Origin of the sequence: Pseudomonas sp. NPDC087342, assembly GCF_044744265.1 — a bacterium.
Taxonomy (GTDB): Bacteria; Pseudomonadota; Gammaproteobacteria; order Pseudomonadales; family Pseudomonadaceae; genus Aquipseudomonas; species Aquipseudomonas nunensis.
Genome location: NZ_JBIUXZ010000003.1, coordinates 169,333 through 227,003, shown reverse-complemented (window position 1 = coordinate 227,003; position 57,671 = coordinate 169,333). Strand labels below are relative to the sequence as shown.

49 protein-coding genes and 1 pseudogene (2 of these 50 only partly in view) are annotated in these 57,671 nt (G+C 53.3%); 22 read left to right on the top strand and 28 right to left on the bottom strand.

Annotated elements, in window-relative coordinates:
• From ACIOYV_RS11440 to ACIOYV_RS11425, 4 genes are all read left to right on the top strand, one after another.
• Positions 1-560, top strand: the 3' portion of a protein-coding gene (locus ACIOYV_RS11440) for a hydroxymethylglutaryl-CoA lyase (RefSeq protein ID WP_401324022.1). The gene continues 382 nt to the left of window position 1, outside the view; only the last 560 of its 942 coding nucleotides appear in the window; its start codon lies beyond the left edge, outside the window; its stop codon occupies positions 558-560.
• Positions 557-1,756 carry a CaiB/BaiF CoA transferase family protein gene (locus tag ACIOYV_RS11435; RefSeq protein ID WP_401323746.1) on the top strand — a complete coding sequence of 400 codons (1,200 nt, stop codon included), beginning with the start codon at positions 557-559 and terminating at the stop codon, positions 1,754-1,756. The genes ACIOYV_RS11440 and ACIOYV_RS11435 overlap by 4 nt, the downstream gene beginning before the upstream one ends.
• Before the next feature lie 83 nt (positions 1,757-1,839).
• Positions 1,840-3,156 (top strand): MFS transporter, encoded by a 1,317-nt coding sequence (locus ACIOYV_RS11430; RefSeq protein WP_401323744.1) that lies wholly within the window; start codon positions 1,840-1,842, stop codon positions 3,154-3,156.
• A 123-nt stretch (positions 3,157-3,279) separates the two neighbouring features.
• A complete protein-coding gene (locus tag ACIOYV_RS11425) occupies positions 3,280-4,047 on the top strand; it encodes an IclR family transcriptional regulator (protein WP_401323742.1) in 768 nt (255 codons plus the stop codon).
• Positions 4,048-4,066: 19 nt separating this feature from the next.
• On the opposite strand, the gene ACIOYV_RS11420 is transcribed toward ACIOYV_RS11425, so the two are convergent.
• The gene (locus ACIOYV_RS11420; protein WP_401323740.1) at positions 4,067-4,981 is read right to left on the bottom strand and encodes a LysR family transcriptional regulator; all 915 of its coding nucleotides are present in this window, start codon (positions 4,979-4,981) and stop codon (positions 4,067-4,069) included.
• A 137-nt stretch (positions 4,982-5,118) separates the two neighbouring features.
• On the opposite strand from ACIOYV_RS11420, the gene ACIOYV_RS11415 reads away from it, so the two are divergent.
• Positions 5,119-5,733 (top strand): NAD(P)-dependent oxidoreductase, encoded by a 615-nt coding sequence (locus ACIOYV_RS11415; protein ID WP_401323738.1) that lies wholly within the window; start codon positions 5,119-5,121, stop codon positions 5,731-5,733.
• 171 nt (positions 5,734-5,904) lie between these two features.
• On the opposite strand, the gene ACIOYV_RS11410 is transcribed toward ACIOYV_RS11415, so the two are convergent.
• The 3 genes from ACIOYV_RS11410 to ACIOYV_RS11400 form a co-directional block, all read right to left on the bottom strand.
• Positions 5,905-6,639, bottom strand: a complete 735-nt coding sequence (locus ACIOYV_RS11410) for an SDR family NAD(P)-dependent oxidoreductase (protein WP_401323737.1) — start codon at positions 6,637-6,639, stop codon at positions 5,905-5,907.
• A gap of 134 nt (positions 6,640-6,773) precedes the next feature.
• Entirely contained in the window at positions 6,774-7,211 is a 438-nt protein-coding gene (locus ACIOYV_RS11405) for a CopD family protein (protein ID WP_401323735.1), read from the bottom strand.
• Positions 7,208-7,561 (bottom strand): DUF3817 domain-containing protein, encoded by a 354-nt coding sequence (locus tag ACIOYV_RS11400; RefSeq protein WP_401323733.1) that lies wholly within the window; start codon positions 7,559-7,561, stop codon positions 7,208-7,210. Before ACIOYV_RS11400 ends, ACIOYV_RS11405 begins: the two co-directional genes overlap by 4 nt.
• Positions 7,562-7,728: 167 nt before the next feature.
• Here ACIOYV_RS11400 and ACIOYV_RS11395 point away from each other — a divergent pair, with 167 nt between their 5' ends.
• On the top strand, positions 7,729-8,673 hold the full coding sequence (locus tag ACIOYV_RS11395) for a GlxA family transcriptional regulator (RefSeq protein ID WP_401323731.1): 945 nt from the start codon (positions 7,729-7,731) through the stop codon (positions 8,671-8,673).
• Positions 8,674-8,813: 140 nt separating this feature from the next.
• Here the strand turns inward: ACIOYV_RS11395 and ACIOYV_RS11390 are convergent, their stop codons facing one another.
• The 5 genes from ACIOYV_RS11390 to ACIOYV_RS11370 all read right to left on the bottom strand — a co-directional run bounded on the left by ACIOYV_RS11390 (position 8,814) and on the right by ACIOYV_RS11370 (position 14,950).
• Entirely contained in the window at positions 8,814-10,865 is a 2,052-nt protein-coding gene (locus ACIOYV_RS11390) for a dipeptide ABC transporter ATP-binding protein (protein ID WP_401323729.1), read from the bottom strand.
• Positions 10,866-10,888: 23 nt separating this feature from the next.
• Positions 10,889-11,785: an ABC transporter permease gene (locus ACIOYV_RS11385; protein WP_401323727.1), complete on the bottom strand. Its 897-nt coding sequence runs from the start codon at positions 11,783-11,785 to the stop codon at positions 10,889-10,891.
• Positions 11,782-12,735, bottom strand: a complete 954-nt coding sequence (locus tag ACIOYV_RS11380; protein ID WP_401323725.1) for an ABC transporter permease — start codon at positions 12,733-12,735, stop codon at positions 11,782-11,784. The genes ACIOYV_RS11385 and ACIOYV_RS11380 overlap by 4 nt, the downstream gene beginning before the upstream one ends.
• Before the next feature lie 6 nt (positions 12,736-12,741).
• The gene (locus ACIOYV_RS11375; RefSeq protein ID WP_401323723.1) at positions 12,742-13,404 is read right to left on the bottom strand and encodes a dimethylsulfonioproprionate lyase family protein; all 663 of its coding nucleotides are present in this window, start codon (positions 13,402-13,404) and stop codon (positions 12,742-12,744) included.
• 76 nt (positions 13,405-13,480) lie between these two features.
• Positions 13,481-14,950 carry an ABC transporter substrate-binding protein gene (locus ACIOYV_RS11370; RefSeq protein ID WP_401323721.1) on the bottom strand — a complete coding sequence of 490 codons (1,470 nt, stop codon included), beginning with the start codon at positions 14,948-14,950 and terminating at the stop codon, positions 13,481-13,483.
• Positions 14,951-15,116: 166 nt separating this feature from the next.
• Here ACIOYV_RS11370 and ACIOYV_RS11365 point away from each other — a divergent pair, with 166 nt between their 5' ends.
• The 3 genes from ACIOYV_RS11365 to ACIOYV_RS11355 all read left to right on the top strand — a co-directional run bounded on the left by ACIOYV_RS11365 (position 15,117) and on the right by ACIOYV_RS11355 (position 18,773).
• A complete protein-coding gene (locus ACIOYV_RS11365) occupies positions 15,117-15,992 on the top strand; it encodes a LysR substrate-binding domain-containing protein (protein ID WP_401323720.1) in 876 nt (291 codons plus the stop codon).
• Between the two features lie 653 nt (positions 15,993-16,645).
• Positions 16,646-16,798 (top strand): methyl-accepting chemotaxis protein, encoded by a 153-nt coding sequence (locus ACIOYV_RS11360; protein WP_401323718.1) that lies wholly within the window; start codon positions 16,646-16,648, stop codon positions 16,796-16,798.
• Between the two features lie 391 nt (positions 16,799-17,189).
• A complete protein-coding gene (locus ACIOYV_RS11355) occupies positions 17,190-18,773 on the top strand; it encodes a methyl-accepting chemotaxis protein (protein WP_401323716.1) in 1,584 nt (527 codons plus the stop codon).
• Between the two features lie 152 nt (positions 18,774-18,925).
• On the opposite strand, the gene ACIOYV_RS11350 is transcribed toward ACIOYV_RS11355, so the two are convergent.
• From ACIOYV_RS11350 to ACIOYV_RS11330, 5 genes are all read right to left on the bottom strand, one after another.
• Positions 18,926-19,255 (bottom strand): antibiotic biosynthesis monooxygenase family protein, encoded by a 330-nt coding sequence (locus ACIOYV_RS11350; protein ID WP_401323714.1) that lies wholly within the window; start codon positions 19,253-19,255, stop codon positions 18,926-18,928.
• 88 nt (positions 19,256-19,343) lie between these two features.
• Entirely contained in the window at positions 19,344-20,309 is a 966-nt protein-coding gene (locus ACIOYV_RS11345) for a fumarylacetoacetate hydrolase family protein (protein ID WP_401323713.1), read from the bottom strand.
• 24 nt (positions 20,310-20,333) lie between these two features.
• Complete coding sequence (locus tag ACIOYV_RS11340) at positions 20,334-21,326, bottom strand: transporter (protein WP_401323711.1); 993 nt, start codon at positions 21,324-21,326, stop codon at positions 20,334-20,336.
• Positions 21,327-21,438: 112 nt separating this feature from the next.
• Positions 21,439-21,921, bottom strand: a complete 483-nt coding sequence (locus ACIOYV_RS11335; RefSeq protein WP_401323710.1) for a VOC family protein — start codon at positions 21,919-21,921, stop codon at positions 21,439-21,441.
• A 7-nt stretch (positions 21,922-21,928) separates the two neighbouring features.
• Positions 21,929-22,975, bottom strand: a complete 1,047-nt coding sequence (locus tag ACIOYV_RS11330; RefSeq protein WP_401323708.1) for a CDP-6-deoxy-delta-3,4-glucoseen reductase — start codon at positions 22,973-22,975, stop codon at positions 21,929-21,931.
• Between the two features lie 199 nt (positions 22,976-23,174).
• Between ACIOYV_RS11330 and ACIOYV_RS11325 the strand changes: the two genes are divergently transcribed.
• The gene (locus ACIOYV_RS11325; RefSeq protein WP_401323706.1) at positions 23,175-24,062 is read left to right on the top strand and encodes a LysR family transcriptional regulator; all 888 of its coding nucleotides are present in this window, start codon (positions 23,175-23,177) and stop codon (positions 24,060-24,062) included.
• 8 nt (positions 24,063-24,070) lie between these two features.
• On the opposite strand, the gene ACIOYV_RS11320 is transcribed toward ACIOYV_RS11325, so the two are convergent.
• From ACIOYV_RS11320 to ACIOYV_RS11305, 4 genes are read right to left on the bottom strand one after another with little or no spacing between them, the layout of a single operon-like run.
• Positions 24,071-25,261 carry an acetyl-CoA C-acyltransferase gene (locus ACIOYV_RS11320; RefSeq protein ID WP_401323704.1) on the bottom strand — a complete coding sequence of 397 codons (1,191 nt, stop codon included), beginning with the start codon at positions 25,259-25,261 and terminating at the stop codon, positions 24,071-24,073.
• 55 nt (positions 25,262-25,316) lie between these two features.
• Positions 25,317-26,087, bottom strand: coding sequence for a crotonase/enoyl-CoA hydratase family protein (locus tag ACIOYV_RS11315; RefSeq protein ID WP_149086585.1), 771 nt, complete (start codon positions 26,085-26,087; stop codon positions 25,317-25,319).
• A complete protein-coding gene (locus ACIOYV_RS11310; protein WP_401323702.1) occupies positions 26,080-27,738 on the bottom strand; it encodes a (2,3-dihydroxybenzoyl)adenylate synthase in 1,659 nt (552 codons plus the stop codon). Before ACIOYV_RS11310 ends, ACIOYV_RS11315 begins: the two co-directional genes overlap by 8 nt.
• Positions 27,739-27,790: 52 nt before the next feature.
• Positions 27,791-28,567: an SDR family NAD(P)-dependent oxidoreductase gene (locus ACIOYV_RS11305; protein ID WP_401323700.1), complete on the bottom strand. Its 777-nt coding sequence runs from the start codon at positions 28,565-28,567 to the stop codon at positions 27,791-27,793.
• A 132-nt stretch (positions 28,568-28,699) separates the two neighbouring features.
• On the opposite strand from ACIOYV_RS11305, the gene ACIOYV_RS11300 reads away from it, so the two are divergent.
• Positions 28,700-29,344, top strand: a complete 645-nt coding sequence (locus ACIOYV_RS11300; RefSeq protein WP_401323698.1) for a TetR/AcrR family transcriptional regulator — start codon at positions 28,700-28,702, stop codon at positions 29,342-29,344.
• A gap of 2 nt (positions 29,345-29,346) precedes the next feature.
• Here the strand turns inward: ACIOYV_RS11300 and ACIOYV_RS11295 are convergent, their stop codons facing one another.
• Entirely contained in the window at positions 29,347-30,138 is a 792-nt protein-coding gene (locus tag ACIOYV_RS11295; protein ID WP_401323697.1) for an enoyl-CoA hydratase-related protein, read from the bottom strand.
• Positions 30,135-30,974: an amidohydrolase family protein gene (locus ACIOYV_RS11290; protein ID WP_401323695.1), complete on the bottom strand. Its 840-nt coding sequence runs from the start codon at positions 30,972-30,974 to the stop codon at positions 30,135-30,137. Before ACIOYV_RS11290 ends, ACIOYV_RS11295 begins: the two co-directional genes overlap by 4 nt.
• Positions 30,975-31,256: 282 nt before the next feature.
• Here ACIOYV_RS11290 and ACIOYV_RS11285 point away from each other — a divergent pair, with 282 nt between their 5' ends.
• Together ACIOYV_RS11285 and ACIOYV_RS11280 are read left to right on the top strand one after the other, a co-directional pair.
• On the top strand, positions 31,257-32,573 hold the full coding sequence (locus ACIOYV_RS11285; protein WP_401323694.1) for an MFS transporter: 1,317 nt from the start codon (positions 31,257-31,259) through the stop codon (positions 32,571-32,573).
• Positions 32,573-34,192, top strand: coding sequence for a CocE/NonD family hydrolase (locus tag ACIOYV_RS11280; RefSeq protein ID WP_401323692.1), 1,620 nt, complete (start codon positions 32,573-32,575; stop codon positions 34,190-34,192). The genes ACIOYV_RS11285 and ACIOYV_RS11280 overlap by 1 nt, the downstream gene beginning before the upstream one ends.
• A gap of 150 nt (positions 34,193-34,342) precedes the next feature.
• On the opposite strand, the gene tauC is transcribed toward ACIOYV_RS11280, so the two are convergent.
• From tauC to ACIOYV_RS11260, 4 genes are all read right to left on the bottom strand, one after another.
• A complete protein-coding gene (gene tauC, locus ACIOYV_RS11275) occupies positions 34,343-35,176 on the bottom strand; it encodes a taurine ABC transporter permease TauC (protein WP_401323690.1) in 834 nt (277 codons plus the stop codon).
• Entirely contained in the window at positions 35,173-35,967 is a 795-nt protein-coding gene (tauB, locus tag ACIOYV_RS11270) for a taurine ABC transporter ATP-binding subunit (protein ID WP_401323689.1), read from the bottom strand. Before tauB ends, tauC begins: the two co-directional genes overlap by 4 nt.
• A 16-nt stretch (positions 35,968-35,983) precedes the next feature.
• On the bottom strand, positions 35,984-36,961 hold the full coding sequence (tauA, locus tag ACIOYV_RS11265) for a taurine ABC transporter substrate-binding protein (RefSeq protein WP_401323688.1): 978 nt from the start codon (positions 36,959-36,961) through the stop codon (positions 35,984-35,986).
• 1,319 nt (positions 36,962-38,280) lie between these two features.
• The gene (locus tag ACIOYV_RS11260; protein WP_401323686.1) at positions 38,281-39,855 is read right to left on the bottom strand and encodes a diguanylate cyclase; all 1,575 of its coding nucleotides are present in this window, start codon (positions 39,853-39,855) and stop codon (positions 38,281-38,283) included.
• A gap of 993 nt (positions 39,856-40,848) precedes the next feature.
• Here ACIOYV_RS11260 and ACIOYV_RS11255 point away from each other — a divergent pair.
• The 7 genes and pseudogenes from ACIOYV_RS11255 to ACIOYV_RS11225 all read left to right on the top strand — a co-directional run bounded on the left by ACIOYV_RS11255 (position 40,849) and on the right by ACIOYV_RS11225 (position 51,133).
• A complete protein-coding gene (locus ACIOYV_RS11255; protein WP_401323684.1) occupies positions 40,849-42,828 on the top strand; it encodes a putative bifunctional diguanylate cyclase/phosphodiesterase in 1,980 nt (659 codons plus the stop codon).
• A 452-nt stretch (positions 42,829-43,280) separates the two neighbouring features.
• Complete coding sequence (locus ACIOYV_RS11250; protein WP_401323683.1) at positions 43,281-44,690, top strand: NAD(P)/FAD-dependent oxidoreductase; 1,410 nt, start codon at positions 43,281-43,283, stop codon at positions 44,688-44,690.
• On the top strand, positions 44,677-45,915 hold the full coding sequence (locus ACIOYV_RS11245; protein ID WP_401323682.1) for an NAD(P)/FAD-dependent oxidoreductase: 1,239 nt from the start codon (positions 44,677-44,679) through the stop codon (positions 45,913-45,915). The genes ACIOYV_RS11250 and ACIOYV_RS11245 overlap by 14 nt, the downstream gene beginning before the upstream one ends.
• A 28-nt stretch (positions 45,916-45,943) precedes the next feature.
• On the top strand, positions 45,944-47,359 hold the full coding sequence (locus ACIOYV_RS11240) for a glycerol kinase (RefSeq protein WP_401323680.1): 1,416 nt from the start codon (positions 45,944-45,946) through the stop codon (positions 47,357-47,359).
• A gap of 230 nt (positions 47,360-47,589) precedes the next feature.
• Positions 47,590-49,062 carry an amino acid permease gene (locus ACIOYV_RS11235; protein WP_401323678.1) on the top strand — a complete coding sequence of 491 codons (1,473 nt, stop codon included), beginning with the start codon at positions 47,590-47,592 and terminating at the stop codon, positions 49,060-49,062.
• 220 nt (positions 49,063-49,282) lie between these two features.
• Positions 49,283-50,014, top strand: a pseudogene (locus tag ACIOYV_RS11230) (cache domain-containing protein); the annotation flags it as partial.
• A gap of 30 nt (positions 50,015-50,044) precedes the next feature.
• Entirely contained in the window at positions 50,045-51,133 is a 1,089-nt protein-coding gene (locus ACIOYV_RS11225; protein WP_401324020.1) for a methyl-accepting chemotaxis protein, read from the top strand.
• A gap of 40 nt (positions 51,134-51,173) precedes the next feature.
• Here the strand turns inward: ACIOYV_RS11225 and ACIOYV_RS11220 are convergent, their stop codons facing one another.
• The gene (locus tag ACIOYV_RS11220) at positions 51,174-51,956 is read right to left on the bottom strand and encodes a DeoR/GlpR family DNA-binding transcription regulator (protein WP_401323676.1); all 783 of its coding nucleotides are present in this window, start codon (positions 51,954-51,956) and stop codon (positions 51,174-51,176) included.
• Positions 51,957-52,444: 488 nt separating this feature from the next.
• Here ACIOYV_RS11220 and eutH point away from each other — a divergent pair, with 488 nt between their 5' ends.
• Positions 52,445-53,692 carry an ethanolamine utilization protein EutH gene (gene eutH / locus ACIOYV_RS11215; protein ID WP_401323675.1) on the top strand — a complete coding sequence of 416 codons (1,248 nt, stop codon included), beginning with the start codon at positions 52,445-52,447 and terminating at the stop codon, positions 53,690-53,692.
• A gap of 56 nt (positions 53,693-53,748) precedes the next feature.
• Positions 53,749-54,114 (top strand): DUF1937 family protein, encoded by a 366-nt coding sequence (locus ACIOYV_RS11210; RefSeq protein ID WP_401323673.1) that lies wholly within the window; start codon positions 53,749-53,751, stop codon positions 54,112-54,114.
• 76 nt (positions 54,115-54,190) lie between these two features.
• Here the strand turns inward: ACIOYV_RS11210 and ACIOYV_RS11205 are convergent, their stop codons facing one another.
• The 3 genes in view from ACIOYV_RS11205 to kdpC are tightly spaced (at most 26 nt apart) and all read right to left on the bottom strand, a layout consistent with a single transcriptional unit that may run on beyond the window.
• Entirely contained in the window at positions 54,191-54,880 is a 690-nt protein-coding gene (locus ACIOYV_RS11205; protein ID WP_401323671.1) for a response regulator, read from the bottom strand.
• A complete protein-coding gene (kdpD, locus tag ACIOYV_RS11200; RefSeq protein ID WP_401323669.1) occupies positions 54,877-57,573 on the bottom strand; it encodes a two-component system sensor histidine kinase KdpD in 2,697 nt (898 codons plus the stop codon). The genes ACIOYV_RS11205 and kdpD overlap by 4 nt, the downstream gene beginning before the upstream one ends.
• Before the next feature lie 26 nt (positions 57,574-57,599).
• On the bottom strand, positions 57,600-57,671 hold the final stretch of the coding sequence (gene kdpC, locus ACIOYV_RS11195; RefSeq protein ID WP_401323667.1) for a potassium-transporting ATPase subunit KdpC. It continues 501 nt past the right edge of the window; only the last 72 of its 573 coding nucleotides appear in the window; its start codon lies off the right edge, out of view — the gene reads right to left on this strand; it ends in the stop codon at positions 57,600-57,602.

Sequence of the window (57,671 nt, the reverse complement as noted above, 5' to 3'; positions counted from 1 at the left end):
CTATCGTGCTGCTTCGGAACGAACAATTTCCTCATGTGGAAATTGAGTCCGGCTTGTCGACAGTCTTCGGGTGCACCATTCAAGGCGAAGTCCCTGAAGATGATGTACTTCGTATGGCTTTTCGCATGGTCGAATTGGGCGTTGAGGAGGTCGGGTTAGCCGATACCGTTGGTTACGCAAATCCAACTCAAGTTCGTCGTCTATTCACAAGGTTGCGCGGTGAGATAGGTGCCAAAGCAGGCAGCGCGCATTTCCACAACACTCGAGGTCAAGGGCTTGCCAACGTCGTTGCCGCACTGGACGTAGGTGTCACGACTATCGACGCGTCCCAAGGCGGGCTCGGGGGTTGTCCTTATGCACCCGGCGCCTCGGGCAATATCGTCACCGAGGACCTCGTCTATCTGCTTGAGTCCATGGGGCTAAACACTGGCGTCGACATCGACAAACTAGTCGCCGCTCGTGAATGGCTGAAACAAGGGTTACCTGGCGAACCGCTTTACGGGTTCATCCCTGACGCCGGCGTGGGTAAAAACTTTCACTACGCTGGAGGCGCGCGATGAGCCCGCAAAATCAGAACATTCAAACGTTGCCTTTGGCAGGCATCCGGGTTGTCGAGTTCGTGCACATGGTGATGGGTCCAACTTGCGGTTTGGTGCTTGCCGACTTGGGTGCCGAGGTAATCAAAGTCGAGCCGACGCCGGAAGGCGACAATACTCGGCGTTTGACGGGATCCGGTGCCGGCTACTGGATGACCTATAACCGGAACAAAAAAAGCTTTGCTGTCGATATCAAAACGAAGGAAGGCATGGCCGCGGTCCGCAAGTTGATTGAAAGCGCGGACGTAGTCACTGAGAACTTCCGACCCGGCGCGATGGAAAAGCTTGGCCTGGGTTATGAAGACTTAAAGGCGATCAAGCCCGACATCATCTACAGCTCGATGAAAGGTTTTTTGCCGGGTCCATACGAACACCGCACGGCGCTGGATGAAGTGGTGCAGATGATGACCGGACTGGCTTATATGACGGGGCCGGAGGGTAGGCCGTTGCGAGCTGGTGCATCCGTTAACGACGTAATGGGTGGCATGTTCAGTGCGATCTCGATCCTTGCGGCGCTTTTGCAGCGCAACGCGACCGGCGAGGGGCAGTTTGTTCAGACGGGCCTCTTTGAAAACTCAGCATTCCTCGTCGGCCAGCACATGATGCAAATGGCGACGACAGGCAAGCCTGCTGCGCCTATGCCAAGCCGTCTTTCAGCGTGGGCTATCTATGACGTCTTCACCACCATTGATGATGAGCAGGTCTTCATGGGCGTAGTGAGCGACAGTCAATGGGCCAGCTTTTGCCAAGCCTTTGGGTTTGAGGAGCTTGGGCGTGATCCTGATCTAGCCAAAAACACCCAGCGAGTTCAGGCTCGCGCGACAATTTTGCCATTGGTGAAAGAGCGGCTTGCGAACCTATGCAAACAGGAAGTCATGGATCTTTGTGAGAGGGCAGGTCTACCGTTTTCTCCCATCCAGCGTCCTCAGGATCTATTTGAGGATATTCATCTGAACGAGTCCGGAGGCTTGGCACATTTAATCCTGGAAAGTGGAGAAGAGGTGAAAGTCCCGATGCTGCCATTCGAGATGAATGGTCGGCGTATGGACGCTCGCTTGAATGTGCCTCAGTTGGGAAGCCATTCAGAAGAGTTGCTCCAGGAGATGGGCTACGCAACGACTGACATTGAAGTCTTGCTCGGGCGAGGGATAGTCCGCTAGTCGCTCTCAAAAATCCCTGCAACACATCCGCTGGCGGTAATTCCCCCCGTCAGCCATATAAAAATAAAGTCGAGGATCCCGTCATGACTATTGTCACGACATCTCCACGTTCTCCGGAAAGCTCCGCGTTAAATGTCCTAAGTGCGGAACAGACCCGCGTTCTTCATAAGGCCGCATGGCGCCTGATCCCATTGCTCGCACTAGCCTACTTTTTCAATTATCTGGATCGCACTAGCGTTGGCTACGCTGCACTCCAGATGACTGATGAGTTGGGCCTTACAGCCACGCAGTTCGGCCTCGGTGCGGGAATCATGTTTTTTGGATACTGCTTGTGCGAGGTGCCGAGCAACCTGGCAATGTTTCGATTTGGCGCCAGGTTGTGGATGGCCAGGATCATGATCACTTGGGGCTTAGCGGCTGCCGCAACTGCGCTGGTCATTGGTCCATACAGCTTTTATGTAGTGCGCTTGATTCTCGGTATAGCTGAGGCAGGTTTCTTTCCTGGCGTCATATTTTTCCTGACACTCTGGTTTCCAGCGCAATACCGAACTAGGGTACTCGCATGGTTTACGGTGGCGACTCCAATTTCTTTTCTGGTAGGCGGGCCACTTTCAATTTGGCTTTTGCAGATGCATGGATTTCTAGGCCTGGCAGGTTGGCAATGGATGTTCATCATTGAAGGTATCCCGGCCTGTATTTTAGGAATGATCACTTTGAAAGTGCTGACGAACCATCCAGCGCAAGCAAAATGGTTGTCACACAACGAGCGTGAATTGCTCGCCGGCATGCTGGCTGATGAGCAGAGCAAGGGCCAACACAGTCATGGCTTCAAGGCCGCGCTAAAGGATCCGAGGGTTTGGATTCTCAGCACCATTACCTTCAGTTTCACGCTCGGATCCTACGGTATTGGTATTTGGCTGCCTCAGATGCTTAAGGCCCACGGTGTTGAAGTCAGCATGATTGGTTGGGTTGCGGCGATTCCTTATTTCTTCGCCACCATTGGCCTTCTAATCTGGGCGAAACACGTTGACCGAACAGGCAAGGGCATTTTCAACCTAACTCTGGCGATGCTGCTTGCAGGATTCGCGTTGTTGTTCGCGCTTAAGATGGATTCATTGGTGCCCGCATTGGCCGGTATCACGCTAGCCTTGGTAGGCACGATCGCTGGCAAGACGATTTTTTACACACTGCCAGGGAAGTTTCTCCGCGGCCAAGCGGCTGCAGGAGGGATTGCCTTGATAAACTCAATTGGAGCCTTTGGCGGTTTTGTGGGTCCCTATCTGATGGGCTTTCTCAAGGACTATACCGGCTCATTTACGGCAGGTTTGACGGTCATGGGGTGCATCATGTTCGTGGCCGCAGGGATGGTTCTGTCTTTGCGCCTTTTCCTACGCGAGTAGTGACGTACTGGCCCCAGCGAAGCCGAAAAGGTATCTTAGTCGTATAATTGTGTACCTTGGACTACCCCGATAAGGCTGCTTTCTGCGGGTAGTCGAGGGGTTATTACCTGACGCTGAGTTGATATGAATACCGAAACTGACGCTAACTTTTCTAATCAGTCCATCGGCGGGGAAGGGGGCGGAGTAGCCGCTGTCGATCGTGCTTTTTCCATTCTTGCGGCCTTCCAGGTCGAACAGGAAAGCCTGACTCTTGCGGAACTCGCGCGACGGACCGGGCTTTATAAAAGCACGATCCTGAGGTTGATTGCATCGTTAGAAAAGGCCGGATTTGTGCGGCGCCTAAGTGATGGCAATTATTCGGTTGGTCCAGAGCCTCTTCGTCTGTCGCAGCTCTATCAAGCGTCTTTTCGCCTACGCGATGTCATCCATCCATTGTTGGAGTCCATCACAGAAGAGAGTGGCGAAACGTCTTCTTTCTATGTGCTCGAAAATGGAAGTCGTGTCGTATTATTTCGAGTTGAACCCAAACGCGCAGTGCGTGTTTCTGTACTAGAGGGCGCGCGTTTTCCATTACATGCCGGTGCGTCAGGAAAGATTCTCCGGGCTTTTTCTCGACAGGGCGACCCAATGCTAACTGACGTGCGAGAGCGGTTTTGGGCTAGCTCTTTTGGTGAGCGGGATCCCGAAACTACCGCGGTGTCCGTGCCGGTGTTCGCTATGAATTATGAGTTGAAGGGGGCGCTCACTCTATCGGGGCCGTCTGACCGGCTGCTACAGGATCATATTGCTAATGCAGCGTCGATCCTGTTACGTAATGCCGCCATTGCGACAAGCTCTCTGGGGGGGAACAATATGGAGCTGCGAGAGGCTCTGAAAAAACTGAACCCATAACTCAAAAAACGCATCGTTTTTACGAGGCAGAGGGCGCGGATTCCCAGTCTGGATTTCTCTGAAATCTCTCTGCGAGAAAGTCCAGCAGTGTCCTTAGGCTGGTCGGCATATTTTTACGAGAGGCATAGACTGCGTAAAGTCGTGCGCTCGGAGCAAGGTACTCGTTCAACACCTCCACCAGCTTGCCTGACTGTATTGCCGGCGCGGCAAGATAGCGCGGCAACATCGCGATACCCCCGCCCGCCAGTGTTGCTTGCATCAATGTCGATGTTTCATTGCCTCGAATGTTGCCACTTACAGGTACCGAAACTGTTTCGCCATGATGTTCAAAGTGCCAGATGTTTTTGCCAAAATAAAAATGACTCAAGCAGTTGTGTTCGCGTAGATCCTGAATATCTTGTGGCGTGCCGTGTTCTGCAAGATAGGCGGGAGATGCACATATGACAGATCTGCAGCGTGCCAATTCCCTGGCAATAAGATTGGGATCTAGTTCATTGGATATGCGCAGAGCAAGGTCAATCCGCTCATCGATCAGGTTAACTGTACGGTCTGCTGAAACGATATCGATTTCCACCTGCGGATAAAGTCGTAAATATTCGACGATGGCTGGTGCCAAGTGCACCTGACCAAACGATGTACTGACAGTTACTCGTAGCAATCCTGACGGCGTAGCGGGGCGTGCGGCAAGCGAAGATTGGATGTCGCCTGTTAGGTCAAGGATTTGGTGGCACCTTGGAAGCAGATCCATTCCGGCGGGTGTAACGCTGAGTTTGCGAGTCGTACGATGCATTAGCCTCACACCAGCCCACGCTTCCAACTCTGCCAAATAACGCGATACGACTTGCCTCGAGAGGCCGAGTTTATCTGCGGCTGCTGACATGCTGCCACGTTCCACAACCGTTACGAAAACTTGTATAGCGCCGAGCTTATCCATTTATTAGGCCGATATCAGTGACAAACTATCGTAAATCTTAGCATTTTTCGGACGGTATTCGGTCGTTACTATGGTCTGCCTGACGATTATTGTCGGCAAAAAACATCATCCCTCCTGACAGATGCGAGTAATTATTTATGATCAAAATAGCCATCATCGGTGCTAGCGGTAACGTGGGAACTCAACTCGTAGCTGAAGCATTGAGTAGAAATCATACGGTAACTGCAATTGCGCGTGATCCATCAAAGCTGGGCGTGCGCCCGGATCTAAACCTCAAGCCTGTTGACCTAAACGATTCAACTACACTAATTAAAGCCATTGCGGGACATGATGTGGTTATTAGCTCAGTGCGTTTTTCCGGGCTAGTACCTGAAACCCTTATCAACGCGGTAAAGAAATCCGATGTTGATCGATTTATCGTCGTGGGTGGTGCGGCCAGCTTGAATTTGGCTTCCGGTACGCGTTTACTTGATTCCCAATATTTTCCGGAGGAGTACAAACCCGAAGCCAGCGCGGCGGCTGAGTTTCTTGCCGCTCTGCGTGAGGAGCGTGGGCTTGTCTGGACTTTTGTTTCTCCTTCAATGGAGTTCCTGTCCGGTGAACGCACAGGTAAATTCCGTACAGGTCTTGACGATTTGCTGACAGACGACGAAGGCCGAAGCTGGATCAGCTACCAAGATTTTGCAGTCGCTCTCCTTGATGAGATCGAAAAGCCTGCTCATCTGAAGCAACGCTTCACAGTCGGCTACTGATCAAAGCGACTGCTCAAAAAAGGGGTGAATTTATTTCCACGGCGCGCGGTATGTTGCCGAATGTTTACCAATGCGCGTCGTGGCGTGGCGATAAGTACCTCGGAGATAGCGAGACTGATGACTGAAGTCTGGCCCCAGGTCGCGCGAGGACTTGACCAGAATGTCTGCACGTCAGACATGCTGTCCACCATTCACATGGATCTCAGCGCCGTTCACGTAAGAGGCTCCGCTGGTGCAGAGAAAGTAGATCAGAGACGCTACTTCCTCAGGTTTTCCCAAACGGTTCATGGGAACCAATCGCTCCACAATATCGGCAGTACCTGGCGATAGAATCGCGGTATCAATTTCTCCAGGAGCAATGGCGTTTACTCGCACCCCATGTGGACCAAAATCGTACGCCATTTCCCGTGTCAAAGCCGAGAGTGCTGCTTTCGAAGTCGCGTAGGCTACGCCGGCAAAAGGGTGGACCTTGGAGCCCGCTATAGAAGTGACGTTGATGATGCTCCCCCGGGCGGCCTTCAATTCATCGAACAGCCCCTGGGCTAACAGCGCGGTAGAAAACAAGTTTACGTTGAAGACCTTCAACCATGTGGCATAGTCGGTCTCCAGTACGCCGAGTCGACTGCCCTCCGGTCCTTTGGGGGAAATGCCTGCGTTGTCCACCAGTGCATCCAGGCGACCGCCCAATTTTTCCTTGATGGTCGCAATGCTCGTGCTGACGCTGTCGATATCTTCAAGATCCAAGTGGATATGGTTAAGCAATCCCTCGGCCCAAGGGCATTCAGCCACCCAATTTTGTCGAGACGCGGTGAATACTTCCCAGCCCGCTGCATTGAAATGCTTGACCGTAGCATGGCCAATTCCGCGGCTGGCGCCGGTCAATAATAGCTTTCTTTTTTCGCTCATGAGTTCACCTTTGTGAAGTGTGCCTTGCGCAGATTCGACCGGCTTTTAGCGTTTGATTGAGTGGCGTACGAGCATGAGTGTGACGAGGACTTCAAGGCTTTCGGCCGCGAAAATAAGTGAAAAAGTATTTCGAGCTAAGCTGCGAGCGGTGGCTTTGTCATCACGAGAAGGACAATGATCGAAGCAAAAAAGAGGCTAACACTTGCACCAAATCTTACAAAATTTGGCAACGGTCGAGAGTCGGCGCCAATCAGCCTTTGGAGCAATCCTGTCTGGATGCCTTGCAGTGCAGAAAGAACAAGAACGAATATTAATTTCAAAATTAGCCAAGGCGCAGGGAGCCAGCCACCCATAACGGCCGTACCTATTCCCAGTAACCAAGTCAGTAACATGGCAGACGAAGTCACGCCGTGGTTCCAGTATTTGAGTGCGACCATGAAGCGTCGCTCGCGAGGCATGTAGGGCGCAACAGAATTGCGAAGGCCAGCCAGAACGAGAGACAGCATCAACAATCCGCTCATCCAAGTGACTACCGCCACCACATGAAACGTTTTGAGCAGCAAATAAATCATTGAGCTTGCCCCAATCTCAAAGCTACCTGTTTTTTCTTGAATAGTCCGATGTTAAAAAATCCACCGCCCGGAATGAACGCCGACAAAAACAGCCGCAGTATTTCGCCACGCGTAAAAATGGGGTTTGCAAGTGACATACCGAGTAGCCAAAAGTACGTAACAAACGCTATCCCATGTACAGGTCCTAGCCAAGACACTGCTGCTGGAAAGCCCGCTAGGTGTTTCAGCGGCACTGCGATAAATAACAATGAGGCCAATGTGCTGGTTTCTATGATTGACGCGTACAACAGGCGGTTGAGAGCCTTATCACTAATGTCCGGCTCGGATGGTTTTGGGCTTGACGGGTTCACTAGCACTCCACTCTGGAAAGGCAGCACACTGATCGGGCGGAAATTCTAGGATTAATGCTTGTATGAGACCACTGGCTCGATTGACAATGTTCGAAGGAATTGAGCCATTTGCTTTCACGTCGCATCAATAGACGACAGAATTCATCCTCTTGCGGCGGGGTCAGCATATGCACCGTGTGGTAATCGTCGTTCAGCAGGATGTGGTCTCGTTTGACCTTTCCATTCCTTATGAGGTTTTCAGCCGGGTGACGTTGTCGTCAGGCGAGGCGGGATATCGAGTTCGTGTTTGTGCAGAGTACTCAGAAATCAAGACCTCGGGTTTTGGGTTGATGCTGAGATGGGGACTGGAGCAGCTCGCAGAAGCGGACACAATTATTATCCCCGGGACAGAAGACTTCTCTGGAGCGGTGTCTGACGCGTTGAAAGCCGCTGTGCGAGGGGCAATGGCAAACGGCACCCGAATTGCGTCGATCTGCAGTGGCAGCTTCACCTTGGCCGCCAGTGGTGTGCTCGACGGTTTACGCGCAACGACTCATTGGCGTGCTGTTTCTGAAATGGCCAGATTGTTTCCCAAGGTAAGGGTGGATCCCAATGTGTTGTTCGTCGATAACGGTCAAATTTTGACGTCCGCCGGAGCCGCGGCGGGACTGGACCTATGTCTGCACATGGTGCGCTGCGACTTTGGAGCCACCGTAGCCGCTGACGCGGCGCGCCTGGCGGTAATGTCGCTTGAGCGAGAGGGTGGCCAAGCGCAGTTCATCGTGCACTCTGCACCTGAATCAAATTCAGCCCTGGGACCGTTGCTCATTTGGTTGGAGGACAACCTTGACCAACCGTTGTCGCTAAAAACTATTGCAGCCCACGCTGCGATTAGCAGCAGAACGCTCAGTCGAAGGTTTCTCGAGCAGATGGGGGCAACTCCACTGCAATGGCTGTCTCGAGCGCGAGTACGGCGCGCGCAACTGTTATTGGAAACGACTCGTTTTTCAGTCGAGCAAATTGCCAGCAAGGCAGGCTTCGGCTCTTCAACGACATTGCGCGAACGCTTTCAACAACAACTGGGCATCAGTCCGCAGCGTTATCGCCGCGGATTTAACAGGCCGGATGACTGATTCAGGATACTTATGTCTGCATCCTTTCAGTGAATTCCGGGGCGTTAGCAATGGTGAGAATGTCGGTCCCTTGTACACAATGCCCCGCCCCTATAAGTGTTTTCTAATCGAACTTGCGCCCTAAACCGCCGCCCCTTTGACTAGAAATGCGAGGGAAGAGACACGGTATCGGGAAGTTTCTTAATTTCAGCGTGAGCTAAATGCTCTTTCTGATGGGGAAGTTCTTCAAATGGGATGTGACAGCGAATAAACCCTCCATGGATCATCTGCAAGGGCGGGCGACTCTCTGCGCATAGGGCGCCAACCTGTCTAGGGCAGCGCCCGGCGAGCGGGCAGCCTTGGCCGGCAATCGATGGCGAATTTGGCATCGCCGGCGGTTGTGGCACATAGTTGTCTTTACTCAGACCCGGCGCTGCACCCAGGAGCATTTCTGTATACGGATGTAATGGCGAATTAAAGAGTGCATCGGTATCGACCATCTGCATCAGTTCGCCGCGATAAAGGACGGCGACTCGGTCGGCCAACTGCCGCACGACCGCGAGGTCATGTGAGATAAACAGCATCGCAACGCAATGCTGCTCTTTGAGAGCCATGAGTAACTCGACAATTTTCGTTTGCACGGAGACATCGAGCGCCGAGAGGATTTCATCGCAGATCAACAGTTTGGGGTTGACCAGCAGGGCACGTGCAATCGCAACCCTTTGACGCTCCCCACCGGAAAGCTGTTCGGGAAAACGAGTCAGATACCCTGCATGCAGCCCAACATTTTCCAGAGCCGTCTCAAGTTTTTCAGGAGTAGATTCGATCGCGAAATGGTGCAGCGGTCGTTCAAGAATGGCCCGCACACTGCGGCGCGGATTGAGTGACGCATCCGGGTTCTGGAAGATGTATTGAATCTCCCGCAATTGCTGGACTGACCTGCCCGCGAGCGTAGGCTCCAACGCCTTCCCGTCAACGCTGATGGTGCCTGATTTAGGCGCGAGTCGCCCGCTGATGGCGCGAGCGATCGTTGATTTTCCGCTGCCCGATTCACCCACCAACGCCACGATCTCACCGGCGCGCAGTTCAAGATCGATATCCCGTGCGATGGGGATCGGCACTTTCCCCAACAGCTCTGCGAACCATCCGGACCGTGCGTAGGAAAGCGAGAGATTCTCCACTGATAATAATCGTGCCGGCTCCCGATCGGGCCGCAGGTTACCCGTCGCCGACGGTGTTGGATCTGGAGTGTCGGCGACGTCGGGCCAGCGCATGCAGGCGACGGATTGCGCGTCCGCCACAGGTATCAGCTCTTGCGGCGTCGAGCGACAGATGGCTGTCGCAAAGTCGCACCGCGGCTCGAATTTGCAGCCCTCGGCCATCTGATCCCGCCGTAGCATCCCGCGAAGACCGCGACCCGCACGATGGCCGTGTTGTACCGTCGGGATCGATCCGATCAACCCGCGTGAATACGGATGAGCAGGGTGCGATAACAACCGCTCGCAAGGCGCGACCTCGACGAGCTTGCCGGCATACATGACGCCAATGCGGTCGGCGATTTGCGCCAGCAGGGCGAGGTCATGGGTGACATAGAGCATGGCCATGCCAATGCGACTTCGCAGGTCCGACAGCAGCTGGATAATCTGCCGTTGCGTGGTGACGTCGAGTCCTGTGGTCGGCTCGTCAAGGACCAGCAGATCCGGATTGCATGAAACCGCCATGGCAATCGTCACCCGTTGCTGTTGCCCGCCCGACAGCTCATGGGGATAACGCCGGCTGAAATCGGGCAGCCCGACCAGGGCAAACAGGTCCGTGATGCGCTGTTCCATGGAGAGCCCGTCCGGCAGTGCCTGGTGAGTCAGGATCATCTCGCGTATTTGCTGGCCCACACGCATGCCGGGGCTTAACGCGGTTGTCGGATTCTGCGGGACCAGCGCAATGCGGTTGCCGCGAAGCTTTGCCAGTGAACGGGCGTCGAGCTTGAGCAGGTCGACCCCTTCGAATAACACTTCACCGGTCTGCACGCGGCTGTTGGCGGCGCCGTAACCGAGCAGCCGGTAGGCCACCGTGGATTTTCCGCAACCCGATTCCCCGACGAGACCAAAAGTCTCTCCCCGGGCTATTTCAAGGCAAACCCCTTCCACGACATCGGTCCAGCCGGTTCGTCCGGCGTAGGCGATGCCGAGGTTTCGAATCTCGATCAGCTTGGTCATGGTTCCAACACCTTTATTGTTATTCACGCGCCGACTACCGACCGTTGCCCGAGCATTCTCGATAAGCCATCGGTGAACAGATTCAGTCCGACCACGAGCGAAGCGAAGCCCAGGCCCGGGCCGAATACGGTCACCGGCGAAGCAATCAGCAGGCCGCGGTTTTCACTGATCATCAGGCCCCATTCCGGGGTCGGCGGCCGGATGCCGAAACCGAGGAATCCGAGTGCTCCGATCAGGATGGGCGCATAGCTGATACGCAGCGAGAACTCGACCAGCAGCACGTTGGCCGTGTTCGGCAGAATCTCGCGCAGAACGATCGACCAGGTACTCTCACCCCGCAGCTGGGCCACCGCCACGTATTCGCGCGTGGCGATTTCCATGGCGGCCGCCCGCGCAATCCGGGCGATCCGCGGCGTGTAGACCAGCCCGACCACCAGCACGATCAGGGCAGGTTCCCCGGCGAGCGCCGGCCCGGCCGCAATGATCGTCACCAGCGCCAAGGCGAGAAACGGGATGCTGATCATCGCTTCGACAAGCCGCTGCACGATCTCGTCGAACAGCCCACCGAGGTAGCCCGACACCAGTCCCAGCAGGGTACCGGCGACCATGCCCAGCGTCGTGCCCGCCAAGGCCAGCAGCAAGACAATGTGCGCCCCATACATGAAACGACTGAGGACATCGCGGCCGATCTGATCGACCCCCATCGGATGCAGCCACGACATACCGGACAGCGGCATGCCGGTGCCCATTTGTGCAAAACCGAAAGGCGTCCAGAACACCCCGACGAGGGCAAACAGCACATGCGCAATCAGGATGATCGAGCCCACCTTGAACGAGCCCGGCATCGCCAGCCAGCGTCGCAGGTAAGCAGAGAGGGTTGGTTGCGTCCGCACTCCGGACGTGATGTGGGTCAGGCTCATCGGCTGGTCCTCAGGCGCGGTTGAAGTAAAACGGCGCCGATGTCGGCCATCAGGTTGGCGGCGATGTACACCGCCGCGCTGATCATCACCGTGGCTTTGATCAGCGGAAGATCACGCAACTGCAAGGCATCGATCAGCAGGGTGCCAAACCCGGGGTAGGAGAAGACCCGCTCGACGATCACGACACCGCCAATCAGGAACCCCAGGTTGAGTGCCGTGATGTTGAGTGCCGGAACAATCGCATTGGGCATGGCGTGCCGCCACAGCACCGCATACGGGCGCAATCCTTTCAGTTCGGCGAGACGCACATACTCTGAACGCAGCACCTCGATCAGGCTGTCGCGCAGCACCCGGATGGCGTACACCGCCATGATGATGGCGAGGGTGGTCGCGGGCAGGATCATGGCGCGCAGATTGTCCAGCCAACTGCTGGCCTCGGACACCGTTGCCAGCGCAGGCAGAATGGGCATGGCCACGGCGAAGATAAACAGCAGGATCGTCGCCAGCAAAAAGTCGGGAAGCGACAACAGCACCAGTGTCACCACCGAAATGATGTGGTCGACCTTGGTCCCCCGATGGGTGGCTTGAATGACAGCCGGCACGATGGCGAGCACCAGGTACATGGCAAAGGCCAGCAGCGACAACAACAGCGTATTGATGATGCGCGGGCCGAGGACGTCAGCAATCGGCCGGCCGGTCGCAATCGACACCCCGAGGTCGCCCTGAAGCAAATCGCCCAGCCAGTGCAGGTATCTGCTGAACGCGGGGTCACCGAGGTGCAGTTGCTCGCGAAGCACTTCCAGTGCTTTTACGGTGGCGTCGCGCCCGAGGATTCGGGTCGCCACATCGCCCGGCAGGGCTTCGAGTATCAGAAAGATCAGCAGTGAGACGAGCAGCAGGGTGATGGCCGACAGCGCGACCCTGCTGATGACAAGCCGAAAAATGGTCATGTCGGGTTAGCCTCCCTGAGTGGTCAAGGTTGAACCCGAGCCCATCCTGTCGGGCAGGAAGGCTGCGTCGGTCTCGAGATCGCCTTGCCATACGTACAAGAGCACCAGAGGTCTGTTGCCCGCGAGTGTGGCATGCGGGATCCATGAAGGATGATGGATGATTTCACCGGCGTTGCGTAATGACCATGCGTCGTCGCCCGTGCGCCAGAACGACGGGCCGGTGACGGCGTAGTAGATCTCGTCAGCCGGATGGCTGTGCAAGGGGTAGTGGGTATCGGGGCCAAGGAACATCAGGCCGAAGGAAATATCGGCGTCCGTCATCAGCGCCGGGGGGCCGCTGTCCGGCCCGCAGATCACGCCATAACCGTAGTTGTTGCCGAAGTCCGCGCTGGGCGGGGCGGCGAGGTAGGTTTCGCTGCGCGTCAGGTGAATCGCAGGCATGAGATCGGCGAGTGCTTTCGCAAGGGCGTAGTCAGCGGCATAAGCCTTTAGCTCGGCTTCACAACGCGTCTGCACCGGCACGCGTGCGGCAGGGATGTCCTGCACGGTCTTCAGGTTCGCTTGCAAGGTACGCAGGCGTTTTGCGTGTGAGCGTGCGACCGGCTGATCATCGCGATCAAGTGCATCGGTAAAGCATTCGAGAAATCTGGACAGATGGGTGAGGGACATTCGCGCAGCCTCCTTCGCGGAGCCTCCAGGCTCCGTGGATAAGATTCAATTCAAGTTAGGCGGGTGGGCAGAGCGATTACTGTGCGCAGCTCAGTTGCGCATAGTTGATGCGGTTCACGTCGACGTTCGGCGAGTAACCGGTACAGCCTTTGCGCAGGCCGGCCACGACCGATGAAAAGACCGGGAGGATCATGCCGCCTTCTTGCGCGACCATGCGTTGGGCCTCGCGATAGAGCGTGTTACGCGCTTGCTCGTCGGCGGTTTGCCCGGCCTTGACCACCAGCGCATCGAAGTCCGCGCGCTTCCAGTGCGTCTCGTTCCATTCCGATTGGCTGTTGAGCGACAGCGTCAACGCTTCTGCTGGCGGACGAGCACTGGTGTACGAAATGACCGCCGGTTTCTTCAGCCAGATCGTGTCCCAGTACCCTTCGGCGGGCGAGGTGATCACGTTGACTTTTATCCCGGCGGACGCGGCCATCTGGGCGTAGACCTGCGCCAGTAACAGCATGCCGGGGTAGGAGTCGGACGTGTAAAGATCGAAGGCGATGCCATCAGGGTGACCGGCCTCGGCAAGCAAGGTTTTTGCCCGTTTGATGTCAGCTTCTTTTGGCGGCGTTTGCAGGCTCAGCGGTGAGCTGGGTGGGATCGGTGTATCGCCACCGACTTCGCCATAGCTCAACAGCACGGTATTGAGGATGGTCTGGCGATCCATGACCAGCTTCAACGCCTCGCGCACCCGGACATCGTCGAAGGGCGCGGTGTCGGTCCACACCGCGAGGTACAGCGAGGTCGCGCCTGGCGTCGACACGAGATCCACCGCCGGGTTGCCTTTGAGCGTGATCAGGCTGGCCGGGTCGACGACCAGCGACAAATCGATGGAGCCCGACAATAGCGCCGACAGCCGCGAAGTCGCTTCAAGACTGGTGGTGATCTCCAGGCAGTCGGCTTTTGGCAAACCGGCGCTCCAGTAATCAGGGTTGCGCCGCAGCACCCGCATCGGACCGTTGGTGGCGAACGTTTGTTGGATGAACGGCCCGGTGCCGTTGCCCTTGATGCGCAGATCTGCGCTCTTCGCGCCTTCTGGAACCATCAAGGCGTACTTGGTCGCGATCAGCATCGGCAGTTCCACGACCGGTGATTTGACCTTGAAACGTACGGTGTACTTGTCGACAGCGGTGATCCCTGCGGGGTCTAGGAACGAGAGGGTAGAAAAGCCACCCGGCGAGATTGCCGGGTCCAGCAGGCGACGGTAGGAATAGACCACATCAGCGGCATCGAAATCGGAGCCGTCGTGAAATTTCACCCCTTCGCGCAGGTGAAACGTCCATTCGGTGGCGTCCGGGTTGGACTCCCACGATTGCGCCAGGACCGGGATAGGCATCATCGTATTGCTGCGGTCGACCAAGGGTTCATAGACCGCCCGGATGTGATAGACGCTATCGGTGCCGATCAAGGCTGCCGGGTCCATCGTCTGTTTCTCGCCGTCCGATTCGTAGCCCAGTACGCGAACGCATTTTTCTGCGGCGTAGACCGTGGGGGCGGACAAAACACAGGTTCCGAAAGCAAGCGCAAAAGCCGAGGATACAAGCGAACAACGTTTCATTTCTGTGCCCCTGATTTATTTTTATGGGCCGAGTATGTGATTGCGTTGTACCCCGGGCAAACGAGTATATTTAACCCCCACGTGAATATTTTTAACGTCGTGAGCCCGCATGATTTCGAGATCGCTTCCCCCTCTGTCGACGCTGAAAGTCTTCGAATCCGCTGCGCGATTGCGCAGCTTCAAATGCGCTGCCGAAGAGTTGAACCTGACGCAGTCGGCTATCAGCCACCAGATTGCCTCACTGGAGCGCTACCTGGGCACAGCGCTTTTTTGCCGGTTACCCAATCGGGTGGAACTCAACGAAAAGGGCGAACTTTACTTTCCGGTGATCCAGGATGCGCTGGATCGCATTGCGCTCACGACCGACCTCATTCGAGAAAAACAAACTCAGACCTCGTTGACTGTGCAGGTGTATGTCACCGTCGCCGTCCGATGGCTGATTCCAAGACTGCAGAAATTCAAGGAAACGTCGCCTGACATTGCTGTCAGCCTTGATGCGAGCCTGTTGGACTGGGAGTTCAATCCCGCGCGTGCCGACGTAGGGATCATCTACACGCGCACCCCGGACCGACCGAACTTGACCTATTCGCTGTTGCGGCAGGAGCGACTGGTGGCGGTCTGCTCGAAGGCGATGGCCAAGGCAATTGTCACGCCTGACGATCTGCGCCACGTCCCGTTCCTGGCCATATCGGGCGCCACCGAAGATTCGTTGATCTGGGCTCAGAGCATCGGTCTTCCCAACCTCGTACAAAAGAATGCACCGCGATTCGACAGTAGTTTGTTGGCAATTGAAGCGGCGATCAGTGGGCAGGGTGTGGTGGTGGTTCCGGAGTTTCTGGTGGAGGGCGATCTGCGTATGGGCACTTTGGTCATACCCATGCCAACGGAAGTCATGCAGCCGGGAGGCTGGTACCTGGCTCATGTTCAGCGGCGTGGCAATGAAGAGCCGATCAAGAATTTTCTCCAATGGGTGCAGTCACTGTGACCTGGAACTTCTTTAAAAAAATCAGAATCGAAATGGGAAAATTAGTGAGTTTGATTTGAGTATTTCTGAAATTTGGTATAGCTCACAAATGTTTTGAATTCATATGACTGAACTATTTAGTTAATATTTTTGTAGGGCGATGAAGCTTTTCTTCCCTTCTTCCTAAACGCCTACAAACATGATTCCAGCTGTTCGACAGATTTATGCACGCGGCTTCAGCGGAGCATGGTGCTAACGATGCTCCTGTAAATGGCCGTACCACTGAACAGAATCAGATTTCGCTACGATCAGTTTGACCGTTTGGTCAGTTAATAAATTCTATAGAGTGAGAAAAACCATTTCCGGTCTTTTTACCATAAAATTTTCCGTGACTAGCCAGTCATTTTTGTTGCACTAATACGGTGCATTTCTGTAAGGTTGCAGATAAGTTATAACTATAAACAAACTGTCAGCGTGATCGATTGCTCGGCGAAATGAGCCCCTTGCTGATTGACGTGCATCCTATTTGAGAATGTCCATGCCGAATCGCTCTTTACACTCCAAATTGTCATGGACGGTGTTAACTGGAGGCGTCGTCATGGCATTGTTACTAGGTTGGAGGTTGTTGTGGCCGATCTGGAAAAACGCTGCAGCAGATCGCCGGAATCATCGAGATGATGCGCAGTGTTTCTGATCTGGTAAACGTCCTGGCCCTAAACGCGGCGATCCAAGTCGCTCGGGCGTGCCAGCATGGTCGCGGGTTCGCGGACGTGACGGACGAAGCCGGTAACTGGCGGAGTGTACCAGTCGCTCGACCGGTGAGATGATCGGCGGCACCGTGCGACGGGCGCAACACCGTCGCGAACGTCTAGCAGGTCGGCGAAGCGGGGCGCCATATTGTAGTGTTACTCACCCTCTCGGCCTAGGACGTCGATCAGATTCGCCATCATGCCGAGCACAACTTGACGGGTGACGCCAAAGCCAGTCCGCGATGGGGGAACAATTGTCCATGGTCATCCACGACGTCACCCTCATCTCCAATCCGTAGTCTGCTCGACTAGACGATGCAATGACGCTAACAGGCCGGTTCCTAAACGAAAAGCTGACGTAGTTTAGGGATTCAGAGGAGTCTATAAGTCAGCATTAGGCAGAGCAGGTAAGCATGAATTCAATGTTTGGAAAAAATTCTCTCATAATAACAAGTGGTAGGAGCGATCAATGATCATAGGAATGGCTAAGATACTGGGGGACATCAGCGTTAAAGCAAAGCTGGTGCTGGGGTTCACATTAGTCCTTATATTGACGGCCCTAATCGCATTGACGGGCTGGTTCAGTGTCGCGGGGTTGAGTAAGCGAGGAGAGACGCTGAGTGATATTAGTAAGCTAAACGAAATGGCCCGTGACATGCGCATAGGGCGGCTCACTTACACATTGAATCCGAACACGGAAACCGCGGCTACTGTAGTCAACCTCTTTGACGTCATTGATCAACACATTGGTACACTTGGGTCTCACATGAAGACCTCCGATGATCTGCTACAGGTCGAACAGGCTCGCCGAGCGCTGAAAAGTTATAGGGAGCATTTCCAGGATTTTACCCAGGCTACTCAGGCACACGACGAAACCAAGTCCAAACTGGCACAGGAAGCTCTAAATGGAGACATTAAAAGGTTATTAAGTGCTGGGAAGGAGTTGTCGGACAGCCAAATTGCTGAGCGTGACTATGAAATCCACCAAACAAACTTGATATTGGCTGGCGCTACCGGATTTGCCCTCATTCTTGGGATCATGGCGGCTTGGCTAATAACCCGGCTAGTAATCGGTCCATTAATGGACACATTGAAGATCGCGGAGCGAGTGGCGGCCGGCGACCTTACCCAAGACCTAAACGTGATACGAAAGGACGAACTTGGGCAGTTGCAAAAAAGCATGCAAAACATGACGCTCAAACTGCGTGAGCTGATTGGTGGCATCCGAGACGGTGTAATACAGCTTGCCAGCGCCGCAGAAGAATTATCTGCCGTGACCGAGCAAACCAGTGCCGGTGTTACAGGCCAGAAGGTGGAAACGGACCAACTCGCTACAGCTATGAACGAAATGGTAGCGACTGTCCAGGACGTTGCGAGAAATGCTGAACATGCCTCAAACGCTGCGGTAAGCGCCAGTCAGGATGCCCGGGACAGCGATATCGTCGTCGCTCAGGCAATTGCACAAATAGGACGCCTGGCCGATGAAGTTGCGGGTTCAACCCGCGCAATGAGTGACCTTAAGTTGGAAAGCGACAAAATCGGAGGCGTTCTTGACGTAATCAAGTCCGTTGCCCAGCAAACGAATTTGCTGGCCCTAAACGCCGCCATTGAAGCTGCACGTGCTGGGGAAGCAGGTAGAGGGTTTGCGGTGGTTGCAGATGAAGTGCGCAGCTTGGCACAACGTACGCAGACCTCTACAGAAGAGATCGAAGGGCTGATTAACGGCTTGCAGAATGGAACACAGCAGGTCTCCTCAGCGCTCGAAAACAGCCGGTCATTGACTGATAGCAGTGTCGCGCTTACAAAGCGCGTTGGTACGTCACTGACGAACATTAGTCGTTCAGTTTCAACCATTGAGGCGATGAATCTTCAAATCGCCACTGCTGCGGAACAACAGAGCGCCGTCGCGGATGAGATCAATCGCAGCGTTCTCAACGTTCGGGAAATATCTGAGCAGACGTCTGCCGCAAGCGAAGAAACTGCAGCGTCTACTGTAGAGCTAGCCCGACTGGGAGTTCACTTGCAAACACTGGTAAGTCAATTTAAGCTTTAAGTTGTAGTAACATTGTTTAAAAAAAACGAAAATTTACAAAACGCGGCGTTAATGACAACGCCGCGCAACGCCATTCAGCCTTGAATATCAAGAGGTTGATTAATGCACATAACCATCATCAGTCTTCGCAATATATCGTGACATGACTGTATTCACCAAGTCCATATATAGGGTTCCTCAAGCAAGGTGCTTTGAACGTTCATGACGGACTCAAAAATTGCCGGGTGGCCTTTCACACCCGCTAGGGTGTATTCGCTTGGTTGGTACTCGTCATGGATTGAACGCCATGCTTCAGCGCTCTCCCACTTTGCAATATTGACGAATTGAAACGTCTGATTACCTATACCAGTGTTACGATGCAAGTGCGTTTCAATAAAGCCCTTTTTCCTCCGAAATACATCAGTCGTTTGTTTCCAATGTAATAAGAATTCTTCCTCTTTTTCAGCAGGTACGTTGAATACATTGATGAGAGTCACTGGCATGATCTTTCTCCTATGAGGTCGCTTTTACGCGAAATATCCGCGTGACGCTGCAACAGGTAAAGTTGGGTAGTTTCGCGTGGACTGCGGATTAGTGATCCCCGCGTGTAATGTAATTACGCAAAGTACCGATTCCGTCAATTTCCACCTCCACCACGTCGCCGTCAGTCATGAATTGCTGAGGCTGGCGGCCGACACCGACTCCCGCTGGCGTACCGGTCAGTAGTACATCGCCGGGTTCAAAGTGATACCAACGAGAAAACCATGCGATGGTCTCAGCGAGGTCAAAGATCAGGTCAGACACCGGCGCATCTTGGAGCACAGAGCCATTAATCCTGGTTACGATGCGTAGGTCGCCCAAGACAGGGATTTCATCAGCGGTAATCAACACGGGGCCTAGCGGAGTAAAGCCATTGAATTGCTTACCCATAATGTTTACTTCCCAAGTCCGCCTTGCTTCCCAAGGTGTCTGCGCATTCCAGACATCTCTGACCCAATCGCGAGCAGACAGGTCGTTCGCTACGCAGTAGCCAGCGATATACCCCATTGCTTCATCGGCACTCACATCGTGACAGGGGCGACCAAACACCACTGCAAGCTCTCCCTCGTAATCGACATGTGCATTAGCGTCTCGAGGCAGCGTCACAGCTCTGTCAGGGCCAGTGACGGAATGCGGACTTTTCATGAAACCCGTCGGATGCGGTGGTGAAGGGGTGCCGGACATTTCTTCCAAGTGTGATCTATAGGCTAGGCCTGCTGCCACGATCAGCCGTGGATCCGGCACTGGCGCAAGTAATCGTGTTTCGCGCCCGGTTAATGTTCCATTACGCCTAAGGGTATCAAGCTGTTGCGGGGAGGCAATGCTTACCCTGCTGATGATCCCGCGCACTACATCCAAGCCTACTGATCCCGCGGCTAGAATTGAGCGGACTGTGGGAGGCAACCAGCTTTCGAGTCCTTGAGTGTGTGCTGCACGTCCCAAATGCAAAATTTCGCCTGAGGGCAATTTTGCTCCTGCGGAGCCGCCTTTTACGTCGTCGATGGTCACAAGTTTCATATGGTTTTCCTTATCGTGTGCGCTTCAGAACGGAAGCTTCATTTGTACCCACAGGCGTGAGCCTTCGCCGCGATTTTTGGCATCGAACTCCTGCTGGTACTTGGTAATAACTGCAAAGCTCTTACTGAATCGATATTGGAAATAGGGACCCAATGCATTAACCGATCCCCGGTTTCCGTTGCCGTTGACGGATTCTCCATCCAACTGATCGTCTGTCGTTTGCCGGTACACGTAGCCTTGGATACCCAGCGTAAACGCAGGACTCACGCGATAGCCGGCACTAAATTCTGTGGTGAATTCGTTGCCGGATTGATAGTCGGTGTCTTGATTTCGAGAGTTGAATGCGTAGCGGAATTTGGCGCTGGCTTCCCAGTGTTCGTTGGGGAACCAAGTAACCGCATAAAACGGCGCTGCTTGGAAAAAGTTGTGGCCAATGTTAACCGGTTCGTCTTTGTCATACGTACCAGAGGGAATGTAGCCCTCAATACCCGCAGTCTGGTGCACTGTTTTTCCGTGCCATCCAAATAGAACTGGAGCAATGTTGAGGTCTGTGAATCCGGTTTGCGTTCCTCCCTTGTCAATTGGACCCCCGAATGCTTGCGGCCTCGCTATATCCAGTTCCAACTCAACAGTCGGTACTGATAATGCGAAGCGGCTTTCGATATTGGCGCCTAGCCATTTGACACCAGGCCAAACATAACTCAAACGTAAGGCCACGGTATCCGACTGAAAGTTATAGTGCGCAAGGGATGAATTATTTTTGCCACTATTGTCTTTACTGTCAGCCGCTGAGTAATGCGAATAGTAGGCTAACCACGTTGCACCCTCGGGAAACATGATCCCAGAGAAGTTTGTCTCTATCCCAACTGGATAAGAGCTGCTGTTGCTTTCCACTGCGGCAGCGAAGGGTTGGATTGCAAGGCAGCCGATGGCGGTTGTGCACTTCAGAGTGACAGAGAGGAGTCTGCGAATTTTAAAAAATATAGGTGTGCGTGCCTGCGCTAACAGTCTAGTCATGGTGGGTGCTCTCTATTTTTATTTTTAGCGAGATGATATGGTTAGCTGTAAATTTTTTGACCAGTTAAGTTATTTTCGGATTTATACGCTCCTTCTGGAGTTGTAAGATTAATTAGTAACGGTCGCCAAAATCAAAGTAGTCGTCATGGCAGAACCCGTTAGCGTAATACTGAATTTCCCACCAGTTGTAATCAAGATCCTCTAGATAAAAGGAATACACGCCGTGCATATCCTGGACGTCCAATACCTGACGGATCCCAAAACTCTCCTTCAGCTCTAATGCCCTGGTGTGAGCCTGCTCAACCTCTAGTTTTGATCCAACATCCAAGCCCCAATGGTTTAGCACGTTGCACGGGTGTACTTGATCGCCCACTTCAACACAGACAATATGAAATCGCATGCCCAAACGAACGGACATTGCGGATATGGCGTGGCGAACGGTTTCGAGTCCCAAGAAATCTTGATAAAAACGCCGTGATGCTTGAAGGTCGAAACATTCCAAAGTGCCGTGGCCCAAGCAATAAGGTTTAAGGACAGAATTACGCTCCGGCAATTCGACGCGGCAATCTTCGGGAAGCGGGGTAACGATAGTCATTGAGGTATCACTCATTGTGGGAGGCGGTAGCGGTGTCAGCGAGGGAAACAAATGAGTCAGCATGGAATTCGTCGTCGGGAAGACCCGCAAGCTTATAATCTCGGCGTGCGGATTCGATCACCACGGGGGCACCGCATGCGTAGACTTGGTAGTCAGCCAAGTTGGGGTAGTCTTCAAGCAATGCTCGATGCACGAACCCAACGCGCCCCTCCCAAGCACATGCGTCACTGGGTAGACTTAAAACCGGCGTATAACGAATATGAAGGTTTTGGCTAGCCCAGCTTTCGGCCAGTTCATGCAGGTAAAGATCCCGGCGCAACCTGCCACCCCAGTAGATGTGGATTGGCCTGGTGGAGCCCTGCATCAACGAGTATTCAACGATGGCTTTGATGGGACCGAATCCGGTCCCTGATGCCAAAAGGATCATTGGCTTTTCACTGTTCTCGCGAAGATAGAAGTTCCCGATAGGGCCTTCAATCCTTACGAGGCTACGTGGCTTCATCTCACCAAATACATGGTCTGTGAAAATTCCTTCTGGCATATGGCGGATATGCAACTCAAACTGCCGAACGCCTTCGATCAGGGGGGAAGTGGCTATCGAGTAGAAACGTGAGAGCCCTCCGGTTAGAGAGAGCGAAAGGTATTGACCGGCATGGAAGTACAACGGCTCGTTTGCCGGAAGGCCAACCAAAATACGCATCACATCAGGCGCCAGCTTTTGCATGTCGAGGATGCGGCCCGGTAAGGCGCGGGCGGGGTGGGTCAGTGAAGCATCAATCTCCTTCACCTCGATCTCACAATCTGAGTGAGCTTTGGCTTGGCACAGGTGCACAAACCCGGCGGCGCGGTCTTCGTCGTTGAGGTAGTTCGGATGAACTTGGCCTGTATCGACTTCGCCGGAAAGCACTCGGCCCCGGCATGTTCGGCATACTCCGGAAAGGCAGCTAAATGGGATTGAAATGCCCTGGTTCAATGCCTGGCGCAGGATGCTTTGCCCGCTTTGGCATTCAATTTGGCTACCGCTTGGAAGCAGCGTGACGGTGTACTTGGCCATTTTTAGTTCTCGACTCTGGCAGCGCTTTTAGGCACTTATTCTTGTTTTTTGCAGGCGTCTAATTAATGCCTCCGACCTTCAGTGGAGGCTGAGGGGGTGATTGAATTCTTAACGAGTGACAGCGATTCAAAAAGATGGCAAAAAGATAAACGTGATGCTTATTTTGCTATCAGCAAAAAAATAACAAAGGGGCGCGACTTTGAAGCTCAATAACCTGCGTGATCTTATGGCCATCGTTGAGCGCGGCAGCTTGCGTGCTGCTGCCCGACACTTAAATCTGCCTCAACCTGCATTGACCCGAAGCCTTCAGGCGCTCGAAAAGGACCTGGGTGCCCCTTTATTCGATCGTGAATCGAAGGGCATGGTGCTGACACCTATAGGTAGGCTCTTCCATCAGCGAGCCAGTGCCGTAGTGAACGAGTTACAGCGGGCGCGGGAGGAAATTGATCAGCTGCGTGGACAGATGCACGGAACCCTTTCCATGGGGCTGTCATTCACTCCCCACACAAGTATGTTGCCTCGAGTACTGTCCAAGTTTCGCGAGCGCTTTCCCGACGTTTTTATCAAAATCATTGAGGGACCTTTCCCGACATTGGAGGGTGCACTGAAGGACCGCAGCATTGACTTCTACGCGGGTGCATCGCCAAGGGTTCAACCTGGGCAAGGCTTCATCTGCGAGCGGTTGTTCCAGAACACTCGCACGGTAGTGGGTCGTCGTGGACACCCTTGCACTGAGGCTCGCTCGCTAAGGCAGCTAATCGGTCAGGAATGGGCGGTGACGTCGTTAAATTACAATGCCGAAGAAGATTTGCAGCAGCTTTTTCTTAGCCACGGACTGCCACCACCGCGCGCGATGGTGCAAAGTCACTCGGTATTTTCGGTGATGATAGCGGTAGCCAGTACCGATCTACTGGCTCTCGTTCCGGCGCAATGGAACTCATTTCTGATTGATCCTAAAGCACTGGTAGCTATAAACGTTGAGGAAACATTGGCTGCACCGGACATCGTGCTGATAAGCCGATCTGACCTGCCAATGACTCCAGCCGCGGAGTACTTTTGCGACCTACTGCGTCGTTGTGTGCCTTAGCACGAGGACTAGCCAAATACTTCGAACAAGGCGGCGGCCCCTTGGCCACCGCCGACGCACATCGTCACCACAACGAAGCGCACACCGCGCCGCCGCCCTTCCAACAAGGCGTGCCCGACCATTCGTGCACCAGACATGCCGTACGGATGACCGATGGCAATCGCGCCCCCGTTGACATTTAACCGGTCAATGGAGATGCCTAGTTTTCGCTGGCAATAAAGTACTTGGCTCGCGAAAGCTTCATTAAGCTCCCATAAACCTATGTCCTCTATGCGTAGGCCCGCTCGAGCTAGCAAACGAGGCACAGCTACTACTGGCCCGATTCCCATTTCGTATGGCGCGCAGCCAGCTGCCGCAAAACCGCGAAATGCTCCAAGTGGATTTATTTCCCTGTTACGCGCTTCACTTGCAGTCATAAGCACACAAGCGGATGCACCGTCTGACAACTGTGATGCGTTACCTGCAGTCACTGTGGCTTGGGGCTGCCTAAGGACAGGTATTAAATTCGCCAGCTGCTTTGCATCGGTTTTCGGTCGATTACATTCGTCATGATTTATTTCGAAGGGTTGCACTTCGGTTGTGTAGTGAACTTTGTCCAGGACCTCTCGCATACCGCGAACCGTGACAATTTCGTCTGCAAACAAACTGTTGAACTGGGCTGTTGCAGTCCGTTGCTGGCTTAGCAGCGCATAATCGTCCTGATCTTGCCGGCTAATGTCGTAACGAAATGCAACGTTTTCCGCGGTCTCGAGCATGGCGATATAGGCGTCAGGCTTGTTGGCCATCAACCACGGATCGTGTTCATGGAAAAGGTTGGTGTGTTCATTTTGTACAAGGCTGATGGATTCGCACCCCACGGCTAGCATGATAGGTGCCCCATCTACGATGATTCGTTGGGCCGCGCTTGCGATGGCTTGCAGGCCGGAGCTGCAATGGCGGCTTACAGTTTGCGCCGCAACGCTGTCGGGAAGGCCGCATCGCAATGCCGCCATCCTAGCGAGGTTCTTACCTTGCGATCCTTCTGGGCGGCCGCAACCCAGTACTACTTCTTCGATGTCATCGCCGGTAATTCCCGCTCGCACAATCGCAGCTCCCATTGCGTGAGCAGCAAGTGTCGGGGCAGGGGTGATGTTGAAGGTACCGCGATAAGCCTTACCGATCGGTGTGCGAGCAGTTGAGACGATAACGACTTCATTCATGGCTGTTTCTTCTGAGCAGTAGTAATCGGATGGGGAGATCTGCCAAAAAGGGCCGTCATAGATTTTGTAGTAACGCTTGGTGCGCGGCCGTATGGTGCGACAGCGCCTGGAACGTAGCCGATAGCTCCAGCAAGGGTTCGAGCCTAGTGTGCTGACCTTCGCGTAACAGCTTCTTAGTCATGCGCAGAGCATGCGCTGGGTTTGCCGCTATTCGATCAGCAAGACCATTTGCCGCGGCCAATAAATCTTCCGGATCTACTACCGCCGACACTAGCCCGTAATCCAGCGCCTTTGCGGCATCAATTACTTCGCCGGTAAATGACAACTCGTATGCTCTGGAGAGATTGTTTAGGGCCCGCGGCAACAACCAGGCTCCCCCGTCGCCAGGTACAATTCCTAATCGCACGAAACTTTCGGCGAAGCGTGCGGTGTTGGAGGCAATACGGATGTCGCACATCAAAGCCAAGTCACAACCAGCACCTATAGCTGCGCCGTTCACAGCAGCGATGGTAGGAACCTCAAGGTTGTAAACGGCAAGCGGTATTTGCTGGATGCCGTGGCGATAGCTGTCGCGCAATTCGTATGGGTCGCCGGCGAACAGTCCCTGTCGATGCTTCATATCTTTGACGTTTCCGCCAGCGCAAAATGACTTGCCAGCGCCGGTGAGGATGACCACATGGACGGATGAGTCTCGATTTATGCGAGCGCAAACATCGGTAAACTCGTTGAACTGTACTTGGGTGCTCAATGCGTTATGTTGATCAGGATCTTGCAACGTTAACGTAACGATCCCGCCATGTTGTTGATAGTTGATGAACTCACTCATGGGAAAGGGTTTCCTGTTGCAATTTTGAAGTTACCCACTCAACCAAGTCTTTTTTGGAAACCTTTCCGAAGGTCGACAGAGGGAAGGCATCAGTGATCTCAAGTCGCTCCGGTAGTTTGAAACGGGCAATTTCCTGACTCTGCAGATATGCCACTAGCGTTTCTAAATCCAAGTTATAGCCGGCCTTTAGGATCACATAGGCACACATTTTTTCCCCAAGCACAGGGTCAGGCATGGCGACACACGCGACGTTTTTGACCGCTGGCAGGCCAAGAATCAAATTTTCGATTTCTTCAGCTGATATCTTTTCCCCACCTCGATTGATCAAATCTTTTTTACGGCCTTCGACCACGTAATTACCAGAAGGCAACAAACGCATCATGTCTCCGGAACGGTAAAAACCTTCCGGTGTAAAAGCTCTCGCGTTGTGTTCTGGAGCGTTGAAGTAGCCACGCAATGTGTAGGGGCCGCGACAGCAGAACTCTCCCGGCATGCCAACCGCGACAGGTCGATCTTCTTCGTCCAGCAGTAATACCTCGTCATCTTCGCAAATCGGTCGCCCTACGGTTTCACGCCGCACGTCAATAGGATCGTCAAGGCGCACAAACATCAATAGGCCTTCTGCCATACCGAAGTTTTCCTGAACGGTGCAGTTGTTCAAGATTTTTTCAGTTAGGAACCGGGTTTCAGGCTGCAGGCGTTGTCCGCCAGATTGGATAACCCGCACGCTCGACAGGTCATACGCATCAATGGCGGGGTCATTCATCCACATGATTAACAAGGCCGGGACTACGTGAATATGAGTGACCTTGAAGGCTTGGATAAGATTGAAAACTTCTTCGGCGCGGGTACTGGTGTGCAGAACTACCTTGGCCCCGCTCAGCATGAAACCCTGCAGCCCAGGACACGCCAGTGGCAGATTGTGCGCAATGGGCAAGACATCAAGCAGAACTGAGTGCTCATCAATGCCTGTGTACTTGACCGCCAGCCTTGAGTTGCAGGCGTAGTCGTTGTGCGATCGCGGTATCATTTTAGGAATGCCGGTGGTGCCTCCCGACAGCAGGAACAACGCTGGGCTACATGGATCGATGCCACGCTGAATGGCGTCGATCTCTGCTACGGTCCGCGACGACGTTTTGGCCAACAGTTCGCGCAGGGAAATAAACCCTTCCGGAGCATCGCCGAGCACCAACTTGGTCTTCAGGCTGTTTGTCTCAGCCGCAACGCGGTTGATAATTTCGACAAAGTCGCAGTCCTTGGCTTTGTCTCCTGTAATCGTTGCTGTGGCCCCAGATAACTCGACAAACTGCCGCAGCTCGCGGTAACGATGGGTCTGAAGGGCGAGGATCGGCACTACGCCTATCTTTTGCAATGCTAGGTAAACGTAAACAAACTCGAGCACATTCCCCAACTGCAACACAGCGATTTCGCCTGGTTTTAAGCCCACATCAAGCAAGTTGAGGGCAAGCTGTGTGGCGGTCTCGTCGAGCTGGCGATAGCTGACTTCGGCTTTTGCATCGCACACGGCGATGCGCTCGGCAAATTGCTCACATACCTCCGAGAAAGTTTGAGCTAGTGTCTGATCACGCCAATAACCTTTGTCGCGATAGCGTTGAGTGAAAGCGGGTGGGAAGGGTACAAATCCGTCCATCGGGTGAGCCTCGTTTTTGTCGTTATAGGTATGTGTCTGCGTAGCAAGAGGCTCAGGTTGTCTTGGCAAAACCACCATCGATGACAATGGTTTCCCCTGTCACGAAATGCATATGTTCGATCAGGGTAATTACCACTTCGGCCACGTCTTCCATCGTCACGCAACGCCCTAGTGGAGTGGCGTTGGCGCGACGGGTCATCAGCTTGTCGTAGTTGTCGCGAAGCATCCATTTCATCCAATCACCCTCCATCCAACCAGGAGCGATTGCGTTAACCCGAACCTTAGGGCCCAAGGCGTTTGCCAGAGTTTGGGTCATGCTGATGACTGCGGCTTTAGAAGCTGAGTAGGGAAGTGGTTGAGCACCAGGGCGCATGCCGACAATTGACGCGGTGTTGACCATGCACGGCTTCTCCGCCTCGAATAGCAGCGCCTTTGTATGCTTAGCGATCAAAAATAAGCCGCGGACATTGACTGCGAATACGCGATCCCAATCTTCGACTTCAATCAGGTCGAACTTCCTGGGGGGAGTGTCGATGGACATACCCGCGTTGCTACAGACCACATCAAGGCGGCCGTATTTTTCGCGGATGGCACCCACCATCTGCCGAACGCTATCTTCGTCTGACACGTCACACTGCAATAACAGCGTGTCTGCTCCATGTGCCTGGCAGGCTTCGACCGTAGCGCGTGCAGAATCTTCACTGCGACTGTAGTTGACGATTACGTCATAGCCTGCACGTGCCAATGCAATCGCGATGGTCGCGCCGATGCCAGAGGCTGAGCCAGTGACTAGGGCCACTTTTTTGTAAGGGTTGCAAAGCGTTGTCATAATATTTGTGATCTCTTGTTATAAATGAACGCGTTCATAATCGGACGTGAATTAGTAATTTGTCAAGGCCTCGCTCATTCAGATAAGATGGATTACTGGCAGCTTGATTAGATTAAAAATACGAGCTAAATCATGGACTTAAAAAGAGATATGTCGTTGACGCTGCGTGAGCGGAACAAAAAAGATAAATTTCTAAGAATTCGCGCGGCATCTCGAAAGCTTTTCATCGAGAACGGTTTTGAACCAACCACTACCCGGCAAATTGCTCAGGAAGCGGACGTTGGATTGTCAACGTTGTTTCTCTACGCTACTGATAAGCGCGATTTGCTATTTTTAGTGTTCAATGACGATCTCGATGCATTGACCACTCGTGCATTTGCGGGCCTAGACCCGAGTCGTGGGTTGCTCGACAGTTTAGAAGTGGCGCTGCGGCATTTTTTTCAGTTTTATGGGCACGACAAAGTGCTTTCCCGCGACTTGACCAGGGAAATAACGTTTTATACAACGGGCATGCAGAGCGAGCGCTTTCAAGCGACACGGAGGCGAACGATCGACTGCATTGGGGAAGTAGTCCGCGCAGCTCGAGTCAAAGGAGAAGTGGCGACAGATGCCTCTGATTTGTTTGTCGCCACGACCATTTTTTATCTGCTGGCTGCAGAAATCCGAATGTGGTTGGCCGATGAGTCGGACAACCCTGAGGATGGCCTCACCGAATTTATGCAACGCTTAAAGTTGTTGGTATTTGGTTTAGGTGGACGGGACACCCGCACTTTATAGATCTAGACGCCGCGCCATAAAGGCTGCCTCTTTTCAGCAAAGGCAAGAGGCCCCTCCCGACTGTCTTGGCTCGAGAGCCGAGCTTCTTCAGCTGGGTATCGCATGCGCATGGCTGTCGGAAGCGAGTAATTTAAACCCTGCATTACGCATTGCTTAGTCGAACGAACAGCGAGTGGCGCGCAAGCCAGGATATCGACCACCCACTCGTTTACTGCTTTATCCAGCTCTGCGGCGGGTACAACCTGGTTGACCAATCCAAGCTCATAACCGCGTTGAGCACTCATTGCCCGTCCGGTAAGTAGATAGCCCAGCGCCGCTTTAGTCCCAATTTGCCGAGGCAGGCGATGCACACCTCCGGCGGTTGCAATCAAGCCGCGTCGCGGCTCGGGCAAGCTAAGCTGCACGTGCTCGGCAGCCACGATGATGTCGCACGCCAAAGCTAATTCAAGCCCACCGCCATGAGCTGAACCGTTAAGGCGAGCAATCATGGGCTTTGAAAACTCAAAACGATCAGTGAGTCGGGTCGTTTGCCGCCATAACTGCGCTTCTTCCTCGCGCTCGGCGTCGCTGGCACCACTCATTGCTGCCAACTGCTTAAGATCACGTCCTGCGCTAAAAGCCTGATCTCCACTACCCGTCAGGATGCCGAGCCAGAGGTCTGGATCAGCCTCAAGCTCGTCACAGGCTTGGCTGAGTTCGTGATAAGTCTGCGGTGCGAGTGCGTTACGCACATGCGCTCGCTCGATCCGAATTATCAAAACGTGGCCGTGCCGCTCGGTGCTGATGTGCTTCATAACCCAAGCACCCGCTCGGCATTGCCATGGAAAAACTTTTCTAGCATTTCATCGGAGTAGCCCAACTCCCCCCATTCCTTGAAGAGTCGATCATGAGGAATGCTGGGATAGTCACTGCCAAACATAACTTTGTCCTTGAGCCGTCCGCGGATGTCGCGTTTTAGCGCTTCTGGCAGGTATTTGGGGGCCCATCCAGACATTTCCCAGAAAACGTTACCTTTATGTAGGGCGCAAACGGTCGTCTCATCGATCCACGGATACCCAGGGTGGGCCATGATGATAGTCATGTTGGGAAAGTCGGCCGCCAAGTTGTCTATCGAGGCCGGATGCGCATGCCGCGTCTTTGCGCCATGCCCTCCCGGCAGGCCTGCGCCCATCCCGGTCATTCCGACGTCAATCATAACCGGCACCTTCATGGCATTAATTTCTTCCCAGAGGGGGTAGTAGCGATGATCGTCGACGCTGAAATGTTGCATGATCGGATGGAAATGAAAACCGAGCATTTTCAGATCATGAATCGCATGCCTGGCTTCATCAATGGCCATTTGGCCTAACGCCGGTTCAACAGCACCCCAAGCTTGGATAATGCAGTCATGGCGGTCACGCATGCCTGCCACGTAGTCGTTGTCGCACGGCACAGTATTGATGGTTGTGCGTAAATCCAGCGCGACAAGTACGGCGTCAATCCCTGCGGTCTGGAACTCTTGAACGACCTCTTCCTCTGTCTTTGCCTTCCATTCCCGATGCCAATAAGCCGCGAGCGCTTCCGGGTATGGACCTTGCGAGTCAATCCAGCGTTGGGTATTAGGATAGCAATGGAGGTCAATTCGACGCATGATCTTGCCCTTTATTGTTTTGGATTATTTATGAACGCGTTCACTTTAAAAAGCGCATTGGTCTCTGTCAAGAGCAATATGGGCGGGGCGCCGTAGGTAGGGAAGATAAAGAGGGTGATAACGAATTAGGTATCGCTGGCATAGTTTTGCCATCTTTTCGCATCAGCATGACTGCATAGGATGGAATGGAAGATGCGTTGAAAATCTGATCGGTGGACAGCAGCTTTATTCGCTTTGTCGAGTGCAGCGAAACAAATAACAATAAAAAAATTTGGAGTCTGTATGTATAAGATTGCAGATACGAACCCGTCGAATGTCGCCCTCCAGCAGTCTCGACAGGAAGGCTTGAGGCTTGGAAATGGCAATTTCTACGGAGGCTGGAAGACCGCCTTAGCCTCAATGATCGGCCTGATGCTCGGTCCGAGCAGCCTTCTTGTTTTTTGTTTTGGCACTTTCATCATCCCTTTGGAACGCGAATTTAACTGGGGAATTGGCGCGATTTCCTTGGGTGGCACAGTCCTCACGGTAATGATCATCGTCAATTCTTTGATGGCCGGTTATTTAAGTGACCGAGTCGGTGCGCGTCAGTTGATTTTGGGGTCTATTCCGCTATTCGGTTTAGGCGTGATGGGTTTGTCGCTAATCAACTCAAGTCTGTGGACGTTTTACGGCGCACTGGCAGTGGTATCACTGCTGGGAGTGTCCCTCTGGCCGGTCACTTACAACCGCGTCACGGCGGGGTGGTTTGATCGCAACCTCGGTTTAAGTATGGGCATCGTGAACGCTGGCATCGGACTGGGGGCCGCTTTGTTACCGGTAGTGGCAGGTCTGATTACTGCGGCATATGGATGGCGCACGGCCTTTCTGGTCCTAGGAGGAACGTCGATCCTAGTGACTTGGCCTGTTGCCTTTTGGCTGTTGAAAGATGCGAGTGTCGAAGCTGGAAGCCGCGGCGGTAAAGTTGCCGCTTCAAATGTAGAGGTCAGCCTGGGGGAATCCTGGAATGATCGACAGCTTTGGTTGGTGCTATTCGGATTTTTTATCTTGGGTGCGGCTAGTTCGGGCGTGGTTGTGCACCAAGTTCGAATCCTCATGGATACCGGAATGAGCATGGCCCAAGCCGCAGCGATGCAATCAGTCCTCGGCATTGCGATGATTTTTGGGCGCATCTCCACTGGCTGGCTGTTAGATCGTGTTCATGTTTCTAAAATTATGGCGGGCATGTGTTTGGCAGCAGCATTGGCGCTACTGCTCCTTGCTTTAGGCGCGCCATGGGGTACGGCACCACTTTGTGCAGCTCTGGTCGGCCTAGTGATCGGCGCGGAATTCGATGTCTTGGGTTATTTGATCCCGCGATATTTTGGCCGACTGGCGTTCGGCAGTTTTTACGCGTTGGTCTACTCAGTATTTCAGGTAGCTGCTGCCTTAGCCATCGGCTTACTAGGGTGGTCGCGCAATCTTCAAGGCAACTACGCCATCGGATTGTTCATCATCGCCAGCATGCTGCTGGTCGGTGCCCAGGTCTTTTTTTTCATGGGTACTTATCGTAATCCACCGGGCCATCAGGTCGAACCTACTGCAGCAGGAAACACACAATAATGAGTACATTATCTGTCGAGCCATTTGAAATTACCCTTACGGACCGCCGAGGCCGTACATTGCGAGCCGACGTATTTTTACCCGAAGGTGAAGGTCCGTTTCCAACCCTATTGGCAGCTTCGCCTTACCAGAAGTCCTTGCGCCGGTTGCCTGTGCATTCCGTATTCGCCTTTGTAGAATACGGCCCTATGCAGCTTTATCTGGATGAAGGCTATGCGTATGTGATTCTCGATCTGCCGGGTTCCGGGCGCTCATCGGGGAACTGGGATCCCGTTTCTATCGAAGAAGGTAACGCAATTCACGATGCCATTGAGTACTGCGCGCGGATGCCATGGAGCACAGGCAGCATCGGCATGATCGGGCAATCTTATTTCTGCTGGAGTCAGTGGAATGCGGCGCGTACTCGGCCCCCACACTTGAAAACTATCGTTGCCTATGATGGGGCGACCGATCTCTACAGAGATTGGATGTACCACGGCGGCATCTCTGCCCAAGGTTTTCTGGGTACTTGGTTGATTGGTTCTGTGCTCCTCCAGCATCAGGCCGAAGGCCACGATATCCGAGGGGGAGGGCGGAATGAAGTGATGGCGGATATCCTCTCGCATACCCTTGATGATGAATGGCACAGACGTCGCTCTCCGTTTTGGGAACTGGATAAAGTGGATATCCCAGTATTCTCAATTGGCGTTTGGGGTAAGGCTGGATTGCACCTGCGTGGCAACGTCATGGGCTACAACAAAGTCAGTGGTCCAAAGCAACTACTGATCGCTGAGCCCGACAGCTTTAAGGGCGCGCAAGTGCTTTTCGCCGATGAGAGTTTTCATCGTGACGAAATCCTGCCTTGGTACGACTACCATCTCAAAGGCACCACCAACAACGTGATGGAGCGTCCGAATGTGCGCTATTACGTCAATGGCGCAGGCCGTTATGACCAAGCGACAACGTGGCCGCCAGAAAATGTACGAGCCAGTTCTTTCTACTTGAGTTCAGTGCGTAGCGGAGTGGTGGATTCGCTCAACGACGGTTCATTGGCTGACGCGCCGGTAACCGTTGAAAGGGACAGCACCAGTTGGTCTTACCCGGACCCGCAATGGGTTGCGGGCGTGACAACGTTCCAAAACGGCGTGCCAAATCACACTGCGCGCATCACTACCTTTACAACCCCTGTTTTCGATACGGAACGGGAATTTACAGGTCAGGGAGTACTGGTATTACATGCCAGTAGCGATCAGATAGACCTGGACCTTTTCGTCAAAGTCACGGTGTTACCAGTGCTGGGTCAACCAGGTGTACCTCGCAAGGTTACGCAAGGCTGGCTACGTGCGTCGCATCGCCACGAAGACCCGAAACTGACTCGCGAGATTCAGCCGTTCCACACTCATGACCGAATAGACCCGTTGGTGCCAGGCGAAGTCTATGAACTGCGCTTGGAATTGCTGCCAATGTCGTTTGTCGTCAAACCCGGTCAGCGGATCCGGTTGGAGATTACCAACCATGATTCAGCGCTGCTTGATCAGCCAATGACCCATTGGTATGGGCAGAAAGTTGGTACCGATACCTACTGGCATGACGCTGCATTTCCATCACGACTGATACTACAAGAGCGTCCTGCTGACTAATCTGGTCTACGATCGGTTCTCACTAAAACGTGGATTTTTCTGCTGTCGTCTTTGAAGTATTAAGGTTCGTGGAGTTTGGTGGGTTAATGCCAGCTGGTTAACCGGCTGGCATTATTTATTAAGTTATTTCACGGCACCAAGCGGTTGTGGTTAGTGAGACGCTCCATGCCAAGGCACAAGTTTTCTCTGCAAGGCGCGCAGGCCTATCTCCATGGCGAATGCGATCACTGCGATGACCAGAATCCCCAGCACCACCACATCGGTGACCAGGAACTGCGCGGCCGATTGCACCATGAAGCCCAAACCGCTGGTGGCGGCGATCAGCTCGGCGGCGACCAGGGTCGACCAACCCACCCCGAGGCCAATGCGCACACCGGTCAGAATATCCGGCAAGGCACTCGGCAGAATCACATGACGAATCAACTGCGCCCGGGTCGCGCCCAGGGACTGCGCGGCACGCAATTTTGCCGGGTCGACGGTACGCACGCCGGTAGCGGTCGCGATGGCAATCGGAGCGAAAATCGCCAGGTAGATCAGCAGGACTTTCGACAGCTCACCGATACCGCACCAGATCACGATCAGCGGCAGGTAGGCCAGCGGCGGAATCGGACGGTAGAACTCGATCAGCGGATCGAGCACGCCCCGGGCGATGCGATTGGCACCGATAGCGATGCCCACCGGCACTGCGGTCAGCACAGCGAAACCAAGGCCCAGGCCGATACGGCTCAGGCTCGCGCCCAAATGCTGCCACAGGGTCGAATCCATGTAGCCGGTGGTCACCAGCAGCCAGCCTTTTTGCAGCACGGCGGACGGCGGCGGCAGGAACAGTGGTTCGATCAGGCCGCTGGCGGTGACGACCCACCAGATGACAAGGAGCGCCACCAGGGTCAGCACGCTGATCCAGCGGGTGCTCAGGCTGCGACGCACGGGAATGACTGTGGCACCGGGTTTTACCGCCGCCGCAGGGATTTCATAGCTGCTCATGCGCGCTCCTGCCGCTGGGCGGCGCTGCGTTGGGAGAACACTTTGGCGAGCACGTGTTCGCGGGTTTCGATGAAGCGCGGGTCGGATTTGATCGCGCGCGCCGACTCACCGGCGGCGTAACGCTGGCCGAAGTCCAGGTGCAGGCGTTCTACGATCTGCCCCGGGTTCGGTGCCAGCAGAATCAGGTCAGTGGCGAGGAACACCGCTTCTTCAATGTCGTGGGTGATCAGGAACACCGGTTTGGCGGTACGCCGCCAGACTTGCAGCAGCAACTCTTGCATCTGTTCGCGGGTGAACGCATCGAGGGCGCCGAAGGGTTCGTCCATCAGCAACACACGTGGATCAGCAGCGAGGGCGCGGGCCAGGCCGACACGTTGCTTCTGGCCGCCCGAGAGCTGCCAGATACGCCGCTGTTCGAAACCGGAAAGGTCGACCAGCGCGAGCATTTCCCGGGCGCGGATTTCGCGTTTTTCCCGGGACACGCCGGCCAGCTCCAGGCCGAAGCCGACGTTGGCCAACACGTCCTGCCAAGGCAGCAGGGCATCGTCCTGGAACACCACGCCACGTTCGGCGCTGGGGCCTTTGACCGGTACACCATCAAGGGTAATGCGCCCGGCGCTGGGCTCGACGAAACCGGCAATCAGGTTCAACAGCGAAGTCTTGCCACTGCCGGACGGGCCGAGGGCGACCAGCAATTGCTGGGGCCCCAGGCTCAGGGAAATATCCGCCAGCACCGGTTCCGGGCTGCCAGGGTACTGTGCGCTGATGCGCTCCAGCTGTAGCAAAGCCATCGCGATTAACTCCCGATCAGTTGGTGATGAACTTGGCGCTGACGTACGGCGCGTAGTCCGGCAGTACCGCTTCGACCTTGCCTTGCTCCTTGAGGAACACGGCGGTGTCGGTGATGGCCTTGGTGGTCGGCGCGCCCAGGGTCACGACCTGGTCAGCGGCCAGCGGGTAGACGTTGCCTTGCAGCAGCAATGGAATGTCGCTGGCCTTGGCACCGGAGAGCTTCACCAGTTTGTCGACGTTGGATTGATTGGCGAGCCAGGCTTTCGGATCCTTGCGGTAGTCGGCGTAGGCGTCCAGGGTCACCTTGGCGAACGCGGTGACGATTTCCGGGTGTTTCTCGGCGAAATCCTTGCGCACGATCCAGGCATCGAACGTCGGCGCGCCGAACTTGGCCAGTTCGCCGGAGGTGATCAACACCTTGCCATTTTCCTTGGCTACACCGAGGGCCGGGTCCCAAACGTAGGTGGCGTCGATGTCACCGCGTTTCCAGGCCGCGACGATGGCCGGTGGAGCGAGGTTGAGGATGGTGACTTTCGACGGGTCTATGTTCCAGTGCTTCAGCGCCGCCAGCAGGCTGTAGTGGCCGGTGGAAACGAAGGGCACGGCGACTTTCTTGCCGATCAGGTCTTGCGGCGTCTTGATGCCGGAACCGTCGCGCGCCACCAGGGCTTCAGCTGCACCAATCTGTGTGGCTATAAGGAAGGTTTCAACCGGAACTTTGCGGGTAATTGCAGCGGTCAGGGGGCTGGATCCGAGGTAGCCAATCTGCACGTCGCCGGAAGCGATGGCCGTGATGACATCTGCACCGTTGTCGAATTTGCGCCAGTCGATTTTAGCATTGGTGGCCTTTTCGTAAGCGCCGTCGGCCTGAGCAACTTTCGCCGGGTCGACAGTGGTCTGGTAGGCGACGGTGACGTCAGCCGCTTGGGCAAACAGACTCGCTGCAGCCAAGGATACCGCTGCCAGTAAGTGAAGAGGGAAGTGCAGTTTCATTGGGAAGCTCCTATTCAGACAGCGAAGTAGTCTGTGTGAAAGGAGAATAATCGATATAAAAACCTTAAAATAAATAACTTTATAGAATATACATATGAATGTTTTTAGTCCGTCGGTTTAGACTTTTTGAGGCTCGGAAGCGGTTGCAAACGGGATCGCCTACAGCCCACTCGTAGCCCTTGGACTGCCCGAGGTGCCTTGACGTAACGAAAGCTCACAGCGAACAAGACAGGCTTATCCCATCGTTTTAAGTATTATCTTCGGTAAGCGCCCATCGAAATTACACCTTCCAGAATCTGGTCGGCATTCACTGATGCGGCAGCGCTGGAGTTACCTCGGCAGTTGGGGGCTGCATAAGGCATACGGTTCCTTTCACGCGAGCTAAATAGAAAGTTCGATCGGATCGTCGCGGCTATTGGCAAAAGCCGTGCTTTTACTGAATTTAGAAATTTTCAGATAGAAGGACTCTGGCGCGAGCAGCAGGCTATGCGGTAAAACTCAATTCCTATGACGACATACGGCCAGAAGTCGTACATCCAATGCCTGACTGTCGCGGCCACGATTAATGAAGCACTGATAGGTTGATTCGGCTTCCTATGCCATCTCACCTTCAGGCGTTGAGTTGGCAGGAGCCGAAGCCGCAGCCTAAATGGCGACAAAGCTACTTGAGTTGTCCGAGCGGCCTGCGGAGCTTTGTTCAGATCTTCTTCCTGAATCTCCTTAACCACATAATTTTCGTCCTTCTAAATGGCGCCTCGCTCTTTCATGCTGGCAATCCGACAAAGTTGTATGCGCCTGAAGAATATGTCCGCCGCTTGAAAGCACCTGGTGACCATGCTGTACGAATAATTGACCAGAGCTTAGTGGTCTCTCGGACGGCGATATTACCGAAAAAAACCAAATCAGATGCATTTCCGTCAGCCTTGCAGAAGATGCAGGTAGGTTTCGTGAGATTCTCTGAGAATGGCATTTTCAGCCCTAAGCCGCGCCAGTTCACTTTCAAGTCATAGGTTGCTTGGCAGTAGCGGTGAGGGGATGCCCGTTAAGTGCGGCGCCCAATCTGGTGCCTAAGGCTTGACGGAAGCAGCGGGGCAGCCTAACCCCGACCAACAATCTTTGCGAAACTCACTGACTAGTTTTTGAAATCGTTGTTTAAGTGCGGCGGATTTGCTGTGAAATTGGTGTTCCCAAGATTAGAGTAGATTATCGTCTCTTGGCGCAGCGAGGGAACAAACCTATACGTATTGACAATCTTCAAACCCTTAAAGCATGAACCCGGAAACTAAGGTGTTGGCATAACCACGAACTGGCGCGTTCAGTTACCGTAGCGGGTCGTCGCCTGTAGCGACGCAAAAGCGATCCCTGCCTTCCTGCTTAGCTGCATAGAGCATTTTGTCTGCAGAGTGGATCAGGACGGCTGCGGTTACATTTTGCTCGGCTGGCTTACCACCAGCAATGCCTGCGCTGGCAGTTACGTGACCGAGCGGGTGACCTAAATGCTCTATGCCTAATGATCGAATTGCCTCCAGTATGTCCTGAGCCACCAACGCAGCTCCACGGGTATCTGTATTTGGTAGCAATACGGAAAACTCCTCTCCACCATACCTAACTGCGAGATCACCTGGCCGTTTTACCGCTTGGGAAATCGCCGTTCCTACAGCTCTCAGGCAATCGTCACCGGCTGCGTGCCCATATGTATCGTTGTAGCGCTTAAAGTAGTCAACGTCGATCATAATCAAAGAGAGTGTCGAGCATTGCCGCCTGGCCAACCGAATCTCGTCGACTAGGGCGCTGTCCAAACGACGACGGTTGCCTAATCCGGTGAGACTGTCAGTCAATGCCATATCTCTCATGGCCTGGTGTGCCAGACGTAAATCCCTTTCCGCCACCATCCTCTGTCGGAGCTGATTTAATACAATCAGTCCGAAGACAGTGAGTGCACAAATTAGAAAGAACAAGACGACTCCGGTTTTAAACAGGTCCCAACGCCAAGGGGCGATTATGGATTCCCGAGAGAGGCCTGCTTCGACGACGAGAGGATATGTTGTTAAGGCCCTGTAGCCATACAAGCGCTCGGTGTCATCCACCACGGCTTTGACCTCAGCGATGCCTTCGTTATGGATTGGTAGGTAGGTCTTAAAAATCGCACTGTTCGCTAGGCTTTGGCCAACGACGGATACGATGAACGGGCGGCGGACCAGGATTGTTCCACTGCGAAGAGCTAGCACCAGCGCGCCCTTGTCATCGATTTTGAAATCGCCGTAGTAGTCAACGAAATAGCTGACCTTAACGGTCCCAAGCAGCACCCCTGCGAAGGAGCCATCAGGGTTGTTCAAACGGCGAGAAATAGGGATGATTAGTTCGTCGGTGGATTTGCTTTTCAAGACCTCACCGATGCGAACATTTCGATCAGTATGAGCGCGGTGATATTGGAAATAATCGCGGTCTGCGTTGTTTACAGGATCTGGAATGACCTCTTTATCCGTGACGATCCAATTTCCATCTGGACCATAAATAAAAAGGCCATGCAACTGCGGCATTAGTTTGGCCTGCTGAACCAACAAATTGTGGATGCGGGGTACGTTAATACTTTGCAATCCGTCGCCTTCTATCCGTTCACCAAGAGCCGCGGTCAACACGTCTACTTGTCGAATGGCATCCTCTGCATGCTGCGCCGTTGCCCTGGCGAGATTCGTGACAGAGTCACGGGCGGATGCGAAAGCAGAATGATAGTCGCGCCAGGTACGCCATCCCTCTACTCCCAGGAACGCCAGTATCACCGTTAACATGAAGATCAGTGTGAGGCGCAAGGTGGCTCCAGCGCTTACAGCTTTGACTGAATCAGGTTCCGCGGCGCCATGCACCTCCCTGTCTGTCCGTTTGAGTCCGAGCATGCGAGTGTCCTTATGCTGACATGCTGTACGCACCTTGTGCTTAACCGAACGGCATGTAGAAACCACGGCATGGAAAAAACACGAAAAGCTGAAGATAAATGCCTTTCCTATCTTGTAAAGCCATGATTTATTGAATGAAGTTTCTGGCCTTTTTGAGTGCCAAAGATATCACAAGGCAGGATCATCAAGCGGCTTGAATGGCTCTTGTCAGGCGAAACTCTAGGGCGCCCAAGACCCCATGGTCGAATCTGCTGCATGATGTGGTTGTGATCGATAGGCACCGCGCCGTCTTCCCGATAATGTGACATTCCGGCCAGCGTTTCGAGCTGTAATCCAGAGTCTTGGCGAGGATCACGCCCTCATGCGCCAGCTCCCACTAGGCGATCAGGAGTATCCAATACTGGTCAAAAAATCGCGCGATTGGCCGCCGTAATATAAAACCCGCAGATTCCAATTCTTTCTATCCGTTAACCTATAACGTAGTGGATAGCACAGCCGTCGCCTGGAAATTCGTTAAACTTGTGGGAGGCTGTCTTCATTTCAAGCCAATAAACATTGATTGGTGAGTTAGCGGGAATATTGTGTCCGTACCGCGTATTGCTTGAACTCGCAGGGTTTTGGATCAGTGAAGCTCCGAGTTTTTAACTTAAAGTTTCTGCCGCTATTAGTGGCACTGAATCGCATGATGCGTTGCGATTAATATAGCCTGATCTTATACCTGAGTTGAACTAAAAAAGGTCATAAAGTGCATAGCATGCGTATGGCTTCTTTATAGGTATTAATAATAAATAGCATTTATTTAGTCGCAATCATGTATTTCGAAGAAGTGCCAATGTATTAGTTGAGTTCGCAAGTGGCCTTGCAAGTCAAAAAATATCGAAAAGCAAATGGAATTTATTTGGATGCAGGCAATCAAAAAAACAATGTTAAAAATGTAATCAGAATCTAAACTGTTTCTCGATGAGCGTCAGCTACACATATGAGGAAGCCAGGATGAACAACTCTATCGTATCTGGTGCTTATAGAACCGCTCGTACCACGATCTCGATTTGCGTTTTTTCCATAGCTACTCTTCTCATCGCCTTCGTCGGCCAGCGCTTGCTGTTTGAACAAGCTTTCCGTGCAGCATCCGAATTATCGGCTTCGGCAATGTCCGCTGCGGCAGATATTATCCTTGCTGATGAACGTCTTACGATGTCGGCTAATATGGCAGCCCAGACAGGCGAGCGGCGCTGGATCGACCGATATAACTCTTATATTCCAGAAATCGACAATGCAATCAAGATCGCAACCGCAATAGCATCTCCACAGGTGGCCGAGCTTCTTGAACGAGAAACCAAACTGGCTAACGATATGCTTGTGGAGATGGAGCGTCGATCGTTCGTGGCTGTCCAGGAAGGCGACTTAGCTCGCGCCAAGATGATTCTCGATAGTGAGGCATACCTGCAAGAAAAGAACATTCTCAAAGATGGTAGCAACCGTTTTCTTAACAGCGTGATTGACGCGACTAGGAATAGAATGGAAACAGTTCAGTTTCTGGGAAACGTTGCGTTGCTGACACTGTTGAGCATCAGTATTTTGGCTGGAGGTCTGTTTTGGGCGCTGACAAGTCGACGTATTAATGCATCCGAAACAAGCAACCTGATTGCAGAAGACAAGCTGAATTTTATGGCGCGGCATGACGAATTAACCTCTTTACCTAATCGTGGGACTTTTATCGAGCTTTTGACAGTTTTTCTTGAAAAGCAAAGACGTGTTTCTGACGGTTTAGTTGCCGTTGCGATGGTCGATATCGATCACTTCAAAGATATCAATGACACGCTGGGCCATAAGTTCGGAGATGAACTAATCAGGCTGGTGCCCGAACGGTTCCGGTTGGGCTTACCAAACGGTGCTGTGCTAGCGCGGTTTGGTGGTGATGAATTTGCTATAGCCTTAGCAGTTAAAAGTGGAAAAGAAGCTAGAGAAGACTTCAAAAAACTAGTTCATTGTTTTTCTGAACCGCTCGATATCAACGGCCATTTACTATCTATCACCATAAGTGTTGGCGTGGCTTTGTCACCCACTGATGCAAAAATGCCTGATGAGCTTTTACGTTTTGCAGACATTGCTCTGTACGAAGCTAAAACTCAGGGGCGCAATCGCATGCACATGTTTGTGCCTTTGCTTGATGAGCGTAAACGCGAGCGTATGCAGACCGAGTCCTATTTACGTGTAGCACTCGAAAATGACGAGTTCGAGTTGTACTATCAGCCATTGTTCTCCCCAGATGGAAAAACCGTCACCGAGTTAGAGGCTCTCATTCGTTGGCATCATCCTGGGCGCGGCACCATATCTCCAGCACATTTCATTCCTATAGCCGAGCAGTCTGGCCTTATCGTGCCCATCGGAACGTGGGTAATAAAGCGCGCTTTTGAGGACTCATTACGTTGGCCTCAACTTCGAATTGCCATCAATATTTCGCCAGCACAACTTCGTGAACCTAGCTTTTTCGGTTCACTGCAACGCTTAGTTCTATCAACGGAAGTCGATCCACGACGATTCGATCTCGAAATTACCGAAGGGGTTTTACTTGAAAATAATCGGCGGGTACACCGATTGCTAAACGACCTACATGGATTAGGATTCGGTATATCTCTCGACGACTTCGGCACCGGATATTCTTCGCTCAGTTATTTGCGAAGCTACCCCTTTACCAATCTCAAGATTGATCGGAGCTTTATTAAAAGTATTGACACATCTACTCAGGCTGCACAAATCGTCCATTCGATCATAAGTCTCGGGCGGGCTCTCGGGTTGAGTGTCACCGCAGAGGGCGTTGAAACTATAGGGCAACATCAATTTCTCGAAGCCGCTGGTTGTCAGAAAATGCAGGGTTTCTTGTTTGGTGGAGCGCAATCCCCTGGTGAAATAGATCATTTACTAGCGACACAGGAACAAACACCAATATCTATGAAAATCGACATTTGTTGAAGTTGTCCAGTATATGTTGCCAAGAAGCAAGGCGAAGTGGCCGAAATCTAATCAAGATACATTTTTTCAGGCGTGCTTCTCATGATCCGTCTATCTGTCGGGCGGTACGGTAACCAATGAAAGTCCAGCTGTGTAGATAGGTATCACTCTTAATGGTAGTCACCGATATTTCAGAACATTCCCGTGATGCACTCTGACCGTTTTTTTACAGAATGATCTATTTTGGTCACCCCGTACGTGGATCAATGACCATCTCATTTTAGTCGCCAGATATCGCGGGATCCTTGCTCGTGGTCAAGCCTTAGCACTCACTTCTCGATTAAGGCCTGTCAATAATTTTGAGTGTTTGCTAGAGATCGTTCGGTCATTCTCACCAAAAATCGGTCAATGGCATATGCAGTGCACCCCTATCCGGTCATTAAGAGGCTGTAAATCAACAGATAGGCTTGATCATGACGAAACCCTTCCCGAATCAGACCGATGCTTACGACGTAGTAGTCGTCGGCGCTGGCGTCGTGGGATGCGCAATGGTGCGGCGATTTACCTTGGAAGGCGCGCGCGTCCTCCTCCTAGAGAAAAGTCCGGACATTCTTTCAGGTGCAAGTAAAGGTAACAGCGCTATTTTGCATACGGGGTTCGACGCACCGACTGGCAGTCTTGAACTTCAATGCATGAAGGATGGCTACCGCGAATACCTGGACATCCACGCGAAGATGTCGCTACCTCTGCTGCGCAGTGGCGCGATGGTAGTCGCTTGGAATGAGGATGATCTCCAAAAGCTAAGCGGCATAGTTCAGCAAGCGCATGATAACGGTATTGCAGATGTTTCTTTAATTGATCGTAGTCGTTTGCGTACCCTAGAACCGAGCTTGGCACTCGGAGCGTTAGGAGCTGTGGAAGTCCCAGGCGAGTTTTTGATCGACCCGTGGTCGGCCCCATTGGGATATCTGCTTCAAGCGCTCATGCATGGCGCGGAGGTCCGATTCAAAACCGAAGTCATTGGCGGTGAGTTTGATGGCGAGTTTTGGTCGCTTGATACAACCAATGGCTCGATTCGAGGCAGAACAATCATAAACTGCGCAGGGTTGTTTGGTGACCTACTTGAGAAAAAGGTTCTCGGCGACTCGTCCTTCTCCATCCATCCTCGCAAGGGTCAATTTGTCGTGTTTGACAAAGCTGCCGCGCGATACCTCACGAATATCATATTGCCAGTTCCAAACGAGCGTACCAAAGGTATTGTCTTGACCAAGACCGTCTATGGCAATCTTCTCGTTGGGCCTACGGCTGAGGAGCAGGAAGATCGTGTTCATGCTCGTTTAGACAGCGACGTTCTTCGACAGTTGGTGGATGCTGCTGTTGAACGTATTCCTGCGCTTGAGGGAATGCCTGTCACAGCAACCTACGCAGCACTGCGGCCCGCAAGTGAGAAGAAAGAGTATCAAGTGCGTCGAGTCGAAGGTAAGAATTGGTTTACCGTTGGCGGCATTCGATCTACAGGCCTAACGGCAGCACTGGGTATCGCAAAGCACGTTTTCAGTCTTTACGAAGGTCGTCACAGATCGATCACGACGTCAGATCTTCAATGGCCATTACTTCCTAACTTAGCCGAGCACTTGCCACGAGATTATCAACGGCCGGGCTACGGTGAAATCGTTTGTCATTGCGAAATGGTTACACTTCGCGAAATCAAGAATGCAATGGTCAGTGTACTTCCGCCTGGTGACTTGGGTGGGTTGAAGCGTCGGACACGTGCCTGCATGGGCCGGTGCCAAGGTTTTTATTGCGGCGCTCGGGTAGCAGAGCTAAGTGCTGGCCATCTGGCAATTCCCCTTGCTACAGGTGTTTGTCATGAATCCCATTGAAATCGAAAAAGTTGATGTCGCCATTATTGGAGGTGGACCTTCAGGGCTTTCGGCTGCGATCGAATTGCGCAAGCTTGGTGTACATAAAGTCGTGGTTATTGAGCGTGAGCCTGAGGCTGGAGGCGTACCTCGACACTGTGGCCACCCACCTTTTGGATTCTGGGAATACGGCAGAATTTATACAGGTCCTGACTATGCCAAGCGAAACGTAGCGGAGGCGCTGAAGGCTGGTGTGGATATTCGGGTTAAGCATTCTGTAACAAAGCTGGGGAGTGGGGGGCGCTTGGAGGTTGTAAGTCCTGAAAAAGCGATGGTCATTCGCGCAAGTAGGGTACTTATTGCGACGGGAGCGAGAGAAACTCCTCGTTCGGCCCGCCTTGTGGGGGGGGATCGACCACTCGGTGTAATCAATACGGGTGCATTCCAATCCTATCTGTACTTGGAACACCTTAAGCCTTTTAACCGACCTTTGATTGTGGGGACAGAACTTGTAAGTCTCTCTTCAATCATGAGTTGCCGGCGTGCAGGGATCAAACCCGTAGCAATGATCGAGGCAAACAATCGTGCAACCGCCCGTTGGCCATTGTCGCTTTTCCCTAGGCTGTGCGGCGTACCTATGCATTTTGGCGCGCAGTTACTGGAGATTCACGGCACCGGTCGAGTAGAGGGCGCCAGTGTCCGTTTAAGTGATGGGAGCACCAGGGAAATTGACTGTGATGGTGTGTTGCTTACCGGAGGCTTTGTTCCCGAATCAAGTCTCGTCCGGTTAAGCGAATTGAAGCTGGATCTAAAAAGCGGTGGGCCTGAAATTGATCAATATGGCCGCTGCTCCGATCCCATTTACTTTGCTGCGGGGAATCTGTTACGCCCGATTGAAACAGCTGGTTGGTCATTCCGCGAGGGCCGAAAAATAGCTGCGATGATCGTCCGTGATCTACATCGTCAGCTTCCGGTCGCAGACCGAACGATAAACATTATCACTAAGGGCGAATTGAAGCTGTGCGTACCGCAACGGTTGAGTCTTTCTTCTGTAGAAGGAATTAAACACCTTCAATTGCGTGTCAATAGGCAGGCTAGGGGGCGTTTGGTTGTGCGAGCAGACGGTGAGGAGCTTTGGTCTCGTTCAACAAGCTTCCTACCGGAGCGGCGAATTCTCATACCCATCTCCAGTTTGAATGTGCCCAAAGGCGCAAAGCAACTCGAAGTCGACTTCGTCGGCCAATAACAAGAAACCTGCCGAGGAGACTTAAAAAATGCGGATTGCAGCGATTGATCAAGGCACCACAAGCACACGTATATTGGTTGTCACCCAGAACGGTTCTGCCGACATCCAGCATTCGCTACGTCACCAACAACACCATCCCCATCCGGGTTGGGTGGAGCATGACCCACTTGAGCTGCTCAGCAACATTCAACGTTGCCTAGAATCTACCGGTCGTGTCGACGCGATCGGGATTGCCAACCAAGGGGAGAGTTGCCTGGCATGGGACGCTAAAACTGGTGAGCCATTATCCCCGGTTATCGTTTGGCAGGATAATCGTACCTCCGCAGAGATCGCCAAACTCCGCGATGATGGGGGCGAAACATTGACCTTGGAGCGGGCTGGTCTGCCGCTTGACCCTTACTTCTCTGCAAGCAAGCTTGCGTGGATATTGCAGAACTTACCTGCTGCGCAGAGTGCATTTAAAGCAGGCAGGCTACGCCTTGGGACTACTGACGCCTATTTCCTGGACCGTCTCGCCGGTGTCTTTGCCACAGACGTAACGACAGCATCTCGGACGTCTCTGATGAATCTGTCGACAGGACAGTGGGACAGCGACCTTTGCGAACTTTTCGGCGTGCCAATCGAAACGTTACCTGAGATCCGTGACACTGTTGGGCATTTTGGAGAGATTGGCGCCACTCCCGTTACCGCCTCTATTGTCGATCAGCAAGCATCCCTTTATGGGCACGGTTGTCGCTCAGAGGGCGATGCGAAAATCACTTTCGGTACTGGCGCATTTGCACTCACCTTGACTGGAGATCAAATTATTCGGGCTCCTGATAAGGGTCTTTTAGCGACAATCGCTTGGCAAATCGGTGGCAAACCAACCTATGCCATGGATGGTGGGGTCTATGATGCAAGCGCGGCTGTGGAATGGGCGGGCCGGCTTGGGTTGTTTACTGATTTTTCAGAGCTGGCCGGTTTCGACGAATCACCCGCCATTTCCAGGCAGCTTGCATTTGTACCTGCATTGTCCGGTTTGGGCTGCCCCCATTGGGATAGGAGTGCATCAGCACTATGGGTCGGCATGAATGGCGGTACGACTCGTCAGGATCTATGTCAGGCATTGTTAGAGGGGGTCGCGCTTCGCAGTGTTGAGGTGATTACGGCTATGGATGGTTTTCTGAATGTGACTGATCGTTTGTCCATTGATGGAGGGCTAGCGCGCAGTCCCTATTTTGCCCAGTTCCTTTCGGATGCCCTTCAGCGATGCATCGTCACCCAACGCTTTGATGAGTTGACATCTTTCGGGTGTGCTGCACTTGCAGCAAAAGGATTAGGTATCGACTTAAAGCCACCGCGTAACACGAGTACAAAATTTAGACCGAAGATTAGTCCCGATGAAGCATTGAAATGGCGGACCACTTTCTCCGAAGCTGTTAAACGTTGTAAAGGCTGGCGCTAATTGTTTTGAACGATTTACGACAAGCCGCGGAGCGGAAATTTAATTTTCCGCTCCGCGTCTAGCTGGGTATTGGCTAATCTGATTAATCGTCTCGAGTGTGCAAACGCACATTTCCACAGCGAAAACTCAGTTTGCCATTTGAAGTGCGTTAACTATATCCACTCAATCGTTTACCTGTTAAAAGGGCAAGCGACTGGGCTGTTCATACTGCACGCTCCAGGAGACATTCGATGGCTAATAATAATACTGGCACTCAGCCGGAAGGCTTGTGCGCAAGAGGTAGTGAAGATGGATATCACGCTCAGTTTGAGAGGACGCTTGGTAAGTTTGAGTCTTTCGCGGTAGCGTTTTCTTTTATTTCGATTACAACAGGCCTATTCGCCACTTATGGAAGTATGCTTGCCTCAAGTGGCCCAGTGGGTATTTGGACGTGGCCACTAGTTACTTTAGGCACACTCTTGGTAGCACTTGTATTTGGTTTGTTGGCAAGCAAAATTCCGCTTTCGGGATTCAGCTATCAATGGGCAAGTCGCTTAGTCAACCCCATACTTGGTTGGTGGTTTGGCTGGGCGAGCTTTGCCTTCCTAGCAATTGTTGCTGTGGCCGTGGATTATAGCTTGGCCCAAGTTGCTTTATTTCCGTTGCTGGGATGGGAGTACACAGCCGCAGCCGGTGCAATAACGACGGTAGTTCTGTTAATTACGCAGATGCTATTGATCATATGGTCAACGCCCATCCTTACGAAAATTAACAATATGGCCGTCGGCGCGGAGGTTGTTGCGGTCCTTGGATTAATCATCGCGATAGGGGCCGCAGTACTTTTCTTTGGGAAAGGGCATGCATCCAATCTTGTATCGACAGGTATCATCCATAGCGATAACTATTTCGGTTGGCTTGGTCCCTTCATGCTATCGGGCTTACTTGGCGCTTTCACCTTGGTAGGGTGGGAGTCGGCGGCGAACCTAGCTGAGGAAACACATAATCCTAAGCAAGTAGTTCCTCGCGCGATGGTGAATGCCATCTTGGTAAGCGGGGTTTTAGGCACTCTTTTCCTGATCGTCATTAGTCTCGGGCTGGGGGACAATGTTGCAGAGCTAACGAAAAGTTCTGCTCCGGTGGCAGATGTAATTCGTATGACGCTTGGGGACATATTCAGTAAAGTTGTGCTAGTCGTTGTGTGTGTAGCAATTTTTGCGTGTGGCTTGGTGATCATGACCAGCAATAGTAGGCTAATCCACGCGATGGCTCGTGATGGGCGTCTACCGTTTTCCGAAAAACTTAGCGTCGTTCCTCGTCCTACGGGGGGGCCGTTATGGGCAACTGTGTTGGCCGGATTCGTGTCGATCGGCATTGTGCTTAGTTTTTATACCAGTCCAGACGCTCTTACCCAGTTGTTGGGCGCCGCGACATTGTTCCCAGCGCTGCTGTACAGCGGTACCGTTCTGCTCTATATCTTTACGCGACACAAGCAAGTCAATCATCCTGATGATTTTAACTTGGGTAAATGGGAGTGGCCGGTAGTGGCTGGGGCATGTATATGGCTCTTTGTGGAAATGTGTGTTTTCATTATTCCATCAGATTTTCGTGTTGCTCAGATGTATGTATTAGCATCTATGGCATCTGGCTTCGTTGTCTTCCTCACAGTATGGATCACTCGAAGAAAGCAGCTTGAGCGAATGCCTGTCTTGGGTTCATATACTTAACACTCTAAAACCATATTGTTTGTGCGGCCTCCGGGCCGCCATTTTTTTTCGTCTGCGATTTATATGGAGCATTTGCGTGCCAGAGAAAATAATTGCCAGGTTTACATTGGCGCTCATATTTATTTTATTGGCTGTTGCATCGACTATCTATGGTGTGATCGTTTTACGGGGTGAACCTAAGCTAATTGAAGCGCAAACAAAGGCGGCTGAACAGTCGGCAATGTCCATATCTCGACAGCTGGAAATCAAGCTCGCCGAAATAGAGGGGCGAACTGCGTCGATCGCAAGTCTGGGGGAGACTCTGCCATCGGACGACGACCAAACAAAAGTGAGTATTAGTAGGATTATTGATGCGACTGGAGATATCTCCGTATCCGGTGGCGGGCTCTGGCCTGAGCCCAATGCGTTTAAACCAGGTGTAGCTCTGCATAGCTTCTACTGGGCTCGTTCGGCGCAAGGTGTCTTAACATTCTCAGACGAAAATAACTCACCTGAAATTACACCTTACCAAAATACTGACTGGTACAAACAAGGCGCTATGGCAACCTCAGGAAAGTGCGGATGGTCTGACGCTTATGTTGATCCTGTCAGCAAAGTGTTAATGACGACTTGTTCAATCGCGTACAACCGCGATTCCCGATTCGCCGGGGTAGCTACAATAGATCTGACATTAACTGGACTTGCAGACTTTCTAAAGGCGAATGGAACTGTGACCGGTGGGTACGCTTTTGCTATTGACCGTGCTGGAAATGTTTTGTATCTGCCAAACATTGAGCCGGGAAGCTTGGCGTCGAATTCGGCGGAGGTAGCGACTAATTTCCCATGGATAAATAAAGTGCTGCAATGGCGGGAAACGTCTGGAGGTGGGCAGGGATCAATTTACATAAACCCTGTGGGTTCCTTTGGTGCAGGTGCTTACGCAAGTTTGGTCAGTCTTCCGAATACAGGGTGGACGATCGGCATCGTGACCCCTGAAAAAGCTATGACTGCAATCGCAGGGCAGCTAACCCGGGAAATGCTTACCTTGCTTGTCCCTTTTTTAGCGCTCCTCTTTAGCCTGGTGTGGCTCGCCGGTAAAACATTGTTAAGCCGGATCGAAGAGACGACGCTTCAAATCAGCAAACTGGGCAGTGCAGGTATTTCAGGTAAATCACAACTTAAGGTTGTAAGAAATGATGAGATCGGTTTGCTTAGAGGAGCAGTCAATGGATACGCAGGTAGGTTGCAGGATTTGTTAGAGAGTATCGCGAATGAGTCTGCAACTCTTCTTAAGCAAGCAGATGCAGTGGCTGAGCTATCGGTCCTCATGGACGAGAGAGCCGATCAGCAACGGCAGGAGAATAATATGCTCGCTACCGCAGTGACGGAGATGGCATCCAGTGCGCAGGAGGTGGCAAGGAACACTGCTGAATGCTCGGAAACAGCGATGTTATCGTTGGCAAGCGCTAGAGCTAGCCAAGGTTACGTTACGGAAACTAGTCAAACCGTTCTTTCGCTGACGAAAGACATTTCAGGTGTGGCTGAAGCAATCACTCAGCTAGGTTCTGACATTGAGGGCGTGAGCGGGGTTCTGGATGTCATCAAATCGATTTCCTCTCAAACTAATTTGCTGGCTTTGAACGCGGCTATCGAAGCCGCGCGTGCTGGTGAGCAAGGCAGAGGGTTTGCTGTGGTTGCAGATGAGGTCCGCACCCTAGCGGGGCGCACTCAGATCTCCGCGGACCAAATACAACAAATGATCGGCGATCTAAGAGTGGCTTCTGAAACAGCAGTCAGCACCATGATTGCGAGCGAAAGCAGCACTCGCCTCGTAGCAGACCAAGCGGATGTCCTTCAAGAATCATTGGAAGGTACGGTCACTAGCTTCGATGATATTGAACGAAGGGCACGACAAATCGCCCTGTCTTCACGAGAGCAAAGCAATGTTACTCAAGAGATCAATGAACTGGCCGTTAGAATCAACGCCTCCAGTGAGGAAGCGGCGCAGGATGCTGCTTCTCTCCGCGTATTGAGTCTGGGAATGCAGGACCTATCACGTAGGTTAGGATCGCTGAGCAATCGTATGCAATGACTCTCTTAGGTGCGCGTAAAGGTGCGCACCTCAAAGCGGTTTATTTCCAATCTGACTTATTTACCGGTGGTGCCTCAAGCACTTCCACCTGAGCTTGCTCCAATGCTTTTGCAAGCTCACCCATAGGTTTGCGATCGATAATCAATCGATCAATGCGTTCCAGCGGAAATACTTGAAATAGCGCTCTCTTTCCAAGCTTTGAGGAGTCTGCAATAACTGTTAGGTAGCGGGTGCGCGCAATCATGGCTCGCGTAATTTCTGCCTCCTCTATAGAAAAGTCAAAAGCACCATCAGCATTTAGTGCGCCAATTGTCACAACAGCGTGCTCTGCATTAAACCTGGCGATTTGCTCCATGGCCAACGCCCCAATGTTCTGTTCAGATTCAGGACGATATTCTCCACCGATCACGAACACCCGATTGCCGCTCGCCCCAATGCTTGCCGCGATGAGCAGTGAATTCGTAATTACTGTGATGCGATTGAGCTTGGCCAACTCCCGAGCGAAAAATAGAGTCGTAGTGCCAGTATCGATAAGCACGCTATCCCCAGGAGAGTAAAGTCCTGCTGCGTATCTGGCGACCGCTCGTTTTTCATGTGAGAACTCATTCATTCGTGTTTGAAAGGCGTTTTCGTGCTCCCCTCTGGGCGGGAGAGATGCCCCTCCATGAAATTTGGTTACCTGGCCATCTTCCGACAGTGCCGTCAAATCCCTCCTAATAGTCTCCTGCGACGTACTAAGGACTCGTGCCAATTCATCGACCGAGATTCGCTCCCGTTGGCGTAGGAGTTCGACAATATGTTGTCGTCTTTCGTTTGGTCGCATGTGCAATCCTCATGTTGCTACGGGAACACCCTTCAGCAGCATACAAATGTTACCGAGGCACACAAATGATGCAGCCGTTACGGAGTCAGTGAAGTCCGAACTTGAATCGTCAGGTGATTAAGTTTAGGACATGGATTTTCCGTCTCTCATGGTCTAGCCGTTGCCTTTAAAGGGCTCGGTAGAGATTACGCAATAAAATTGACCGATTCCAGTGCCTTTAATCATCAAAACCACATAAAAACAACAAATGGCATGCGAAGTGATGGGTAATGCTGGATACAAGAGGCTTGTAGATGCTGAGAGTCGACGACATCCCCACATTTTTGAGAAAAAACGGGTATTCGAGCTGTCAAAGCGCCTATCACCTCAAACGAACGTTCGGAACCGATCAAATGTTTGGCTTAGTAGCAGCAGGATCTACCGAAAATACGACGAGATTTGGCTCCGTCAGCACAAGCATTTGACTCAGTAAACTCGCAGGTGAAGAAATGGCAGAAATTGGAAACTATGTAATTTACATGATCATGATAGGTGCAGTTGTCGGAGCATTTGCTTCGGTGATTAAGCCAGAAGGGGGTCTAGGAAAGGAGTTTGTGAACGGCATTCATTCCATAGGCCCTGTATTTTTGGCGCAGGCCGGGATCATGGCTGCCATACCGTACCTTTCGAAATTTATTGAGATAGCTCTTGGGCCATATTTCGGAGCTATGGGATCAGACGTTTCCATTGCAGCGCTGTCTATCATCGCTGTGGATATGGGGGGGTATCAGCTCGCTGATGTACTTGCAGCAAACCGTGACATGTGGGTTACCGCAATGATCGTCGGTTATACATCTGGAGCAACAATCGTATACCTCATTCCAGTCGGACTTATGATGCTTGAACGCAAAGATCATAAATATTTGGCGCTAGGCGCAATGGCTGGGCTAATTAGTATTCCCTTTGCTGTCCTTGCGTCGTTACTGATGATCACCTCGCTAAACATTCCGGTACGTGAGATTGTCTCCACTACGTCACCAGCACTTCACTACCTAACGCTGGACTTCGTTGGTTGTATCAGATTGCTTGCTCCTTTGTTTGTATTCTGCTTCCTGTTGGCCGCAGGCTTGCGTTACAAAGCATCGCTAATGGTGGGCGGCTTTTTGGTGTTCGGTAAGGTAATGGATGCTTTCATAAAGATCATATTGGCTTTGGCGATTGTTGAGCACTTCACTGGATTCTTTATGAAGAACTTTGGTGTTTGGGGCTTTGATCCGATGTTTGCAGACCAGAAAGAGTTATTCCGTGCGATAGAAATAGCCGGCTATATTGGCATCATGCTGGCTGGCACATTCCCTATCTGCTATTTGTTTCAGCGTTACTGCAAAAAACCTATGGAGGTATTGGGTAAGCACCTTGGGCTTTCTGCTGCTGGCGCCGCGGCGTTCGTTATGGTGTTCGCCAATATCATTGCGGTATACCACCTCTTCAAGAAGATGAATGCTCGCGACAAAGTCCTGTGTGTCGCCCTAGGTGTCTGCGCTCAAGCAACCATTGGCGATCACTTGGCCTTCACTGCAAACTTTCAGCCTACGCTGATAATGCCCATCCTCTTGGCCAAGCTCTTCGGTGGACTTCTCGCGGTTGGGATCGCAATTAAGATTTCCGTACCTGCTGCCCAGCGTTTAGAGGCTGAAGAAAGGGAGCGCACCGAAATTGCGGGCCACATCGGTACGTCCGCGGCTGAAGTTGCTTGAAACAATAATTCGAAGTTGGGAAGGGCATTTGGACCTTCCATTTAATGAGGTAAAAAATGAGAAAGATATTTCTGGCCTGCCCTTACAGTCATGCGGAAGCTTCCGTCACGCACGATCGTTTTATTAAATGTAATAAAACCGCGGCTGTAATCGTCGAATCTGGCAATGCGGTGTTTAGCCAAGTTTCCATGTCTCACCCTATTAACTTGGCATTTGAAGGCAAAGACAATGCCTCCATCGGCAAGCTGTGGGCGCCAGTGGATGCCGTGTTTATGGATATGATGGAGGAGCTAATTATCCTTGATCTACCAGGCTGGGATTTGAGTTCGGGTATTAAGCGTGAAATCGAATTCTTTAAAAGCCGAGGCCAGAAGGTGAGCCTTTGGTCTGAAGTGGAAGGCGAATTCAAACGAAGTGTTTAAAAAATAAATCACAGGTAAAAAAACGATCACGGATGCTCTCAACCACAACAAATCCAATGCCTTTAATGGCATTGGATTAAGGGATAAACCGATAGCCAACGCCCGTTTCGGTCACCAGATGCCGCGGCTGCGACGGATCGACCTCGACCTTCTTCCTTAACCCACCCATAAATACCCGCAAATACGGCGTATCCGTCGTGTGCGACGGTCCCCACACCGCTTTCAGCAATTGCAAATGCGTCAGCACCCGATTCGGATGCGTGCACAGGTGCACCAGCAGTCGATACTCAAGCGGCGTCAAATGCAGCGGTGCGCCGGAGCGTTCTACCACGCGGCGTTCGATGTCGATGCGCACTTCGCCGAAGCTCAGCACTGAGCTGTTGTCGGCACCTTTCGTCTGCCGACGCAGCAGGGCGCGAACGCGGGCGAGCAGTTCCCCTGTGCCGAAAGGTTTGACCAGGTAGTCGTCGGCGCCGCTGTCTAGGGCGAGGATTTTGTCGGCTTCGCCACCCCGGGCCGACAGCACAATGATTGGTACCGGCGACCAACTGCGCACGTCGCGGATCAGGTCGATGCCGTCGCCGTCGGGCAGGCCGAGGTCAAGGATGATCAGGTCCGGGCGGCGGGTGCCGGCGTCGATGAGGCCGCGATGAAAGGTGTCGGCTTCATGCACCTCCAGGCCCTCGGCTTGCAGGGCCATGCGCACGAAGCGGCGGATTTCTTTTTCGTCCTCGATGATCAGGACGTGCGGTACTGATTCGGTCATGGCTGTTCCTCGTCAGTCTGCTGGGCAAAGGGTTCGATGACGGGCGGGGTTTCCCGGGGCAGGTGCAGCGTAAAGCACGCTCCACCCTTGGGCCGGGTGATACCGGCAATGCTCCCGTCATGGGCCTGGGCGATGGCCCGGCAGATGGCCAGGCCCAGGCCGACACCCGGGATCGCGCTTTCCTTTTTGCCGCGCATGAATTTGTTGAAGATCGCTTCTTCGTGACCGTGGGGCAGCCCCGGTCCTTCGTCGGCGACCCACAGTTCGATGGTGTCCGGCGTGACCCGGGCGCCCACGTTGATGGTGGTGGCGGGCGGGGTGTATTTGACGGCGTTCTCGATCAGGTTGATCAGGATGCGTTCGATCAGCCCCGCGTCGATGCGCACCGGCGGCACGTCATCCTCCAGCGCGACGTGTACCGAACGCCCGCCGAGAATCGGCTGGATGGCGCGCAGGGCACTGCCGACCACGTCCTCAACCGGTTGCCATTGGCGATTCAGCACCACTTTGCCGGACTCCAGGCGCGCCATGTCCAGCAGGTTATTCACCAGCGTGTTCATGCGTAGCGCCGATTCACCCACCGCCGTGGCGATCTCGGCTGCTTCGCCGGTCAGGGGCGGCTGGGTCAACTTGAGCGCTTCGGCGAGCCCGACCATCACCGACAGCGGCGTGCGCAGGTCGTGGGAAATCGCCGAGAGCAACGAGTTGCGCAGACGCTCGGATTCCATTTGCACGGTCGTGTCCTGGGCCACGTTGATGTAGTGAATCCGTTCGAGGGAAATGGCCAGCAACGACGCGCAGGTATCGAGCAGACGCCGTTGTTCCGGCACCACCAACCGTGTGGTGTCCCGAGGCTGCACCGCGAGGATGCCACGCACCCGCATCGGCGCCGACAGCGGCAGGTACAGCGTCGAACTGGAGGGCAGGGTGTCGGTGCCGTAGCCGGCCGGCTCGGTTTTGTCGAACGACCACTGGGCAATCGCCAGATCGACCTGCGGAGCATCACCGGTGACCATCGGCGCCTGCAATTTGTTGTTGGCATCGGCCACCAGCAAGGCCGAGCGCGCACTGAACTCGGCGCTGAGAAATTGCGCGCTGATCTCGGCCACCTGTTCGGTGAGCAACGCGGCGGACAGCAGGCGCGACATGTCATACAGCGCACGCATGCGGTCTTCACGCCGCTGCGCCACCCGGGCCTGATAAGTGAGGCCGGCGGTCATTTGCCCGATCACCAATGCGACCACCAGCATGACCACGAAGGTCACCAGGTACTGCACATCGGCAAAAGCGAAGGAAAAACGCGGCGAAACAAAGAAAAAATCGAACGCACCGACCGACATGAACGCCGCCATCACCGCCGGGCCACGCCCGAAGCGCACCGCGACCGCAACCACCGCCAGCAGGAACAGCATGACGATATTAGCCTGCTCAAGGATGCCCGACAGCGGCAGGGCAATCAGCGTCGTCACCGCACACAACCCGGCACTCCAGAGATAAGCCGACCACGGGATAGGACTTTCGCGCGGTTCAGGCGTGCGCTCGGGGCGTGGATGGCCGGTCGGCAACGAGACTTGAATCACATCCAGATCGGCGCCCAATACGCCAATCCGCTCGGCCAGCACCTGACGCCAGAATCGGCGGCGCGGCTGCTCGTCACGCCCCAGCACCACCTTGGACAGATTGTGCTGGCGCGCATACCTGACCAGGGTTTCGGCAATATCCTGGCCGGCCAGGGTCGAGATCTGCGCGCCCATTTCCTGGGCCAGTTTCAAGGTTGCCAGCACGCGACGACGCTTGGCGTCGGCCAGGCGTTGCAAGGCCGGGGTTTCGACATAGACCGCGTGCCACGGCACGTTCAGTTGCGCGGCCAGGCGCGCCGTCGAGCGCACGGTTTTTTCTGCCTGTTCATGCGGGCCGATGCACGCGAGCAGCGAATCCCGAGTGCCCCAGACCGGTTTCACCGCACTGCTTTGACGGTACTGCAACATGTCGCTGTCGACCCGGTCAGCGGTGCGGCGCAGTGCCAATTCACGCAGGGCAATCAGGTTGCCTTTGCGAAAGAAATTCTGCACCGCGCGCTCGGCCTGTTGCGCCAGGTAGACCTTACCTTCCTTCAGTCGCTGCAACAAATCGTCGGGGGGCAAGTCGACGATCACCACCTCGTCAGCGGTATCGAACACATGGTCGGGCACGGTTTCCCAGACGCGAATCCCGGTGATGCCGCCGACAATGTCGTTGAGGCTTTCCAGGTGCTGCACGTTCATGGTTGACCACACATCGATTCCGGCGCTGAGCAGTTCTTCCACGTCTTGCCAGCGTTTCGGGTGCCGGGAGCCGACGGCATTGGAGTGGGCCAGTTCATCGATCAGGATCAAGCCCGGCGCGCGGGCGAGGGCGGCATCCAGATCGAATTCGCTGAGAGTGCGCTGCTTGTCGATAACGGGTTTGAGCGGCAGTGACTCAAGGCCTTCGGTCAGCGCCTGGGTTTCGGCGCGGCCATGGGTTTCGATCACGCCGATCAGCAGGTGGATGCCCTGCAGTTTCGCGGTATGGGCGGCGGCGAGCATGGCGTAGGTCTTGCCGACCCCGGCGCTGGCGCCGAAGAAAATCTTCAGCCGGCCGCGTTTGGCTTGCGCTTCCTCTTCGCGAATCCGGGCCAGCAGTTGGTCCGGGTCAGGACGTTGTTCGGCCATCACGCTCACCGTGTGAAAGTTGCCGCTCAGTGTGCGGCGTCGAGCGCCAGGTTCAGGGCCAGCACGTTGACCCGAGGCTCGCCGAGGAAACCAAGCAG

Excerpts from the sequence above, each read along its gene's own strand:
- tauB (WP_401323689.1), bottom strand. The coding sequence starts at position 35,967 with ATGGCTTTGCTACAGCTGGAGCGCATCAGCGCACAGTACCCTGGCAGC.
- ACIOYV_RS11435 (WP_401323746.1), top strand. The coding sequence starts at position 557 with ATGAGCCCGCAAAATCAGAACATTCAAACGTTGCCTTTGGCAGGCATC.
- ACIOYV_RS11235 (WP_401323678.1), top strand. The coding sequence starts at position 47,590 with ATGGCTAATAATAATACTGGCACTCAGCCGGAAGGCTTGTGCGCAAGA.
- ACIOYV_RS11225 (WP_401324020.1), top strand. The coding sequence starts at position 50,045 with ATGACTGCAATCGCAGGGCAGCTAACCCGGGAAATGCTTACCTTGCTT.
- ACIOYV_RS11405 (WP_401323735.1), bottom strand. The coding sequence starts at position 7,211 with ATGATTTATTTGCTGCTCAAAACGTTTCATGTGGTGGCGGTAGTCACT.
- ACIOYV_RS11385 (WP_401323727.1), bottom strand. The coding sequence starts at position 11,785 with ATGAGCCTGACCCACATCACGTCCGGAGTGCGGACGCAACCAACCCTC.
- tauC (WP_401323690.1), bottom strand. The coding sequence starts at position 35,176 with ATGAGCAGCTATGAAATCCCTGCGGCGGCGGTAAAACCCGGTGCCACA.
- ACIOYV_RS11220 (WP_401323676.1), bottom strand. The coding sequence starts at position 51,956 with ATGCGACCAAACGAAAGACGACAACATATTGTCGAACTCCTACGCCAA.
- kdpD (WP_401323669.1), bottom strand. The coding sequence starts at position 57,573 with ATGGCCGAACAACGTCCTGACCCGGACCAACTGCTGGCCCGGATTCGC.
- ACIOYV_RS11290 (WP_401323695.1), bottom strand. The coding sequence starts at position 30,974 with ATGCGTCGAATTGACCTCCATTGCTATCCTAATACCCAACGCTGGATT.
- ACIOYV_RS11335 (WP_401323710.1), bottom strand. The coding sequence starts at position 21,921 with ATGACTATCGTTACCCCGCTTCCCGAAGATTGCCGCGTCGAATTGCCG.
- ACIOYV_RS11355 (WP_401323716.1), top strand. The coding sequence starts at position 17,190 with ATGATCATAGGAATGGCTAAGATACTGGGGGACATCAGCGTTAAAGCA.
- ACIOYV_RS11410 (WP_401323737.1), bottom strand. The coding sequence starts at position 6,639 with ATGAGCGAAAAAAGAAAGCTATTATTGACCGGCGCCAGCCGCGGAATT.
- tauA (WP_401323688.1), bottom strand. The coding sequence starts at position 36,961 with ATGAAACTGCACTTCCCTCTTCACTTACTGGCAGCGGTATCCTTGGCT.
- ACIOYV_RS11340 (WP_401323711.1), bottom strand. The coding sequence starts at position 21,326 with ATGACTAGACTGTTAGCGCAGGCACGCACACCTATATTTTTTAAAATT.
- ACIOYV_RS11350 (WP_401323714.1), bottom strand. The coding sequence starts at position 19,255 with ATGCCAGTGACTCTCATCAATGTATTCAACGTACCTGCTGAAAAAGAG.
- ACIOYV_RS11205 (WP_401323671.1), bottom strand. The coding sequence starts at position 54,880 with ATGACCGAATCAGTACCGCACGTCCTGATCATCGAGGACGAAAAAGAA.
- ACIOYV_RS11395 (WP_401323731.1), top strand. The coding sequence starts at position 7,729 with ATGCACCGTGTGGTAATCGTCGTTCAGCAGGATGTGGTCTCGTTTGAC.
- ACIOYV_RS11425 (WP_401323742.1), top strand. The coding sequence starts at position 3,280 with ATGAATACCGAAACTGACGCTAACTTTTCTAATCAGTCCATCGGCGGG.
- ACIOYV_RS11415 (WP_401323738.1), top strand. The coding sequence starts at position 5,119 with ATGATCAAAATAGCCATCATCGGTGCTAGCGGTAACGTGGGAACTCAA.
- ACIOYV_RS11255 (WP_401323684.1), top strand. The coding sequence starts at position 40,849 with ATGAACAACTCTATCGTATCTGGTGCTTATAGAACCGCTCGTACCACG.
- ACIOYV_RS11300 (WP_401323698.1), top strand. The coding sequence starts at position 28,700 with ATGGACTTAAAAAGAGATATGTCGTTGACGCTGCGTGAGCGGAACAAA.
- ACIOYV_RS11420 (WP_401323740.1), bottom strand. The coding sequence starts at position 4,981 with ATGGATAAGCTCGGCGCTATACAAGTTTTCGTAACGGTTGTGGAACGT.
- ACIOYV_RS11390 (WP_401323729.1), bottom strand. The coding sequence starts at position 10,865 with ATGACCAAGCTGATCGAGATTCGAAACCTCGGCATCGCCTACGCCGGA.
- ACIOYV_RS11360 (WP_401323718.1), top strand. The coding sequence starts at position 16,646 with ATGATGCGCAGTGTTTCTGATCTGGTAAACGTCCTGGCCCTAAACGCG.
- ACIOYV_RS11210 (WP_401323673.1), top strand. The coding sequence starts at position 53,749 with ATGAGAAAGATATTTCTGGCCTGCCCTTACAGTCATGCGGAAGCTTCC.
- ACIOYV_RS11430 (WP_401323744.1), top strand. The coding sequence starts at position 1,840 with ATGACTATTGTCACGACATCTCCACGTTCTCCGGAAAGCTCCGCGTTA.
- ACIOYV_RS11320 (WP_401323704.1), bottom strand. The coding sequence starts at position 25,261 with ATGAATGAAGTCGTTATCGTCTCAACTGCTCGCACACCGATCGGTAAG.
- ACIOYV_RS11280 (WP_401323692.1), top strand. The coding sequence starts at position 32,573 with ATGAGTACATTATCTGTCGAGCCATTTGAAATTACCCTTACGGACCGC.
- ACIOYV_RS11305 (WP_401323700.1), bottom strand. The coding sequence starts at position 28,567 with ATGACAACGCTTTGCAACCCTTACAAAAAAGTGGCCCTAGTCACTGGC.
- ACIOYV_RS11260 (WP_401323686.1), bottom strand. The coding sequence starts at position 39,855 with ATGCTCGGACTCAAACGGACAGACAGGGAGGTGCATGGCGCCGCGGAA.
- ACIOYV_RS11375 (WP_401323723.1), bottom strand. The coding sequence starts at position 13,404 with ATGTCCCTCACCCATCTGTCCAGATTTCTCGAATGCTTTACCGATGCA.
- ACIOYV_RS11310 (WP_401323702.1), bottom strand. The coding sequence starts at position 27,738 with ATGGACGGATTTGTACCCTTCCCACCCGCTTTCACTCAACGCTATCGC.
- eutH (WP_401323675.1), top strand. The coding sequence starts at position 52,445 with ATGGCAGAAATTGGAAACTATGTAATTTACATGATCATGATAGGTGCA.
- ACIOYV_RS11240 (WP_401323680.1), top strand. The coding sequence starts at position 45,944 with ATGCGGATTGCAGCGATTGATCAAGGCACCACAAGCACACGTATATTG.
- ACIOYV_RS11285 (WP_401323694.1), top strand. The coding sequence starts at position 31,257 with ATGTATAAGATTGCAGATACGAACCCGTCGAATGTCGCCCTCCAGCAG.
- ACIOYV_RS11245 (WP_401323682.1), top strand. The coding sequence starts at position 44,677 with ATGAATCCCATTGAAATCGAAAAAGTTGATGTCGCCATTATTGGAGGT.
- ACIOYV_RS11330 (WP_401323708.1), bottom strand. The coding sequence starts at position 22,975 with ATGGCCAAGTACACCGTCACGCTGCTTCCAAGCGGTAGCCAAATTGAA.
- ACIOYV_RS11295 (WP_401323697.1), bottom strand. The coding sequence starts at position 30,138 with ATGAAGCACATCAGCACCGAGCGGCACGGCCACGTTTTGATAATTCGG.
- ACIOYV_RS11315 (WP_149086585.1), bottom strand. The coding sequence starts at position 26,087 with ATGAGTGAGTTCATCAACTATCAACAACATGGCGGGATCGTTACGTTA.
- ACIOYV_RS11365 (WP_401323720.1), top strand. The coding sequence starts at position 15,117 with ATGATTTCGAGATCGCTTCCCCCTCTGTCGACGCTGAAAGTCTTCGAA.
- ACIOYV_RS11380 (WP_401323725.1), bottom strand. The coding sequence starts at position 12,735 with ATGACCATTTTTCGGCTTGTCATCAGCAGGGTCGCGCTGTCGGCCATC.
- ACIOYV_RS11345 (WP_401323713.1), bottom strand. The coding sequence starts at position 20,309 with ATGAAACTTGTGACCATCGACGACGTAAAAGGCGGCTCCGCAGGAGCA.
- ACIOYV_RS11250 (WP_401323683.1), top strand. The coding sequence starts at position 43,281 with ATGACGAAACCCTTCCCGAATCAGACCGATGCTTACGACGTAGTAGTC.